The sequence below is a fragment of the Klebsiella sp. OBRC7 genome (genome assembly GCF_000293135.1).
GTDB classification, from domain to species: domain Bacteria; phylum Pseudomonadota; class Gammaproteobacteria; order Enterobacterales; family Enterobacteriaceae; genus Klebsiella; species Klebsiella michiganensis.
Map to the genome: position 1 here is coordinate 113,333 of NZ_ALNJ01000064.1, position 56,535 is coordinate 169,867.

The following is a 56,535-nucleotide window of genomic DNA, read 5'->3' on the forward strand; positions in this document are numbered from 1 at the left end:
ACAACAGCACCGGCTTTCCTACGCTCTATTTTGCCGCAATGCGAAGCAGTTGTTAGTGCCAGAAAGCTGGCCATGTTACGACCAACTTACCTTTGGTCTGCCGGAGTTTTTTTAGCAATGAATATCGACCTTCCGGTGGCGCGCCGCGCTCCCATTGCCGGTTCTTTTTTTATGCCAAATAAATCCATCTGGATTATATATGTGACGGAGACGATGAGTGCGTAAAGTTAATTTAAAAGAAAGTTTTGCTCTGTTCAGCGAATGCTGGAGCCCCAAAATTGTCGGCGAAATTAATAACGAGTATGTCAAACTGGCTAAATTAGCCGGAAAGTTTGACTGGCATCATCATGAGCATGAGGACGAGCTTTTTCTTGTTATCAGCGGCCGCTTGCGAATGGGGTTAAGAACGGGCGATATCGTGCTTGAAGCGGGTGAGTTTATCATTGTGCCGAAAGGAACCGAGCATTGTCCTGAAGCGTTAACTGAAGAGTGCTGCGTCGTTTTACTTGAGCCAAAAACGATCCTGAATACGGGCAATATCGTCAATGAACGTACGGTACATGAGCTGGATAGACTATAGTCGCGCCTCCTGACGTCTCAGAACGTTATCAACGAAGTGATTTCCTTCCCCGTCAGGTTTGGCGGGGCGTGAGGATCTGTTTTATCAGGAGTCAGTCACCATTACTCCCCCTACCGCCGCGAGTTTCGGTGGCGGCAATCATTGTTGGCTGAACTGACTTCATTATTTGCTAACCTTCATTTATTACTTATTCATTAATAATCAGGGAGGGGAAAGATCATAGAGCAGCTTTTCCCTATATGGTAGGTGTTAGCAGACCAGGGCGTTGCTCAGTCTGGCTGCGAAGTACCATCAACAACATTTGCTGAATTGAAAGTCGCTGCGGTGTTTTCATTAACAGCGGTTTCGTTAGAATGGCCGGAGTGAAAATGAGAGAACTGGAGTGAAAATGTTTGCTGATTTTGGTGTCGTGAATTTCTGGACATACCTGCTTGGTGCGACGCTGATAGTCCTTGCGCCCGGCCCTGAAACCATGTTCGTGATTAAAACGAGCATCACCAGCGGCATCAAGCGGGGCTTTGCGGCAATATTTTCTATTCTCCTGAGCGACGTTATTCTTGTTCTGCTGGCATGGTGTGGGCTGGCCGCGGTCATAAGCTCAACGCCTGCCTTATTTAACGCTATCAAATACGCAGGCGCTGCTTATCTTTTCTGGCTTGGTGTCCAGACGATACGCACAGTACTTAAGCCAGCCATCGAAACCATTGAGGAAAAGAAGTCCTCTGCAGAGGCTGGGGGGATCATCGGACGCGGAATGCTGGTGACCCTACTGAATCCAAAGACGCTACTGTTCTATATCTCTTTCTTCGCGCAGTTCATCAATGCTCAGGCTGACCACTCCTGGGCGGCGTTTATCATTCTTGCTGTGGTGATGTTCGCCATAACTCTTGTATATTTCGGCTTTCTCGTCTTCTGCGGCGCTTATCTGCTTAGCCGTATAAAAGGTAACCGTAGACTCTCTGCCATCGGAAACGCGCTGGTTGGGGTGTTCTTCGTTGGATTTGCAGCACGGCTCGCAAGCGCAACCTCATAACGGAATAGCTAAACCGCCGTGAGGGGTTATTTTATGTTTTTTCGCAGGGAGTAAGTCCCCCCTAAAATCAACGGCATAAATACAAGCTGTATACGGAGCTCTTGATGGTCACTACACATGTTTTTATCGCGGTCAGTCTTGATGGTTATATCGCCCGACAGGATGGCGATATCGACTGGCTGTTGCAACGCGATGACCCGACAGAAGATCATGGCTATGCCGCATTCATCGCGGACAAAGATTGGATCGTTATGGGCCGGGGGAGCTATGAGAAGGCGCTGACTTTTGACCAATGGCCTTACGATCGACCCGTACTGGTTCTCTCCCGACAGCTAACCGATACCGCCATTCCCGAGGCGCTGAAGGGCAAAGTGCAGCTCTCAAGCCGCACGCCGGGGGAAGTGCTTGCTGACCTGGCGGCGCAAAACGCGCATCGCGTCTATCTGGATGGCGGGCAGGTAATACAGTCGTTCCTGCGCGAAGGTCTGGTCGCCGATATCGTTATCACGACCGTTCCTGTCCTGCTCGGTTCGGGAAAACCATTGTTCGGATCCCTGACCAGGGATATCGATTTGACGCTGTTATCAAGCCGCAGCTTCCCTTCGGGACTGGTGCAGTCGCACTATCGGCTGACGTCATAAACGGCATATAAACCTGACGGCAGTCTACGCTAAAGCACCAGTACCGCCCTGCCAGCGGTACTGAATGTTACTGATATAATCACAAAATAGATAAAAGAGGTGACGTATGGGGACTGACAAAATAGCTACCCTGTTTCGATACAAACGCTGGATCGATATTGAAACGCTACAAGCGATTGGAAGAATTGATGCGTCTGCGAATGCGGAAAAACGCCATCTGACGCTCAGATTAATGAATCACATACATGTGGTTGATATGATCTTCCGCGCTAACATTACCGGCCAGAAGCACTCCTACACCGCACTGAACACGCCAGAGACGCCCTCTGCCGATGAGCTTCTGAGAACGATGACTGAATGTACAGACTGGTATATTCAACACGTCAATGCTATGTCACCCGTTGACCTTGCTGAAACCATTAAATTCCAGTTCGTCGATGGCGGACCTGGCGAGATGAAAGCGGTCGATATGCTCAATCATGTGCTGTTTCACGGAACATATCATCGCGGCGCTGTAGGTTGGCTACTTTCAGAAAGTGGTGTAACCCCACCCAAGGACGTACTGACCGTCTTCCTAAGAGATCATAACCACGAGTAACCGAGTCATATCAATTTCCCCTTAGCCCTTGAAGCAAAAAATTAAGTGCATAAGCAATTATCAAGAAGCTTCAATCCCCTCAGTCAGTGAGTGAAAACCTTTCGCCGCAAGATGGGCGGGTCCTTGCCCGCCCTGCCGCCGCTACCGCGGCCAGACCTGCGGAAACTCATCGGCGACAAGCGGCTCTCCGTCGCGAAGCTTAAGCCCCGGAAACGGCGGCGAGGTCACGCCGCCGCGGTCGGCGAATGTCGCATCATCCCCGACCCAACGGGCGGAAAATACCCGCCGCGCCCGGGCGGTTGAATTGCCCTTTGCCCCATGCAGCGTGCGGAAATGAAAAGCGACCGCATCGCCCGGCTCCAGCGCCCAGCTGACGATATCGTAATCCTCCTGATGGGCATCGATATCCGGCAGCTCTTTAAAGCGCGAATGGGAATAGAGCTTTGAACCGTTAAACCGCGTTGGGCTGAACTCATCGTCCCAGCGATGGGAACCGCGAATACAGCGCAGCGAAATCGCCTCCGCTACCGGATCGAGCGGGATCCACAGGCTGACATTCTGCCGCCCCTCCACGCAGTAATAGGGCTGATCGTGGTGCCATGGCGTTACCGTACTGCCGCCGGGCTGTTTCACCAGCGTGTGCTCGTGGAAAAACTTCGCCGTCTGCGACCCCATCAGCGCCGCGGCGATCTCCGCCGCCGGCGACTGAAAAACAAAATCGCGAAATTCCGGGATTCGTTGCCAGTTGCAATAGTCCTGAAAAAACGGCGCCGAACCGTCCTCGGGGATCACCGTTCGCGCGTGACCATACTCGCTGGGGTTCGCCATCAGCGCGGCGACGCCGCGCGACAGGCTCTCGATCCACGGCGTGAACACGCCTTTAAGTAGCACGACGCCGTCGGCCTGCCAGCGGTCGACGGTCTGTTGATCAATAAGCGGGGAGTTCGGGTTTTGCATAGTCGCCATCCTGTGTTGATAAATCAGCGAAGAGAATCGGAGGGATCGGCGCGCATCCAGGCGCAAAGGTTTTCCAGCATCGCCATACAGCGTTCGGTCTGGGGGATGCTGATATATTCGTCCGCCTTGTGGCCCTGAGTCATGCTGCCCGGCCCGCAGATCAGCGTCGCAACGCCCGCCTCATCAAACAGGCCGCCTTCGGTACCGTAGGCGACGGTGGTGAAATCATCGCTGCCGCACCACTGCGCCAGCCAGCGGGCGAACTCTGACTGCGGGTCGCTCAGCAGCCCCGGATAGTGGCTCAGCGTCTGGAAATGAATATCGCTGCGCTGCGCCACCTTGCGCATCGCCGGAAGCAGCTGCTCGCGGGCATAATCGCCCAGGGCGTCGGTCACGGCCTGCGGGCGCGTGCCGGGTAAATAGCGAATTTCAAAGTCGAACCAGCAGGATTGCGGAACGATATTCAGCGCCGCTCCGCCGTGAATCGTCCCCACCTGCAGCGTGCCCGAGGGCGGCGAAAACCGGCTATCCTGCTGCTGCGCAAGGCTTTCACCCAGCGCGTCCAGCCGGGAAATCAGCCTGGCCGCGTAGCTGATCGCGTTAACCCCTTCCGGGGCGTAGGCCGAGTGGCAGGCGTGCCCTTCCACGCGGCAGCGCACCGCGAGCTTGCCTTTATGGCCGTAGACCGGGCGCATGTCGGTCGGCTCGCCGATAATGCACAGCGCCGGTTTCCCGGCGGAGGCGCGGAGAAAATCCACCAGGCTGCGTACGCCCAGGCAGCCAACCTCCTCATCATAAGAGAACCCCAGATGCAGCGGCATCCGCAGCGGCGCGGCCAGAAACGCCTCCAGCGACGCCAGCACGCAGGCGATAAACCCTTTCATATCCGCGCTGCCGCGACCGTAGTAGCGCCCGTCGCGTTCGGTAAGGGCGAACGGCGGCACCGTCCACGCCTGGCCATCCACCGGCACCACGTCGGTATGGCCGGAGAGCATCACCCCGCCGGGGCCGGTTGGCCCAAGGCGGGCATAGAGGTTTGCCTTGCGCCCTTCGTCGTCATAAAACAGCTGCGACGTCACGCCGCGCGCGCGCAGAAAGTCGCCGATCCAGGCAATCAGCGCCAGATTCGACTCGCGGCTGGTGGTATCAAACGCCAGCAGCGCGCCGAGGATCTCACGCACGCGGTTATTCATCGCCCGGCACCCCGTAGGTCGGCGCTTCGCGCGGGTCAAGCGCGCGGGTGATGTACGCTTCCATCTGCGGCTCGTAGGCCAGCCACAGCGCTTCCAGCGCCGCTACCGGGCGTTCTTCCGCCCAGTCGACGCGTAAATCCACCACCGGCCAGGCGTAATCCTCCACGACTTTAAGCGCCGCCGAGTGCTCCGGCCCGGCTTCGCCGCCCGCATCGATACCCGCCTGCAGAGCCGCAATCAGGCGGCTGGCCAGTTCGCCGCTGGTGGCTTCAAACGCCGCCGTCATGGCGGTAATCACCTGCGGGCTGGCCAGCATATTCCCCGCCGCCACGCAGTTCTCGCCCTGCGCCAGCTGCCAGATGCCGAGCGTATGTTCGCCGCTGAACACGGCGCTCTCGCCGCTGGCGTCGATGACCGCCACCTGGCGATAATCGCTAAACCGGTCTTCGCCCAGCGCCTGCGTCAGGGCCTGCTGCGGCGTGAGCCCCGCTTCCAGCCCGGCAAGAATCTGCGGTCCGAGCGCGGGCAGCGTGATGTTCTGGCTGGATACCGCGCCAACGCCCGCCAGCAGCCACGGGCAGCGGGCGCCAACGGCAATGCTGGATGAGCTAATCGCAATGCCCAGTTGACCCGACTCCGGGCACAGGGCGGAAATAGAAAGGGTCATGGTGCCTCCTGCGCATGCCAGTCGTCAGGGATCACCGCCGTGACGTCAATTTCCATCAGCCACTGCGGCTGCGCGAGAGCCGACACCACCACGCCGGTCGAAATGGGAAACACGCCTTTGAGCCATTTCCCCACCTCCTGGTAAACCGGTTCGCGGTAGCGCGGGTCGATCAGATAGGTCGTCGTTTTCACGATATGCGTCAGATCGCTGCCGGCCTCTTCCAGCAGCTGTTTAACGTTCTTCATCGCCTGTTCCGCCTGGGCACGCGGGTCGCCCAGCCCAATCAGATTGCCGTCAAAATCGGTACCCACCTGGCCGCGAACGTACACGGTGTTTCCCGCGCGCACCGCCTGGCACAGATCGTTATTGAGCGTCTGATTGGGATAGGTTTCTTTGGTGTTAAACATCCGAATACGGGTATGGGTTGGCATAGGTTACGTCCTCAAATCAGGCATTAGCAGGAAGGTTGATAGCGTTGATACTGGCGCTGAATGGCAATCTGGTCGGCGATATATTTCGCATCGTGCCAGACACCCCAGATAAAGGTTGAGCCACGGCGGGAGAGCCACGGCAGACCGAGGAAATAGACGCCCGGTTCGCTGGAAACGCCGCGGTGGTGCTGCGGGCGCTGCTGTTCATTAAAGGCGTTGACCTTCAGCCAGCGGTAATCAGTGGTATAGCCGGTAGCCCAGATAATGCAGCTCACCCCCGCGGCTGCCAGGTCGAGCTCGGTGAGGGGCTGGGTCAGGCAATCGGGGTCGGGCAGGAAAAAGCGCGCTTCCGGCTCTTCCGGCAGCGACAGCCCGTTGCGGGCGATATACTCATCCGCGGCGTCGAGCAGCGCCAGATAAGAGGCGTCGCCGAGACGAATGTTGTCCGCCAGATCGGCACGGAATACGGCTTTGCCCTCGGTAAAACCGTGCGTCTGTCCGACCAGGGTAATTCCCTGGTGCGCCAGCTGGCGAAAATCAACGGTATGACCGCCGCGCGCGCCGCTGACCGCAATCGTCACGTGCTCTTTGCCGGGCTGATTGGCCGCCGCATCCCACAGCCCTAACACCCCCAGCCACCAGCAAAAATCGCGCTGGCGGTAGCGGCGCGGCGGGCGATCGTGCGCGCCGACGGAGAGCCACACCGCGCGCCCCGCCCGGCGGAGCTCATCGGCGATTTGTACGCCGGACGACCCCGCGCCAACCACCAGCACACCGCCTTCCGGAAGCTGCTGCGGGTTGAAATAGTGCGCGGAATGAATCTGCTGTACAGCGCTATCCTGCGGCGCGACGGCCGGTATCACCGGGCGCTGGAACGGCCCGGTGGCGGCGACGATACGCTGCGCCTCAATCACGCCCAGTGACGTTTCCACGCGAAACCCCGGACGGCCGTTTAAACGCTCGGCGCTAAAGACCTCAACGCCGGTTTTGATCGGTGCATTAAAGGTTTTGGCATACGCGGCGAAGTAGTCGGCGATCTGCTCTTTGGCGACAAAGCTGTCGGCGTCGCAGTCGGGGAAGGTCATGCCGGGAAACCGATCGTGCCAGGCCGGGCCGTTGGCCACCAGCGAATCCCAGCGGCCGCTGCGCCAGGCCTCAGCGATGCGCTTTTTTTCCAGCACCAAATGCGGAATGCCGTGATGCGTCAGATGCTCGCTCATGGCAACACCCGCCTGCCCCGCGCCTACCACCAGGGTATCGATCTCTGTAATCTGCTCTGTCATATCTGTGTCCTTCAAGCACGGTTGTCCGGCTTATCCGCCGGGATTGACAGAACTCAGGTTAAGTAAGTGTGATGAAATGGTAAATTATTATAAAACGATCGTCTGAATAGAAATTTACGAGGCTGAATGACGCGACAAGAAAATAACGCTTGCGGCCGTGTTAATTAAATTACGCGTGCTGATGCGGCGTTAATTCTATGCTGCGGCAATAATCCATAAATAGCTGCGTCGGACGCGTGGGTTCATTATTGGCAAGATGCGCCATAATTAATGTTGACGCAGGCATTTCGTCGGCAATATCCAGCTGCACCAGCTTTTCACCGTCATAGGTCATATCGCACAGCGGACGGGTAACCAGTACCGAAAAGCCTAATCCCTGCCCGACCATACAGCGCACCATTTCTATGGACGGCGAACTGTAGGCCACTTCCGGGTGATAACCTTTCTCTTTAAATATCGAGACAAAATAGTTTTTGCTGGGGACCGCATCGAGCAAAATCATCGGTTCCCGGCTTAATTCCTGGAGCGTGACGCATTTTTTCTGCGCCAGCGGATGAGAAGCGGGCAGCAAAGCATAGGGTTTATGCGGGGCGTTCAGCAGCTCTTTATGAATGGAGTGACCCAGCTCCAGGTCGTAGACCAGCGCCAGATCGAAGCGCCCGCGATGCAGGCCGTGCATCAGCTCATGTTGCTCACCGTCGTAGAGCTGGAGAGTGATCTCGGGATACATTTTTTTAAATCCCGCCACCAGTTTTGGCATATACAGCGGCGCGACGGATTCAAAGCAGCCGACGGAAATAGTCCCGGATACCAGCTCTTTATCCGCCCGCGAGTTCTGTTCAAATTCATACGACAGCCGCAGCAGCTCTTTGGCTTTATCGTAGAAGCGCCGCCCGCTTGAGGTCAGGGATACGCCCTGCGCGTGGTGGCGAATAAACAGCTGCTGGTCGAAGGTGCTTTCCAGGTTTTTGATGGCAATGGAGATCGACGGCTGGGCAATATGCAGCTGGCGGGAAGCCTCGGCGATACTCTCCGTTTCCACCACCGTCACGAAATACTTAAGCTGTTTAAGGGTAAATCGGTTCATGGCGTCACCATTGATAAAATATTGTCTTATTACGAACGGGCTTAGTTTTACGATAAGCAGACTGCAAGCATCGTGCCATGCCGTTTACGCTTTACCTCGTCGGCAAATAGCCGCCGTTTCTATTTATAACCCGCCCTCTTTTTTTGCCTGATTTCGCGTATTGCACCATAAAGCATCGCCCTGCACCTTATTCGCCCGCGGCGCGCCCCAATATTGCACAAATTGTCATTTCACGAAAAATCAGGTTTAAAAATAAGGGTGATTGTTTTTAAGTTGTTTCAATGCTGTTTCTCATTAATTGCGTTAAATTCCCTGAGGTTAATATAGCTGTATAGTTTTTTTAAACTTAAAGGCCAAAAATTTACTAATTGCCACCGGTCGAAGAGTGCCAGCATAGTGTCATGGCAAGATGAACGCCGGCGGCTCCCCATTTTAGTACAGGGGAATCGCCTTAATTTCCGTTAATTATGGCGAGTGAAATAGCCCATGACGTTTAACTGGAACTATATGTTAAGCCTGCTCAGCGATGTCGATTTCTGGCAGGCCACCTGGACCGTCATCAAATTAAGTTTGCTGACCTGGGCTTTCAGTATTGTGCTGGGGTTTATTCTGGCGCTGGCCAAACAGTCGCCGCGCAAGCTGTTTAACGCGCCTGCCCGCCTCTATATCTGGCTGTTTCGCAGCATGCCGCTGCTGGTGCTGCTGATTTTTGTCTACAACATGCCGCAGGCGCTGCCCGCCTTCGCGCCGGTGCTGAACGACCCGTTCTGGGCCGGACTGCTGGCGATGGTGCTGAGCGAAGCCGCCTATATTGCTGAAATTCATCGCGGCGGACTGCTGTCGATTCCGAAAGGACAGAGCGAAGCCGCCCGCGCGCTCGGGCTGCGCTATGCCGGCACCCAGTGGCGTGTGGTGATCCCGCAGGCGCTGCGCGTCGCCCTGCCGGCGCTGGCTAATGAGTATATCGCCATCGTCAAGCTCAGCTCGCTGGTGTCGGTTATCTCCCTGACCGAGATCTTAATGGTCGGCCAGCGGCTCTATTCGCAGAATTTCCTCGTCATGGAGACCATGGCGGCGGTGGCGTTTTACTACATCCTGATCGTCACGGTGTTTGATTTCCTGCTTAAGCGCCTCGAGACCTGGCTCGACGTCACCCAGCGTAAAACCACGCGCCCGGTGGATGAAGAAATGCAGCAGCTGGCCACCGCGCGGCGTCCGGCAATGGCCCGCAGCGTTAGCGTCGCGCAGGAGCCGGCGCTACAGGCATCAAAGCTGCATAAAGCCTATAACAATGTCGAAGTGCTGGGCGCCGTCAGCCTGCAAATTCAGCCCGGCGAAGTGGTCTCCGTCATCGGCCCGTCCGGCTCCGGTAAAACCACGCTGATCCGCCTGCTGAACGGCCTTGAGCAGATTGATAACGGCGAGATCAAAATCAACGGCCAGCCTTTTATTCACCTTGACCGCCAGGGGCAGCAGAAGCCGCGTTTTATGGAGAACAGCGAGCATCGCCAGAATATCGGCATGGTCTTCCAGAGCTTCAACCTGTTCCCCCACCTGACCGTACTCGGCAACCTGCTGCTGGCGCCGCGCTATCACCATCTGGCCAGCGAAGGCGAGCTGAAGCAGCACGCCTGCGAACTGCTGCATAAAGTCGGCATGCTGGAACACGCGTGGAAATATCCGCATCAGCTTTCCGGCGGCCAGCAGCAGCGGGTAGCGATTGCCCGCGCCCTGATGATGCGCCCACAAATTATGCTGTTCGATGAGCCCACCTCGGCGCTGGATCCGGAAAAAGTTAACGAGGTTCTGCAGGTTATCGAATCGCTGGCCCATGAAGGCATCACCATGGTGATCGTCACCCATGAAATGAACTTCGCCTTTAAGGTTTCCGATCGAATTGTGTTTATGGAAAAAGGACGCGTGGTCTGCGACGACACGCCTCAGGCAATGCGCGACGGCCAGCATCCGCGCGTGGACGCCTTCCTGAAAGATGTCTCTTTGGCTTAACGCCTCCGTTCCCGAAAGGAGAAAAATATGATCGCGCAGTGGCAAATCGAACAGTTTCATCAGCAGGGTTTTCTGGTTGTCGAAGAGGTGCTTTCCGCCGAGGAAGTCGCGCTGCTGCAGGCCGATTTCGACGCCTGGGTCGAAGAGAGCCGACAGCATAGCGAAGTTTGGGGCGAAACCCTGGATGGTCGGCCGCGTTTCGACCTCGAAAGCGACCACGCGCCCCATCATCCCTCGCTGCGCCGGGTGAGTTCCCCCACGGAGATTTCCGCCGCCTACCGCCACGCCGCGCTTGATTCGAGAATGGCGGCGATTGCCGGTCAGCTGATCGGCGGCAGCGGGACCCGCTTCCATCACAGCAAAATCAACTCCAAGCTGCCGCACACCGCCACGCAGGTAAAGTGGCACCAGGATTTTCTGTTTACCCCCCACAGCAACGACGACATCATCACCGCCCTGCTGATGGTCAGCGAAGTGACGCCGGAGAACGGCCCGCTCAACGTGGTGCCGGGAAGCCATCGGGGGCCGCTGTGGTCCCACTGGCAAAACGATCGTTTTACCGGCGCCGTGGATCGGGAGGTTGAAGCAACCCACTGCCAGCAGCCGCAGGCCTGTTTCGGCCCGGCGGGATCGGTGTGCTTTATGCATACTCGTCTGCTCCACGCCTCCAGCCCCAATGAAACCGATCTGCCGCGGACGCTGTTTATCAGCGTCTACGCGGCGGAAGATGCCCTGCCTTACGGCGAAAATCCGCTGCCCAGCGCGCACGCCGGTCAGATGGTTGCCGGGGAAGAGAGCGGCCGGGTGCGCAGTACCGTGAATCATTTACGCCTGCCGCAAAAACCGCGCGGCGCATCCTTTTTCGTCCAGCAGGCCGGTACCGATCGCGCCAGCATGTAATTTGCCCACTCTCTGGAGGTTGTATGAAACGTTTTAAAGCTTTCCGCCCTGCTGCCCTGCTCCTTTGCACCGCCGGCGCCCTGTCGTCCTTTAGCGCCCAGGCCTTCCAGCAGCCGGGGAAAATCACCGCCGGTTCTGATATGACCTTTTTTCCGTATGAATATATGGAAAACAACAAGCCCGCCGGGTTCGATATCGAGTTTCTTGCCGGGCTGGCGAAAACCATGGGCCGCGAGGCGGTGAATATTGATACCCGGTTTCCGAATTTGATTCCGGGCTTGCAGGGCGGACGCTTCGATATCACCAACTCGTCGATGTACATCACCGCCGAGCGTCTGAAGGTTATCGATATGGTGCCCTATCTGAAAAGCGGCGAAGCGATCCTCGCGCTGAAAGGCAGCGACTATCAGCCGAAAACGCCGGAAGCGTTTTGCGGTCATAAAATTGGCTCTATGGGCGCGACCTCTTGGCTGGCGCAGTTGCAAAAGCTCTCCGCCGACTACTGCGTGAAAAAGGGCCTGAAGCCAATAGCGCTTAGCGAATACACCACCGACCCGCAAACCACCCAGGCGCTGCTCTCGCGGGCGGTTGAGGCGCAAATCACCGATGCGGCGGTGGCGCGCGGCGTGATTGATAAGCTTGGCGATCGGGTGACGATCTCTTCCGAAACCTTAATTTATCCGGTGCTCAATGGCTTTGGGGTGAAAAAAGGCAATAGCGAAGTGAAAACCGCGCTGGAGGAAGGACTGAAGAAATACAGCGCGACGCCGGAATACGCCGCACTGCTGAAGAAATATAACTTCCAGGCGCCGACGCCTGAGGACCTGCAAACCCTGATGCCAAAAGCGGAGTAACGACATGGCCCGCTCTTATGAAGAACAGACGCGCATCGACCTGGCGGCGACCTTCCGTATCATCGCCCATCTCGGGATGCACGAGGCGGTGGCCAACCACTTTAGCGCGGCCATCTCGGCGGACGGCAAAAAATTCCTGCTGAATCCGAAATGGAAACACTTTTCGCGTATCCGCGCCAGCGACCTGCTGCTGCTGGACGCCGATGATGAAGCCTGCGCCCGGCGATCTGACGTCGACGCCACGGCGTGGGCGATTCACGGGCAAATCCACCAGCGCCTGCCGGAGGTGCGGGTGGTGCTGCACCTGCATCCGGTGTATACCACCAGCGTCGCTTGCCTTGAGACGCCGCATATCCCGCCGATCGATCAGAACACGGCGCGCTATTTCAATCGGATAGCCGTCGATAGGTTATACGGCGGCATGGCGGACACCACGGCGGAAGGCGCGCGTCTGGCGTCGCTGCTGGCCGACAAGCGCCGGCTGCTGATGGGCAACCACGGCGTACTGGTGACCGCGCCGTCGATTGGCGAGGCTTTCGATGATATCTGGACCCTGGAGCGCGCCTGCCAGATTCTGGTGACCGCCTGGTCAACGGGGCAGCTGCTGAAAGTGCTCTCCGCTGAGGTGGCGGAGAAAACCGCGCAGGACTGGGAGGGGATCGCCGACTTTTCACGCCAGCATTTTGCAGAGATGAAGCAGATGATGATCGACGCCGATCCGTCCTTGCTGGAGTGACGGTTTACTCCCGGAGAAAGGCGCCACCGGGCATACGGAGATAAGCCGGATTTGAGGTATCGAGGCGCGGATTTTGCCGCAGGCCTGGCGACAGAATCCGCAAGTTACGCGCTTGTAGCCCCGGTAAGGCGCCAGCCGCCACCGGGGAACAGGCGGCTAGTAGCGCACGCAGACCGACTTTGTTTCGCACCAGTCGTCCAGCCAGTCGGGGCCGAAATCGCGGCCGGTGCCGGACTGCTTCATGCCGCCGAACGGCAGGTTGGCGTCGATCAGCGTATGGCTGTTGACCCACACCGTACCCGCCTGCAGGCGATCGGTATAGCTCAGCGCCTGGCTCAGGTCGCGGGTCCAGACGCTGGCGGTCAGGCCAAAATCGCTGTCGTTGGCCAGGCGCAGCGCCTCTTCCCCGTCGGCCACCCGTACCAGGTTCACCACCGGACCGAAAACCTCTTCCCGGCTAAGGCGCAGCCCGGCGTCGGGATTAATCACCAGCGTTGGCGCAATATAGTAGCCCTGCGCATTCGGCCCCACGTTACCGCTAATCAGCTCTGCCTTCTGCTGACGGGCTTCATCAAGATAGGCCGCCACTTTTGCGCAGTGCGCCTGCGACACTACCGGGTTAATCTGGCTGCTCTCAAGCATACCGGGCCCGACCTGTAGCGACTTCACCGCCTGCTCAAAGCCGCTCACCAGCGTATCGAACAGCGGCGCTTCGATATAAATTCGCGAACTGGCGGCGCACACCTGCCCCTGATTCAGAAAGCTACCGGTCATTAATCCCTCAATAACCCACTGCGGATCGGCATCTTTCAGCACGATGGCCGGGTTCTTGCCGCCCAGCTCCAGCGTGACCCGGGTCAGGCGGTCAGCGGCCACGCGGGCAATCTGTTTACCGGTAGCGGTCGATCCGGTAAAGCTCACCTTGGCGACCTGAGGATGCGAGGTCAGCGCCGCGCCGCACCCGGCGCCGCTGCCGGTCACCACGTTAAAAACACCGTCCGGCACGCCGGCCTCGGTTGCCAGTTCCGCTACCCGCAGCAGGGTCAGCGGCGTGGTTTCCGACGGCTTAATGACGATCGAGCAGCCGGCCGCCAGCGCGGGCATCACTTTCCACATGCCGATCATCAACGGGAAGTTCCACGGCACGATCCCGGCTACCACGCCCACCGGCTCTTTTTTGGTCCACGCCTGATAGCGTGCGCCCTGCGGGAAGGGGATCGATACGTCGAGGGTGCGGCCACTGATTTTAGTGGTCAGCCCGGCGGTATAGCGCATCCAGTTCAGCGTACAGCCCACTTCAAAGGCGCGGGAAATGTTAATCGATTTTCCCTGTTCAAGGGTCTCCAGCTGCGCCAGCTCCTCGCCGTGCTGCTCCACCAGATCGGCGAAGCGCAGCAGGATCCGCTCGCGGTCGGCGGGCGTCCGCCCTGCCCAACGGCGGGAAACGAAAGCGCGCCAGGCGGACATCACCGCCCGATCGACATCCGCGGCGTTGGCATCCGCGGTGCTGGCGATAGCCTGACCGGTGGCCGGATCCCAGACGGTTAAGCGCTTTTCGCTCTCTGCCGCCTGCTGCGCACCGTCGAGATACAACCCATGCTGTCTGTCTAAAAACTGCTGCACGCTGGCGAGTAGCGCGACCTGTGATGTGGACATACCCCTTCCTTATTGTTCACGGATAGTGGTTTCAGTTTATGCCCGGGTCACGATTCACGCTTTTTTCTCTGTGACATTCGCTGTTGCCGCTGTGACAGGCGCCGCAATTAAGTCGATTGGGTGGGCAGGTATACATTATTGAAAAACGCCCGCTGGCCAGGCCTGATTGAGATGCCCGGGGACACATTCAATGACGATATCCTCTCTTGCCGTTATATTAACCTTGATACGCTACTCATTTATCCTGGCAAAATGACAATATTGCCGCGTCGATAAGCGACCTTGACTTTCTGTCCGACGAAAAAAGGCGTTCCTCTTGTTGGCTGGACAATAACAAAATCACGTCCATCAGTAGGTCTGATAAACAATTCAACAAGCTGGCTACGGGCCAACCGCCTCTGTATCGCTTGCCCGGCCAACACGCCAGCGGCGGCAACACCCACTATCGCCTGGCGCTGACCAGTAAGGGTATGTCCGGTAATACCGCCGAGAGCCCCGCCGCTAACTGTACCTACGGTATTGTAACCCGTATCGTTTTGGATAGTTATATAGTTTACCCCCGTAACAATGCCATATGATGGGGGAGGTTCTTGTCCATAAAAGATATTTCCCATATCATCATTGGCATCAATTGAAGGTCCTCTACACCCGACGATTGTGAGCAAAAAAATCACAGAAAGGATGATATTCCGGCGCATTAACCCTGTCACTCATAACAATTATGAAATATTGCAACAACCATGCAAATAGCCGTCCCGTTGACACTCATCAAAATATAAGCAATGCCTGATTTCAGCGTGTAAATAACACCCGTTGTACTGAGCATGGCATTTTCAACCGATATCGCTTCAACATTCTACAATCGCAGACAGGATCGTTGATGTCATATCGCACGCCTGACAAGACTCTCTTTGTTAGTTTAATAACTAAACTACACGTAAGATAACATCACAATACCATGCCTTATTAAACAATTCATAAACAACCCTCTATGGTCTTTTAATATACGTTAAATTGACTCTGATCAAAGAGCCTGCCCCCTTTGTTTAATATCCGTTTAATGTAGATTACTAACATCTGGTTAATAAAGCGAAAGCCAATTGCGTGAACATTATGAAAAATAAACCGAAGCGAAAGAAAAGCATCAGCAGCATTGTATTTATCGCGTTCATTATAGTGAATGCATTAATGCTAACCATCAGTATTTATACTCTATATTTTAGTTCCTCATCCCCGTTCACTGAACATCGAATGCGCCACGATACGGCATTCTGGATAGGTGCTATTAAAAACATCGCATTACTAAGCGGCCTATGGATTTTCGTAGATGTCATTTTCTCCATTTTTTTCTACTTAAAGTCGAAATTTCGTTAAAAACATTTTATAAAAGGGTTTGATATGTTGTTTATTATAGCCTGGCTCATTGCCATGGGCACCAGTGAACTGTTATTGTGGTCTTACGGCTACCTTCACCTTATTTCTCCCGTACTTTATATCTCGCTATGCATTATGTTTATCTATCAACGCAGGAAAATTCATAAAAATAAAGATCTCAACTTCTATGAGAAAAAAATAGAGTCTATGCGAATGGGCATAATGTTTGTTCTGTCTATGCTGGTGATGCTGGCCATCACTGTCAATATCCGTTTTTTCACGCTGATTTATACCGGACTTTAACATTATATGATGTGTCATCTGACGGGATGCCACCTCATTTTATCGGTATGGACTTACGCAGAGAGTCTGCTGCGAGAAGCGTTTTTATCATTAATTTATATGAGCAAGATATTCAATCATGAATAAATCAGATGCAAAGTTGTCTTTGCCTGCGCTGACTGCGTTGGTGGTCGGTTCGATGATTGGTGCAGGAATATTTTCACTTCCCGCCACTTTCGGGCGCGCAGCGGGCGGGTTTGCTGCCATCATCGCGTGGTGTATCGCTGGCGGGGGAATGTTAACCCTCGCCCTGGTCTTTCAGACTCTGGCGATAAGAAAGCCGCATCTGGATTCGGGTATATTTATTTATGCTAAAGAAGGCTTCGGGAATTACCTTGGGTTTACTTCCGCGCTCGGTTTTTGGGCGGGGACCTGTATCGGCAACGTATCTTATTTTGTGCTGATAAAATCAACCCTCGGCACATTCTCCCCCATCTTCGGCGATGGCAATACTTTATACGCGATTCTCACTGCTTCTGTTGCCCTGTGGTGTTTCCATATCCTGGTATTAAGGGGCGTAAAAGAAGCTGCAATTATTAATACGGTGGTCACCTGGGCCAAGATTATACCGATAGGTGTCTTTATTGTCGTTCTTATGTTCGCGTTCAACGCTGACATTTTCACCGTTAACTTCTGGGGGGTACCCGACATCAGGGATATTCACTCCTACACCCTGTCTGAAGGGTACCATGACCTTGTGCACTATATCGCCGCACCTGACAATGAGCACGAGTCCTTATTTTCGCAGGTCCGCAATACTATGCTGGTGACGGTATTCGTCTTTCTCGGGATAGAGGGAGCGAGCGTGTATTCCCGCCTGGCGAAAAAACGTAGCCATATCGGTACCGCCACGGTGTTCGGTTTTATCGGTGTCCTGTGCATTCTGTGTCTGGTCACTCTTCTCTCATATGGAGTACTTTTACGACCGGAGCTTGCCGCGCTACGTCAACCCTCAATGGCAGGCGTACTGGAGACAATTGTCGGTCGTCCGGGAATGATTTTTATCAGTATTGGCCTGGTCATATCGGTTTTAGGCGCCTATCTCTCCTGGTCATTACTGGCAGCAGAAGTGTTATACAGCGCAGCAAAATCCGGACTGATGCCAAAAGTACTGGCTAAAGAGAACGCTAACCGGGTCCCTTATAAGGCTGTCTGGCTGACCAACATATTTATTCAGGTCTTTTTAATCATCACGCTGTTCACCGACTACGCCTTCCAGCTGGCACTGGAGTTAACCAGCTCGCTAACGTTAATTCCATATTTCCTCGTCAGCGCATATGCTTTAAAGCTTGCATTAACCGGGGAATCCTACTCCAGCTCGGCAACAGAGATAAGTAAGGGGCTGATACTTTCCGCCATTGCCCTGATTTATTCGCTGATGATGATTTACGCTGGCGGCGTAAAATATCTTTTACTTTCTACCATTATTTACGGTCCGGGAACCATTCTTTACTATTTCGCGAGAAAAGAGAACTTGGCGAAAGTTTTCACCAGGGATGAGCGTCTTCTGTTTGCCATGCTGATGTCAGGAGCCATCATCGGTATCTATGCGATCGCAACGGGACTCATTCAAATTTAATAAACGAAAATATTATGCTTACTGAAAATAAAAACACATCACCCGCCTTTGGCGTTTATTCAGAGGTCGGTAAATTAAAAAAAGTTATGGTATGTTCACCGGGGATGGCGCATGAACGCCTTACTCCGGGGAACTGTGACCGTATGTTGTTTGACGATGTTCTGTGGGTAGCGAACGCCAAACGCGATCACTTCGATTTTATGAATAAAATGCGTGAGCGCGAGGTTGAGGTTGTTGAGTTCCATCAATTGCTGGAAGAAACGGTAAAAAATCCTCTGGCGCGAAAATGGATTCTGGATTTACAAGTGGTACCTGATGAAGTCCCCTTGAGTCTGATAGACGAAACGCGAGACTTTCTCGATAATATTTCCGCCCGCGAACTCGCGCAGACTCTACTTGGCGGCCTTTCAACGCTGGAACTGCTACACGCCTCAGGCGGAAAATACGATAAAGAAGAATGCAGACTTCTCCACGCCGCTATCGCACAGAGTCAGTACCTGCTTCCTCCTTTACCTAACGCGCTTTACACCCGCGATACCACCTGCTGGATCAATGGCGGCGTTACTCTTAATCCCCTCTACTGGCCAGCCCGTCATGAAGAGACGGTGCTTGCAACTTCCGTTTACCGGTTCCATCCTGATTTCGCTGGCAAGGTTAACGTATGGTACGGCGATCCAACGGTCCACCACGGTACGGCTACCCTTGAAGGTGGTGACGTCATGCCGATTGGTAATAAAACAGTGTTAATTGGCATGAGCGAGCGCACCTCTTACCAGGCGATAGCACAGCTTGCGCAAGCGCTCTTTGCTAATCCGCATTCGGGAATTGAGAGGGTGATGATTGCCGCCATGCCGAAGCTACGAGCCGCGATGCATCTTGATACCGTTTTTACCTTCTGCGACCGGGACCTCGTCACGCTTTATCCACCTATTGTTAATCAAATCAAAACGTTTTCATTGCGACCTGATGAAAGCTCGCCCCACGGAATACGCTTAACCAGGGATGAAGATAATTTTGTAGACGCGGTAGCCCACGCGCTAAATCTCAAACAATTAAGAGTTGTGGAAACAGCCGGTAATGACTACGACATGGAACGTCAGCAGTGGGATAGCGGCGCGAATATGGTTGCGCTTGAGCCTGGCGTGGTCGTGGCCTATGACCGAAATACCAAGACTAATGCACAACTGCGGAAAAGCGGCGTTGAGGTGATCACCATTGTTGGCAGCGAACTAGGTCGCGGTCGCGGCGGCGGTCACTGCATGACCTGCCCCATTATTCGCGAGCCCATTGATTATTAATCGTAAATATAATTCCTTTTATCATTCTGCGGGAGTCGCCAGCAGGATGGTAAAGTTATAATCGCTATCATGATGAACAGTGCAGGAATAATAGTGTCATTTGATTCCTGCACTTATTCATTAATGGCTTGATGAATAATAGATTTCAAAAGCACTTTATACATTTACAAAGATAAACAAAGGCTGAAATAAATTCTCTCCTGGTGATGCTAATATCCACTCAGCATTTATGAATAACAGGAAACGTCTGCAAAAATTCAGACAGGAGAATTTTATGGAAAAATCCACGTTAACTCCCCTTGGTGTAAAACAATCATCGCAGAGACCCGAACCGCAGGAGCGTCAAGCGAAACAGCTAGACCAACTTTGGACAAGACGCAAAAATGCAGTAGCGAGTAATAAATCATATAGCTCCCTATATTCAGAAAGTGCCCAAGGTATCCCCGTCTGATTTCATTTGCTAACTGCAATATATCGGTGGGCGTTAGAAATTCTGTGTCATTCCTGAACATTCCAGTCATAGAGGGATGACACAGCCCTCTCTTCAATGTTAACAACGTACAATTTCTTGTTTGCCCCGCCGCTAATCATATCTTCTTTTATTTTTAGCCTGTTAAATTTCATAACGGATTTGCGGTGACCGAGTAAACGTGTTACGTAATATTTTTTTATAATAATACTGTGATCCAGGTAATAGTTCTTTCATATACTCCGCCGTTGACCCTTGCCTCCGGCATCATAAGTGCAACAATGCAAAAACATTATTATTACAAGGGATGCGCGATGAGTACGGCAAATCGTGGGCAGAACTACCAGCATTGGTTAGCAAAAATCAATCAGGTCTGCGGGCAGTTTGCCGCCCGTCCGCTGGCTGATAATTTCCACGGTGAGATCGACGCCAGCTATGCCGGCGACCTGAAAGTCAGCACGGTGACCGCCCGCGGCATTAATCTTTACCGCACCCGACAAGAGATCCAGCGCGATAACGACGCCTGGTTTTATACCGTCTTCCAGCTCGCGGGCCAGGCGACGATCGAGCAGGATGGCCGCCTGGCGATGCTGGAAAGCGGCGATATCACCCTGATCGACGCGTCTCGTCCCTGTTCCATTATCTGGCAGCAAACCTCGCGTCAGGCCTCCCTGCTGCTGCCAAGATCGCTGCTGGAGCAACAGCTGCGCGGCAGTGAAATCAGCATCGCTACCCGGCTGGCGAAAAGCCTGCCGATGGTCCAGCTCAGCCAGCGCCTGCTGCATGAAAGCATGAACAGCCCTGAACTCTCGGCCAGCGAAAGCAAAGCGGCGCTGGAGGCCATCGTCTGCCTGCTGCGCCCGATGCTGCATCATCAGGAGGCCCAGCCGTCCCGGCGCGATAAGCAGTTTCAGAAAATCATGGCGTTAATCGATGAGTCGATTCAGGCGGAACATCTGCGCCCCGAGTGGCTGGCCAGCGAAACCGGCATGTCGGTGCGCAGCCTCTATCGGCTGTTTGCGGAAAAGGGGCTGGTGGTGGCGCAATATATCAAGAATCGTCGGCTCGATTTGTGCGCCCGCGCGCTGCAAAGCGCCCATGATGACGAAAAGCTGGCGGGGATCGGCTACAGCTGGGGCTTCAGCGATCATAGCCATTTTTCCACCGCCTTTAAGCAGCGCTTCGGCGTCTCGCCGGGGGAGTATCGCAAGCGCTGCCGATAGCTATTTTTTCAGCCATTTGCCGTTAAGGCCCTTCACGTACTCGCCCGGCTGCGCCCTGGCGACCAGCTTCTGACCGGCCATTTTCGCCACCTGATCCACCGGTAGATTATTGTCATCCGCCAGCTGCTGATAGCTGTCGCTGCGGGCGGCGTTGATCTGCTTCACCAGCTCAAGGGTTTCTTTATCCTGACGCAGCGGTTCAAGATAGCCGTTGAGGGTTTCGCCGACCCGTCCCTGCTGGCGAGCCTCATTCAGGGTCAGGGCCTGCGCCTGGGCGCTGAACAGCACCAGCGCCAGCGCCGCGGTTACCAGTCGTATTCTCATCATCGCCTCAGAACAGATCGCTACGCGATTTGAGCAGATTCTCAACGTCTTTATCCAGCTTGATATGAATTTCATGCTCAATTTTGACGTTCATATTGATGGTGATCGGCTCTTTCGATGCCGCGATTTCAATACGCGGCGTACAGCCCGCCAGCAGCGCGGTGGCCAGAAAGGCGGCGAATAGTTTGATCATTATTGTTGTTCCTTACAGGTATGACTGTCCTGACAGCGCGGCGCGGGCAGCCTGGCGTTCTGCTCCAGCCACGCCTGCAGATTGTCGCCGAAACGCAAGCTGCGCCACAGGTCAAAAATATTCTCTTCATGGGAGTAGTTTAAGTGCACCGTATTGCTTTTGCCTTCTACCCGGCTGGTGCCGCTAATCGTCGCCTTCAGCGTCAGTACGCCGAGGTTATCGAGGTTGATCCGCGTCCACGAGGTGGCCACTTCCATATAGCGCAGCCAGTTAATGGCCGCCCCGGCGGAGACGTTGTCGGCCACCAGCGCGTCAGCGGTGTCTTTATCAAGACGCATCGTCATCGGCCCCGGATTGCTGAACCAGCCGTCCTTGATAATCCATTTATCGTTATCCAGCCACAGCGGCAGCGCGCCGTTAAACGGGCCGGACACGGCGAACTGCTTCACTTTAATCGCGCTAATTAACTCGCTGCTGGAGATATTTTGCAGACGCAGCAGCGCCGGATCGTGCTGCGGCATCCGCAGCTGCTGCATGGTCAGCTTGCCGCCGAGAATATCGACGCTGACGTTGCTTAACTGTAAAGGCGCGTCTTCACTCCAGGGCCAGGTGCCCTGGAGATCCGCCGTCAGATTGCGCGCGGTGAACTGGTTGACGACTTCGCCGATGCGCAGCGATACCGGATGGCGGGTGCCAAGCTGCCAGGTGCCGCCGCTAAAGCGGAACGGCAGCACAAAATCGACGCCGTTGATCTGGTTATCCGGCATCCAGGCGCTGCCGTCTTTGAGCACACCGTGACCGCCCGCCTCGAAGCCCTGTTCGGCGGCGGCGGAGAATGCCACCTGCGCGTAGAGCGCTCCCTCACGCAGGTTCATCTTCCACTCCGGCGGCACCAGCGGCTGGAAAACTGTCAGCGACTGTTTTGGCCACCACGCCTCGCCGCGCAGACGTTCGCCGTCCCAGCGCCCGGTCACGCGCACGGGGCCAATTTTTTGCGCATGCAGGGAGCCGCTAAACCGGAACCAGGTCGGATCGCGGCCATCAATGTTGAACTTAAGCGTTGACGGCGGCAGTTCGCTGCCGCCGCTGAAGGTGGTTTTCCCGGCATCCAGCGACAGCGCGCCGGTCAGTTTGGGATGCTGCTCATCGCGCAGCCAGTGGATCGGTTTTTCCAGCGTCAGGCGCGGGGTACTCACCAGCATGGATCCATACTGCAGCTTATCGAAACCGGTCGAGAGGCTGTTGAGCACAATGGCGCTATCAACCCATTCGCCCGCGCCTTTAACATCCCAGCGCGCCTGCATCGGGGTGAAATGGCCATCGCCCCAGTAGCGCCACTGCCAGCGGCCGCGGTCGGGCATAAAGTTGTCGGCCTGGCCGTCAAGATGCAGGATAAAATCCCCCATATCCCGCTCATGGGCGCGCAGAATAGCCTGCAGGCGACCATCAACGCCCTGTTGCGTTACTTTGACGCCCGCCAGCGGCCAGCGGATTTCATCGATATTCAACGAATCGATGACCCGCCCGCGCGAACGCAGCAGCGCGCCGGGGTGAAAATTGAGCACCGGCGCGGTAAGCGGCCCGCTCAGCTGCGCGGGCAGTCGGGCATAAAAAATCAGATCGCCGAGCTTGGCCTCGCCGGTCAGCTGTAGCGGCATGTCGCTGCTGTCCATGCTCAGCTTACCGGGGCCGATATTCAGCACGGCGTTGCCCTTCCCGGCCTGGCCCTGAGTGAGCACGTTAAGACGCCCGCTGACCTGCATCTGCTCGGTGCCCTGCTGCCAGTTGCCCAGCGAAAGCGCAACCCGGCCGCTCAACGCGTTGCCCGCGTATTTGGTGTGCCAGCGGCCATCGCTGATGATGATACGATCCGGGGTGATTTCCCACGGCAGGTCAAGCATCGGCTCCACTTCACCGCGCGGCGTGACCAGTAGCTGCCCGCGGTTCTTCTGCCACTCCAGCTCGGCATCGACAAGACCGGGAGTTTGTGGAAATTCAAAGGTGCTGAACAGGTGGCCGTCGACCGGCAAACCGTCCGGCACCAGCGGCATCTGAAACTCGCCCACCAGCTTCACCGGCGCCTGGTCTTCCACCAGACGCGCGGAAAAATCACTGACCCTCAGCGCCTGGAGGGTGACCTCTTTACCGGCATAGCCGATATCCTGCTGCTGCGGCGTTAGCGACATCACCAGCCGCCCCTGCCATTTCTCCCACGGCGACAGGCGCAGATTGTCAATCGTCAGCCAGCTGTATGGGAGCATTGATTGCCATTCGGCGAGGGTTTTCGGCGCCCCCGGCGCGGCTTCGCTTTCCGGGAGCTTGTTCAGGCAGGCACTGTTTATATCCAGCTCGCTGATATGTAAACGCCAGCGGCTGGGACGCGAGAGCGAGGCATTGGCGACGCGCGCGATTTCGCAGTCGCCGACCAGGTAGCGCAGATCCGGAATACGCAGCGCGGAGCGCGTCAGTCGCGGGCTTTCATTGAGTGAGATTCGGGTTCCCGCCGGTAGCCAGATACCTGCCAGCGTGGGCACCCAGTGGGTGAGTGTTAATAGCAAAGCCAGCGGTAGCAGCACGAGGGCTAATAATAGCGCGATGGCGGCTTTATATTTACCCTTCATGGGCAGCTAATATCCTGATTCGAAATAAGTAAAAGCCGAGAGGCCGCTATTGTGGCACGTTCGACCTGTGAGTTAAAGTTTCCATCCCGTTTAAGCGTAGTCGTCGCCATGTGATTCACCAGCCGGCTATTTAACCGGGGTTTAGTTTTCGCCTGCGACACTGGTCCACACCTGCGAACGTAAACGGATGGTGCTGTGGACTTAATTATCTCGCTGATGGAATACGCTCAGAGCCGCTATTCATTGGTATTGCTGATGGTTTTCCTACTGACGTTCACGAAATCTTGCGCCGTTATCTCGCTGCTGATCCCCGGCACCTCCGGACTGCTGCTGTTCGGCACCCTGGCATCGGCCAGCGTCGGCCATTTTTTGTTAATGTGGATGAGCGCCAGCCTCGGCGCCATCGGCGGATTCTGGCTCTCGTGGCTGACGGGCTACCGCTACCGGCACCATCTGCATCGTATCCGCTGGCTTAATGCCGAACGCCTCGCTCGCGGCCAGCTGTTCCTGCGCCGCCACGGCGCGTGGGCGGTCTTTTTTAGCCGCTTTCTCTCTCCGCTGCGCGCCACCGTACCGCTGGTCACCGGCGCCAGCGGGACCTCTCTCTGGCAGTTTCAGCTCGCTAACGTCAGTTCAGGTTTACTCTGGCCGCTGGTCCTGCTGGCGCCAGGGGCGCTGAGCCTCAACTTTTAATGAAACGTATTGTCTTTTAAAGAGATTTCTTAACTCTACGATATGCTCTAGAATTAATACTATAACCTGCTGATTAAACTAGTTTTTAACATTTGTAAGATTATTTTAATTATGCTACCGTGACGGTATTATCACTGGAGAAAAGTCTTATGAAAATCGCTGTATACAGTACGAAACAGTACGACAAGAAGTATCTGCAGCACGTCAATGATGCATACGGCTTTGAACTGGAATTTTTTGACTTCCTGCTAACCGAAAAAACCGCCAAAACCGCCAACGGCTGTGAAGCAGTGTGCATCTTCGTAAACGATGACGGTAGCCGCCCGGTACTTGAAGAACTGAAAGCCCACGGCGTGAAGTACATCGCGCTGCGCTGCGCGGGGTTCAACAACGTTGATCTCGATGCTGCGAAAGAGCTGGGCCTGCGCGTGGTGCGCGTCCCGGCCTACTCGCCGGAAGCGGTCGCAGAGCACGCGATCGGCATGATGATGTCGCTGAACCGCCGTATTCATCGCGCCTATCAGCGCACCCGCGACGCGAACTTCTCCCTTGAAGGACTAACCGGTTTCACCATGCACGGTAAAACCGCCGGCGTTATCGGCACCGGTAAAATCGGCGTCGCCGCGCTGCGCATTCTGAAAGGCTTCGGTATGCGTCTGCTGGCGTTTGATCCCTACCCAAGCGCCGCCGCGCTGGATATGGGCGTGGAGTATGTCGATCTTGAAACCCTGTACCGGGAGTCTGACGTTATCTCTCTGCACTGCCCGCTGACCGATGAAAACTACCATTTGCTGAACCATGCCGCGTTCGATCGCATGAAAGACGGGGTGATGATCATCAACACCAGCCGCGGCGCGCTCATCGATTCGCAGGCAGCGATCGACGCCCTGAAGCATCAGAAAATTGGTGCGCTGGGGATGGACGTGTATGAGAACGAACGCGATCTGTTCTTTGAAGATAAGTCTAATGACGTGATTCAGGATGATGTGTTCCGCCGTCTCTCCGCCTGCCATAACGTCCTTTTTACCGGTCACCAGGCGTTTCTGACCGCGGAAGCGCTGATCAGCATTTCACAAACCACCCTCGACAACCTGCGTCTGGTGGATGCTGGCGAAACCTGCCCTAACGCGCTGGTCTGATATTCCTTTCCCTTTTGTGCTCCTCCTCTGCGGGGGGCACATTCAGATAATCCCCACAGTAATCGCCTGCGATAAAGTTACAATTCCCTTCATTTATTAATACGATAAATATTTATGGAGACTAAATGAACAAGTTTGCTGCGCTGCTGGCGGCGGGAATGTTGCTATCGGGCTGCGTTTATAACAGCAAGGTGTCAACCAGAGCGGAACAGCTTCAGCATCACCGTTTTGTGCTGACCAGCGTTAATGGGCAGCCGCTGAATGCCGCGGATAAGCCGCAGGAGTTGAGCTTCGGCGAAAAGATGCCCATTACGGGCAAGATGTCTGTTTCAGGTAATATGTGCAACCGCTTCAGCGGCACGGGCAAAGTCTCGGATGGCGAGCTGAAGGTTGAACAGCTGGCGATGACCCGCATGCTCTGCACGGACTCGCAGCTGAACGCGCTGGACGCCACGCTGAGCAAAATGCTGCGCGAAGGCGCGCAGGTCGACCTGACGGAAACGCAGCTAACGCTGGCGACCGCCGACCAGACGCTGGTGTATAAGCTCGCCGACCTGATGAATTAATAGTTACCGCAGCTTCCGCCTGCCAGCGCCTGCTCGCTGCAGCGCTTGCCGTTCGGCAATGCGCACATGCCGATAGCGGAGCCATCAAGCTGGCGGGCGACCGATAACGAGCCGCCAACCATGGCGCAGTTTGCCTGGCCGGAGCTGCTCATCGCGGCACGCATTCCCGGCGACACGTGTGCCGCCGTTGCCTGCTGAACAGGTTCATCATTGCTACTACACGCCGACAGTAACAGCGCAGCACATCCCACTAAAAACGCAGCTCGCATCTTCTCTCCCCTCAGATACATCTTAAAATGAACAAGCCTAAGGATAATAGGCAGCTCAGCGCGCCGCGTCGAGAGGCGAAGTACGTATTTATGCGCTGCATTAACATTTATTAGCAAATTTTTTGTCTCCTTTTATACATCCTTAGTTTCAGAACGCAAAGCGCCCCCACTATGTCATCCATGATGAGGGCGCCGTTTCGGTTTGTATTTCAGGCTGTTAAATTTAACTCACGGCGCAATCCGTGGTCTGGGAAATCTCTGACTTAGGACATGGCTCAGCCTTTTAATCACTTGAAACGCCTCGAATAATATTTGAGTTACGCATAACAAACGCGTGAAAACGTGACAAGATTACGCCCGTCATACCACCGTTTCTGTCCAGATAGTACCCATAGCGCACAACAGTCTGGCCGGTACCTGGCGGAACGATGAAGTCCATTGACTGAATTTCCATACTCCCATTTTCCTGCTTATATAAAACGCCATCAATAGAGAGCGCACAGGTCATGGGACCACCACCTGAAGTATCACCGGTACCCAGCATAAGAATACAGTACCCTAGTTTACCCATACTCAACGAGCCACCTTCATAACTCTTGTACTCCATGCCTGCCGTTAATTTACCTCCACCCGTAATATTAATTGAGTCGTCCTGGCGAAGCGCTCCTAAAAGCTGCACTCGTTGCTCGAACGGCTGGCGATCAACAGCAAGCAAATCGAACCAGGCCCATTGTGCTTTCGCAATTCGACGGGAGCGGTGCTGAGCAATATTGATTGCCCACGAGCCAACGTCTCCAATAATCTTGTTAGCCCTTACGGTACCCAGGATATTACAACTCTCATTAATAACTACATTATTTAAAGTACCTGTATCAGCCTGTATTTCACCGCGAACCACAACGTTATTGAATTCACTACTTCCGCTCTTGGTAATACTCCAGCCTCTCCATCCGGCCACATAATTAGTAGAGGAAAGCCGATCTGTGATTTTGGCAATATCAATCGTGCCGTTTTTAATTCGCGCCGAATCAATATACAGATCGTTACCTTCCGCAATCATCACCGGCACGGCGGCTTTGCTGTTGCGGTTAAACAGTGAAAAGCGGTCTGCATAGAGGATCATGTCACTGGTGGAGCCGTCACTCCCTAACACGATCCCCGCGCCAACCTTCTTACCGTTATTTGTTTCAACCTTAATGGAGTATGTCGAGTTAACCTTGCCGTTTGTATCCGACAGAGTCTGTCCTTGGGCCTGTACGGTAGATGACAGACTGCCGACGGTACTGTTCAGGCTGGTCAGGCCACTTGCTGTCGATTCAATTTTACCTTCAGCACTGGTCACCCGACTGGACAATGTATTGAGTGCTCCAGCATCAGCTTTACCACTAAGGGAGCTCTGCAGACTGGTTATTTGCTGGCTGTGTGCCGTGATTTTAGTCTCAGCATTCGTTACGCGGGTAGTCAGTCCGCTGACAGCTGTGGTACTGGCATCAGCTACATCCAGTGCTGTCTGAGCATCGGTCACATCCGTAATGACAATATCGTCAATATACAGATCGTAACCCGGCGTTCCGCTACCCGTCGCTCCGCGTGTGGAAATCCATACCACACCGCGCGTCCTGCCGGTTCCGTTCATCAACGCCTTGCCACTGAACTTCACCCACTTCCCACGTTCGCCCAGGCCACTTTCCGTTATGGTAACCGCCCCCTGCCAGCTGTTCTGCCCTGCCGCATTCTGACCCTGAATGCCGACTATCGTCTGCCAGCCCGTCGACGGGGACTGGTCTGCCGGCATCATTGCCCACAACTCAACACTGTACACGGCATTCTCGCGGATACTCGACCATGGCCCTATCTGCTTGTCGCTGTTGCCGCCGTTATTCGCCTCACGGCGCAGCCTCAGGCTCCTGCTGCCGTTAAATTTCTGCGCCGTGGTCACGATTGCCCCGCTGCCGCTTATCTGCTGACCATCCGCATAGCTTTCCAGCGAACCATCAAACCACGGGTTGGAGACCTGATTGCGCAGCGTACTGATGTTCCCGGACAGCGAGGTGATGCTTTCTGACTGCGTGGTCAGCGTGTTTTCCACCTGGCTGACCCGGTTTGTCAGCGTGTTCACGGCGCTGCTGTCCGCTTTCTTTCCGATGTTCTGGTCAGCTGTCGTCAGTCCGTTCTGCAGGCTCGTCAGCAACTGCCCCTGGCTGGTCAGAACACCCTCCGCGGAATCTACGCGCGATGTCAGAGCGCTCACTGCCGCCGCGCTGGCGTTATCCTCCGGCGCTTCACTCCACGCCGTCGGCACATTCCCCCGCTCAAACTTCGGGGAACTCAGGTACACCGTCTGGTCTGTCGACCCCTGCTGAATACGCGCAACAATCAGCTTTTTGCTGCCAGTACCCGCACCCTGCGTCCATTTCACCCAGTAACGCTGCCATTCCGTTGTCAGAGTGAAATCACACAGTCCATCTGAATTGGTAAACGTGTTCCCCTGGCTGCTCACCGCCTTTTTCGTGCTGTTCGGGCTGTAGAAATGGCTCCGGACCTTCTGCCCGTTTATCGCCGCCTTCGCGTAAAAACTCAGAACGTACTCGGTTCCGTCCACCGGCGCGGACAGGTTGATACTGATAAGGTCACGGTATGCTGCTCCGGCTTTCAGCGTGAAGGCCATCACGCCGTTTCCGTTATATTTATCCGTACTCACGTTGCCATATCTGACCAGACTGCCGGAATCGGGGATCTGGTTCGCCCCACCCACATCCAGCGCATTCAGTGAGTTTTCCAGCGAGACGATCGCGCTGCCCTGAGTGGTCAACGTCTCCCCCTGCTGCGTGATTGTGTTCTGCAGCGTCTGCAGCGCGCTTGCATCTGCTTTCTTGCTGACGTTGGCGTTCGTCGTCGAAAGGTCACTGGTCAGTTTAGTTATAGCACTATTCGCTGCCGTAATATCTTTGTCCTGCTGTGTGACGGAGTTCTGTACCGTTTGCAAGGAGGTAGTATCGGCTTTTTTCGATACATCAGCTTGTGTAAGCGCAAGATCGTTCTGTAGCCTAGTTATCGCTGTGCCCGAAGAAGTAATTTTCCCCTCCGCGGTTGTCACTCGCGTGGACAGGTTCTGGACTGCTCCAGCATTAGCCTGGATCTCTGCAGCAATATCGTCATTATTGGGCGTCCAGTCAGTCACAACGTTGCCTGTTTCCAGTTTTGGACGGCAGAGCCAGACCTCTTTATCCGCGGATGGTGCATGCTGCAAACGGGCTGGGATCAAACGCTTTGTGCCCGCTGTGGCCGGAATAACCCAACGAACCCAGTAACGCTGCCATGAGGTGGTAAGGGTAAACTGTGCTGCACCATCCCCGGCTGAGCTTTTGTATCCCTGGTTTGTTTCAATCCGGGAAGTATTTGATGGGTTATAAAAATATGCAGTCATTTCTTGTGCTGCATAAGCCCCTTTCGCATAAAAACTATAGATGAACTCGGTTTTCCCCGTCACATCCAGAGTTTGCTCATCCAGCTGGACATACCCCCCGGTTCCCTTCACCAGACGGGTCCAGGCTACACTCGCCCCCTGGTAGGTTTCTGAAGGAGATCTGCTGCTCCATCCGTCGAGCGTATCAGAATGTCGAATAAGGTTGGCTCCGCCCACTGACAGGCCGTTCAGGCTATTTTCCAGACTCGTCAGCGCTGTCCCCTGTGAAGCGGCCTCTTTCCCCTGCTGCGTGACTGTATTCTGTAGCGTCTGCAGAGCCGTTGCGTCAGCCTTTTTATTCACATTGCCATTAGTGATAGCCAGGTCATTCGTCAGCTTCGTGATGCTGCTACCTTGAGAGGTAATATCCTCGCCGTTCTGCGTCACGGTTGTTTTCAGGTTCATGATAGCCAGCGCATTCGCATCGGCGGCATCAAGAGCTGCTTTCGCATCAGTCACCTCGGTGATAAACAAATCGTCTATCAGAAAGGCGTTACCCGCTTTCACCGTTGACACATTAGGTACCGAGAGACGTACCATCGCTTGTTTAATACTGGTCCGGTTATTGGTCAAATACCCGGAGACCTTCGTCCAGCCTTCAGCAACAAGATCTTTCTTCGCTTTCGTCAGTGCAGGCCAGGACCAACTACCGCTCATGTCCTGCAGCGAAAAACCCACCGACAATTGCACGTTATCGGCCATAGCTGTTCCTTTCGGATCCGGCTTCACACGAAACTCAACGTAATATGTTGCTCCATCACGGATCTGCAGGCCGGCGAAAATATGGCAATCATTGTTGTCGGTGGCGGTAGCATTGTAGTCATTCGCCCGAATGAGGCGGATACACTTCGCGCCGCTGTAAGCCTCATCGGATGTCACCAACACGCGGTTATTCGCCACATTGTAACCAACGGGGTAGCTCTCCCATGTGCCATCAGGCAGAACATTTGCCCCACGTCGCGCCTGCTGGCTCAAAGAGCTGCTCAGGGAAGTCACCGCATCACTATTACTGCGGATACTCTGCTCTGTCTCAGTCACGCGGTTGGTCAGTGCAAACACTGCGGCAGTATCGGCTTTTTTCGAAATATCATCTTTAACGCTGCTTACCATGTTATTCAGGGAAGTGATGGCGTTCCCCTGACTGGATAGGTCTTTTCCCTGCTGCGTCACCGTATTCTGCAATGTCTGAACCGTGTTGGCATCCGCCTTTTTGTTAACACTGGCGTTCGTCACAGACAAACCATTTTCCAGTACAGTAGTCCGGTTCCCAATGCTACTGATGTTATTGTCCTGCTGGCTGACTTTCGTCGTCAGAGAATCAACGGCAGAAGCTGTGGCATCGGCTGTAGTCTGCACAGCCTGAGCATCCGTTATATCCGTAATGACAATATCGTCAATATACAGATCGTAACCCGGCGTTCCGCTATCCCCTGCACCCAGACGGTCCACGGACTTTCGTTACCAAGGCGATCGACAATGCGTGCCCGGTACCAGAACGTCGCCGCAATCTGCAGGCCCATCTGCTGATACGAGTTTCCCGGATACGTTACGTCAGAAAGCGCCATCGCGCCGTTGCCGGTTGGATTTGGGCTGTACTGCAGCTCGGTTTTTTGCGTATCGCCACTTCCCTCCGGGAACGCCCAGTTTAGTTGAACGCCATGCAGAAGGGATGTTGTGGTCAGCGAAACAGGTGCCGAAGGCAGGCCGATTTTGCCGGTCAGCGTTTTCTCTTGCGAATATGCCCAGCCGCTCGACACTTCCGCGGCATTGATAGCGCGCACCCTTACGATATATCGGCCGGCATAAATTCCGCTGACATCAAACGATGCAACGGAACTCCGGGGCACGTTTATCCAGTTGCCTTCATTGCGGCGCCACTGTGCTTCATAAGCAATGGCATTCTTTACTGCCGTCCAGTGAACCTGCAGCGTTTCAACGCTAATCCCCTGATTAACCACGGAATAAGACTCAACAACGATATTAGCTGGCGCGCTTTGCTTCCCTGGAGGAATAACGCTGATTGGTCGGCTATCAATAATCGCACCGGAATCAATCCTGGCGTATTTATCCGGATCGTGAGCGGCTGCGGAAATTGTAAAGGTACTATCGTTATTATCTTTAACCCCCACAACACGATATTGCTGGACCCTCAGAGAGTCAGACTCAATGGCCCATACGCATTCCGGCTCTGGTCTTTCGGCATATTCAGCGGTGACGGTGACGACGTGTCCATCGACGCTCTCAATGGTTCGGCCTTGCGTCCCCCCCGATGGCAGGTTCAATAACAGACGGTCCCCGGCTTTCGCTTCCGTTTTACGATCGAGCGTAATAACGCAGCCATCCACTTCGCGGGTACGGCCACCGTTGACTTTTCCCGCCAGCATTTCGTCCGCCACCGCAATGATATAACCGGGTTGTGGAATATTACCGTCCAGTCCGACTGAAAAACTCACTACGCGATCTTTATTGTTGGTCAGAATTCCCCAACGCCCTTTACGGTTGGCCTCCGACTGACGGGTACAGCCAATTGCCGTAAGTTCAAGCTGATTAAATCCATAGCGGGCGACCAGCGGCTGCTCAAAAACCGGCTCCATCGCATCCGCATACTCATTCTCTGGATCAGACCATGAGACGAGCGCGTTGGTATAGCGCGTTTTGCTACTGCTGCTGGCATAGTGAAAACGACCATTGATGACGTTAGCCCTGGTATAGGTGTAATCAATATCACGAGGCATATCCGCCAGAGCAATCACCCGATCGCCGCTCCAGCAGGTCATGCCACGGAAAATGGCCGCAAAATCGCGTAACACCGTATAGGCATCGTTGCGATCCTGAACATAGACGTTACATAAATAGCGCGGCTCGGTACCCTCCCCACCTTTACCATCGGGGACGGGTTCATCGCAATATCGTGCTACCTGATACAACGTCCATTTATCAATATTTTCTGAGGTAAGACGATTCCCCAGGCCAAAGCGATCGCTGACGATCAGATCGTAAAAAATCCAGGCCGGGTTATCCGTCCACGCCCATTTAAATGCTCCGGTCCAGATGCCTGAATATTGGCGGGTCTCCGGGTCATAGTTATCAGGAACGCGGATCACCCGCCCGCGAGGACTGCAGGCAATTTTTGGAATAGAGCCATTAAACTGACGAGAGTCAAATTCAACGTAAAGCAGGGCCGTGTTGGGATAGCGTAGTTTTGCATCAAGCACCTCAGCATAACTTTGCAGCATCATAACATCGCCAGTTTTTGAGGTATTTGCGTCTTCCGTGACCTTACGCAGGCGCAAAACCCAACCCATCGTCGCCCGGGGTAGATCAATGCGGTGGCATCGTTCATAGCCGGAAGTGGTCTTTCCGCTTACCGCACTCTCAAGCACCGTCTGCCAGCTACCACCATCGGTTTGCAAATCAACGGCATAGCTGACGGCGTTCCCTACCAGATCGCCATTATCTTCCTGTTTCAATAAAGATGGCCATTTTAAGCGCAGGCGGACGGCGGAAAGCTGAGTATTACTAAAAGAGCGGGACCAGGCCGTTTTGCTGGAGACCTCCACTCCTACGTTAATTTCATTTTCTGAACCGGGGATCCCCTGAATGTAATTCTGTGCCTGAGTTCCCGGTCGAAACTCCCAGGCGACGCCGCTAAAATTTTGCGAGCCGTCGGAATTTTCCAGCGGCGTACCATCAAGGTAAATATCTTTTGCGGTAAGCGCACCGGCAAATTCACCCTCGCCCAGCGCAATGAGAATTTTTGCTTTCGCAACAGACTGTAAATCATCAGGCTGTTCCGTTGGCGTACGCGGGCTTGAACTCCCGCCCTTACAACCTTTAATGAGGTGCTGTGTCATAGATATCTTGTCCATAAAAAAACCACCTCGTAGGTGGTCAGAAATGAGAGAAGCTGGTTATTACTGCTGATCTTCTACATAAATCCCAGCCGAAATAATTGCGCCGCCGATAAGTCGTTTTCCATACAGCAATGGCACTGGATATCCTTGAGCGGTGGTATTTGTTACACCACCAAAAGCGTAGGAAGCTTTATTTTCAGGAGACTGTTGGCTGGCTAAGCCTGGAACCTGAGGAGAGAGCATTTGAAGAACACCTCCAAGTACTAATGATCCTCCCAGCATTGCAGCGCTTCCCCAGCCAGAACCGGCAGCAATGGCGGCGAATATGCCGCCAGCGCCCATAGTGGCTATTGAAGCGACAGCGATTAATGCGACACCTAATATCGTCTGTAGTACGCCAGCTTTTTTACTACCAATAACGACAGGAACAATTCGTATTACCTTATCGTTGATGGGGAAAGGAATATCATCCTCGCTAATATTTTTCTTTCCTTTAAATATAGCATAGGTTAATCCCATAGCTTTGCTGTTGTTCATGAATTTTTCAAATCCATTGATAGTACAACATAATGCCCTTATCGCTTCAGACGCTGTTGCCACCATCCGACAATGAGATTTGCCAAATTCCTTACCAAGAATACCGCCCAACTCTATTCTGACCATATGTTCTTGCATAAATACTCCATCTGCAGCAGACATTATGAATAATTCATAAGCATCTGTTCCGCCATTGATAATATCGCACACTGAGTTGACTCGAGAGTAAGTCCAGCCCTCTGATGTTGAATCACATTCACTTGCTAACGCATTTCATATCGGGTGATTTAAAATTCCAACGTCTTTCAGATTTTTTCATTAGTCAGCGCATTATCATTAATATGATAGCGCAACACTTTCACCGTTCTTTCCTGCCAGTATCCCCCATACGGCACTCGCTGGCTTAAATGACCATACAGGTGATGCAGCAGCATATTTCCCTCAAGGAGAATACCCGCATGATTCCACTTATTTGCCTGTACCTGCATGATAATCATATCTCCCGGCTGCGGCGGGCCATCAAACTCGCGAAAGCCACATTCATACCAACAATCATGATAAAAGTTATCAGGGTAGCCATCTTCCCACCACGGATAATCCACACGATAATCCGTCAACTCAACATTATGCTGCTGGCGAAAATAGCTCATTACCAGTCCCCAGCAATCATAATGGCCAAGCACGAACGGGCGTTCCAGCAGCGGCAATTCTCCTCGCGGATAAATGGTACGAAAATCGCCTTCCGGCCAGCTGAAAATATGCCAGGGTAACAACATCGCGTCACACTGAGCCTTATCCAGTTCGCTTGGCTGGGTCGTCGCGTCGGGGTGACTGTGGACGATCCCCGTTACAGTGCCCCAATCCTCTACCCGTGCATAATCCTCCGGCGCAAGAACAAAATGCTCCTGGGGGGCATCGGCAATATTACGACAGGGGAAATAGCGCTCTACCCGCCCCCTTTGGGCAATCGCACCGCAGCATTCTCGAGGATATTGCTCCTGAGCATGCACCTGAATAGCCCTGATAACTTTCTGGCGCATGTTAACTCCGAATTAAAGACGTACCGGGAAAACCACCAAAAGGCAGCTCATTGTCTTCACCAAAGCGTAATTTACAGGCCGACAAAGTGCCGTTACAAACATCCAGCGCCGGATCGGTAACAGGTGTATTATTGTTATCAAAATATCGCTGGCCTGTATAATCACAACCATCGCCGCTGCGGTATTTATTCCTGATACACCAGGTACAGATAGAATGCAGCTGACGCGTTGGGATCATTATTCCTTGCAAATCCATTGGACTGGCAAGAGTGAACTCAATCGCTTCATTGGTCTCCTCACTTTTGGCATCAATAAAGAAGACTTTTCGTTTTTCCTGCGTGGGGTCGGCTCTCGCATTACCTTCAGGGAAATTACGTGCGTCGAGATATTTTGCCAGCGTATCGTGAATGGTGACTTTCGCCTGAACCAGGTCATCGTAATACAAGCACAGCGCGGTAATCGAAGCATCAATATTTGCCACCTTCAGCGATGGTTGCGCATCCCGACCGCTGGTAGAAGATTCAATCCCGTCAATAATACAAGGCCATGGCATATATTCATTGCCCTGCCACCAAATGGATTTTGCAGGCAAACGCGTTTCGTCCCCTCCAGCAGCCCGGATTTCAGCTTCGCTATGGGCGATACTGTGCCCGTGGAAATATAAGACATCATCCATGCCAAAGACGCTGCCATCAATTTCCAGTAAACGTATTTCACTCCCGGGTTCAAGTTTTTGATAATCAGCTGTAATCATGGTGCATATGCCTGGTTAAATGTGGCGGTTACCGTCATTATCTGACTCGATAATGGCGAAAGTTTTAGTGAATCGGCGCTAACACGATAAAGCCCGGATTCCCCCGCAGGAGTATCCCAGATAAACGACTTCGTTACATGACGCCGCATAAATTCAAGCACGGCTAATATCTCTTCCTTTTCTCCGGTCAAGGTCACTGGCCAGCTTTGTTTTTCAAAATGTAGACCATCGCCGACGATCTGCTGATATCCGTCGCCAAAACGAGCCTCGCGAACGGTGAAATTAAAATCCCCCTGCAAACCCGCTTGTATTTGCGTTCGCCAGGTAAAGGTTTCTATTGCCATATCTTCTCCGGGAATCAAAAAATTAACGTGCGTGGTTTGCATTCCAGATAAGGCCACCAGGCCTCAATTCATTTGCCACGCCAGCGCGAACGGAACGGTCTATCGTCTGCTGCCAGGCACGATTTAACGCGCCGTTATTGTCGGCCGCCTGCGGTTCTGAGCCCTGATTCTGAATAAGTACTGAGGTCTGAATGGTCAGTGGCCCTGCGCCTGAAGAACCCAGTCCCTGCATTGATGCCGTTCCCACATAGCCGCCGCCCGCATACCCCTGCGCACCGCGCATCATGGCGTAAAGGTTGCCAATCCCTATCGCCGAGGTCGCCTCTTTGGTAAAAACAAATTCGCCGCCATGAACAATCCCTCTCGGCTCATATTTACCCCCGTCTCCGGTATAGCCGCCATCGGAGTGGCCCGTGAAAACTTTACCGATGGATGCTACCCAGCCAATGCCAGAATTCGACATCGCGTTAAAGGAAGCCTGCATGGCTTTTACCAACAATAATTGGCTAAGCATCTTCAGCGTCCCTTTCAGAAAGGTCATCAGGAAATCACTAAAATTCGCCTTTCCTGTGGTTATATATTCCACCAGCGAGTTTCCCATTGAGCTAAAAGCGTCTTTAGCTAAATCCTTAAGCTTGCCATGAACGTTTTCTCCATCCTTAAGAAATTTATCCCACGCCTCTTTAGCTCCTGCCATTAAACCGCCGAGCCAATCGCTCTTCCCCCCTTTTTCCGTATCATCGTTAGAACGCTCTTCCATATTTGCGCCTGGGCGAAAAACTTTTGGTGTATTACCCAGTTCTTCTTTTGGAGGGCTACCCATTCCTGCCAGTGAATCCCAGTAACTTTTAGAGCCTGACGTTATATTGTAGGTCTCATCCTCAGATTTCTTTACCATATCCTGAAGTATGGGCCCCATTCTGGCTGGAGGAAGGGGTAACGTCTGCATTAACCTTTTCAGGCCATCCGTATGCTTTTTCTGGATATCTGTTGCGGCACGAAAAGTCTTATTAAACTCTTCACTTTTACGGCTAGCGACAGTTACTTTCTGTTGATATTTATCCAGAAGCTGATTGCTTTTTTCCAGTTCACTGTTATTCATGCGCAGTGTCATTGTTGTATCACCCGCCATTGATTATCTCCTGAAAGAATAAACCAACTACTTATCTGGTTTACATTGATTAATAATGTGAACATACTTCTGCTAAAACCCAGGCTAGTTCTGTAGTTTATTCAGGATATTCAAGGCCACCCGTTCCATTACCTGAATATCGTTTATTGCGGTTACCTCATCAGCTATATCATAAACCTTCATGAGCCATGCGAGGACACTGTAGTCCAGCCCGATAACCCCTCCTGGACTGGTGCGCCACTGCGTGCTGGCCGCGCGAAAGACCACAAACGCAGGCCAGATATCGGGCCAGACGTTGATGACAACATCGTCATAGTCTTCGGCTGTCAGACCGAATGCGCTTAGCTCATCCGCTGATGGTTCAGGCGTATAGAATGCAGAGGCAACCGCAATCAGTTTTTTTCGCGATTTCCCGTCAGCTCCTGATAATAAGTAGCCATTATTGCTTTAACGGCCCCCGGATAGTTATCTACCAGCACGCCTATATTTTCTCGCGTACAGGGTTCAGATAATGCCCAGCCGTCGACGATCTCCAGTAAGAAATCACAGACCGTTTTTTCGTCAATATCTTCCAGCTCTGCCAGTTCTTTTATTGGCCGATGCTTAAACGTAAAATTCAGCACTCCGTCTTCTTCACCGGCACGAGGAATAGCAACATCAGTTTTAAATACAGGGTTAGGTTGTAATTTGAAAATAGCGCTCATAAATACCCTTAAAAAAGGCTCCCGCAGGAGCCCAGTTGAATTTAATTTATGTTCCACAGATAAGGAGAACGATTAATCTTCCGATTTGTAGAAAGTAATATCCCGAGAGTGAATGGAGAACGCGACTTGTACGGTTTCAACGCTATTCACCGCGGTCACTGGTTGCGGATCAAATGACGGAACGCCAGACCAATAGCGATACTCCTTCGCATTAGGCACAAACATGCGTAGCGGTAACACCTGGCCGTAGCGATCCGCCATGCCCAATACTTTATAGATCGGTAAAGAAGCATCATGCGCTAAGGTAAAGGTTTGGTTTTTAGCCGCCTTAAAGGTGCCAATATTACGCTGGCGATCGTCTGCCAGAAACTGTACCTGTGCATACTGCTGCTCACCACCCGACTGTGCGACTTCCGTAATCTGTGGAATCTCAGTCCACTCCGTGATTTTCTGTAATTTCCCGCCACCGGCATGAGCCGGGAAAAAATTCCGGTCGCTGGAGTTAATGACCGAAATGGTTACGCTATTTGTTGTTTGTGCGGTGATTCTGGCAACTAAACCATCGATTACACCCCAACCCGAAGAAATCAGCACGACATCATCAACCTTAAGGTTATGATTTTCAGCAACGGTAAATACCGCACCTTCAGCATTGGAAACCGTACTCACAGATACGGGAGAACCAAGACCGGAACCAACAAAAACGGTTGAGCCATTAGGCAGAGCAAAACCCATAATAATATCTCCATTATTGATATTTAAATATTTGAATGCATTTTATCAATGCGAATAGCTTGTTTAATTATGACTTATTGTTGCGCCATAGTGATTACGCTTTAACACCACATCACTTTTCAGGAATTTGTGTGGCTGCCGTTCTGTAATACGCTATCAGGGATACGTTTTGCCACCGGCTCATTTTCAAAAATTTTCATACCATACTGGCCGATCCAGGTTGCATTTTGGTTAACATTACTCAAAATAAAATCCATAACTTCAATCATTAACTCTTCAATGAGAGCCGCAGAATTATCACGCCACCAGGTTTCGATAGCGGCGAGAAGAGAGTCGGAGCCATTAGCAATAAACTGCTCGCCAATACTATAACGTTTCGCTTTATTTTCATCAGTAATACAGTGCAACTTACTGATTTGTAAAATTTCCGCTGATGGCCCCATGGTTTGAACGGTGAGCGTTGCGACCTTACTACCAGTTTCCTCAGCAATGGCAGATGAGTAAAACATTGAGAGGGTTAAATCATTAGATGTATACATATTCACTTTCTCCAGATTTCAGTTACTGAACGAATTAAATTAATAAAACAGAAAATTACATAGCTATCCGAACCCTTAACCAACCATATATAAATGATTTATTAGCCTCACTTTTTTCTGCTAACTCCAGATAATACTGCCCCTGGCTACAGTTTAATGCCCGGAGCAGTACAAGCTCCCCTTCACTGCCTCTTCGAATAACATAATGGCTCAAGGCATTTAAGGTTCTGGGGCCAATAACACCATCGGTTATAAGATCCGGATAAAGTACCCCACGATGATTAAAAGCGTTTAACCAGCGTTGAAGCCACTTACCCGGCAGAACAGGCCCCATATTGACCCCGGCGTCACACAGTTTTTCAGCGATCGCGGTAGATATTTCAGCAACATGATCGAACCGGGGCGCAATCCAGTAGTCAGCGTTGAGAATATCCAGCGCCTGTTGGCGCGTCAGTTTTTGCATATCGCCATCATAACCATGAGCCCGTGCGGTGACTTGAGTAATCCCCCAGTTTGTCGGACCTCCTTTATCATCAGGATGATTTACATAACCGCCCTCCTTTTCCAGAATGGCATTAAAAATCTCATCTTTATTCATTTATTCCTCATTTATCGATTAAATGCGCAATATTCCCCCTCACCAGGAACACGGCAATAAAGACAAAAAAATTCACGGTAACAACCAACCAGTGGGTCGATGTATACAAGCCGAAGAGATAACGAAACGGTATGCTGGCATATGTGATTACCAGCAAATAAGCCGTGTACGATATCCATGGTCGATACCTCCTGTACCGGGCGCGCCGATAAAACATTAAGGTTAGGGTGATCAAAGCGCAGAGAACGGCATTAAGCAGCGCGGGAAGTTCATTTCCCATTCGGGCGCCCACTATTGTTGCGGGTTAGTATTTTGTAGAGGTCGGTTAGTTCTTGATTATTCAGAAACGTGAGTATCTTAATAATCAGCGCGGATATCAGCACGGCGCCTAACGCGTCTAAAGGTCGTTCATTGTATCCGGTCCAGATAGCCAGCTTCGTACCAATTAACCCGGAGCCCAAAACGCCGACAATAAAAGAAGTCATAAAATAGGCAGCGAGTCTAAAACGCGTGATATTAACCGCCGTCGCAACATAAAATACCGCGCCGGCAAAAGCCCCAAAAACAACGCCATAATCAATACCTGTCACCAGGCCAAACATACCAGCGCCCATTAATCCACCAGCAACAATTATCGACGTACCGGAAACAGGATCGGACATATACCCTCCCTTCTTTCACTATGAGTTATGATGGTAAATAACGAAGCGCAGGGTCATTTTTCCTGGCACTAAGACGTTACCTCGCCGTTACTTTCTTTCTTTTTTGCAAACCAAGCGCATAAATTGCCCTCTGGAAGAGCCAGGTTCCTGGGTGCGCATACTGGTGTGAAAATTCTTGCTGATAAATGATGGTCGCTCGCTCAATTTGCCGTTTATATTCCTCGCGCTGCCAAAAAATATCCTGTGCCACAAATTTAATCGGCAATGCGTCCTCAATACATTCAGGCGTATGGTGCTTCCCTTTTGCCTGAATCTGAGCGCGGGACGGAGTGGGCCGGTGGATAAAATCTGAACTGAGCGTTTGCGGATTTTGTAAGTGGGAACGCTGCGCGCGACGTCGGCCCGCAGCGGAGCCATTAAACGCGGTTTTACGGGACATTGCGGTCTCCTTTAATGGGCTTTGGCGGAATGCCTTCGGCAATCGGATCCTTGCCAATGGCTTCACCCCAAAGCGCACTGCGCCATGGCGCTGGCTTTTCAGCCACGTAGATTCAGTTATGAATCGTTGTATTTCATCATCCGGATAGTGCTGCCTATCAAGCTGATGACAAAAGAATACCTCAGGGTTATTTAAAAATAAATACCCATAGGTATAGTTTATGAAAAAAACAAATTAACAGGTTGAAAATATTGAAAATATTTTTGAAAAATAGTGGCCTGACGCGTAAAAACAGCTGAAAAGGTCCGAGGCGGGTAGTGTTGAACAGCGTGTCACTGGATTGGGGTGCGAAGCCGCAGGTATGCCCGGCGTACAGGTGGCATACCCGGGTAATGCTTATGGCTGAGATCGGGGTTTATGACAGAAACAGGATGGCGAAGCTGCGCGGCAATGAACGCCTTTAAACAAAGCGTTTAACGCTGTGGCTATAAATCACGCGACCAATGATCTTCAGATACTGTTCATGGCTTTCGCCAATCGTCCAGTCCGCATATTTGCTGTTATCCGAGTGAACGAGCAGCCCATCCGCCGTGAACTGAAGACGTTTCACCAGCACCGCGCCTTTAAAAGAAAAGACATAAATGCCGTCACCTTCAAAGTAGTCTTTCGAGACATCGACAAAAATGTAGTCACCGGTCTCAATGGTGCCGGACATGCTATCGCCGGAGACCGTGATCACCTTGATATGTTCTGCGGGCCGGTTACCAAAAAGCCGCAGCGCGCCGGCAGAGTCATAGGTGATGCTATTCACCGTTTCATCAACCTCACTGGAGACAATGCAGCCCGGCCCTGCGCTGGCCTGGGCATCCAGAACCTCAATGACATATGGCATCTGCGGCGAATCCTCTACCGGTTCTCGCTCGATATCAATATTCCCGGTGATACCGTCCATCCATCCGCGGGGCAGATTGAACGAAGATTCAATAAGTTCGACCATCTCGTCAGCTATCCTTTTCTTTTGCTTTTTGCCTTCGGGGTAGAGCATCCTTGAGACGTAAGAAGGCTCCCGTCCAAGGGTTCGGGCCACATCAACAGCCTTACCGCCGCATAAATTATCACGGATATAGAGCAAGCGCTGTCGTCTGATTTCGTATTTATCCATCGCAATGATTCTAACGCCATTTACCATCAGGTATCTAAAATATAGCAAAACTCGAATAAATTACCTACAGGTAATTAAGGCAGTGTTGTCGGTCAGGAGGCTTTGACTGGCGGAATTCGCCACACTGCTACTTATGGAAAAATGACGCCACTGATTTTGGTGTAGGGTGTCGTTCATACGTAGGCACCTATGTAATACCTTGAATTAATTTATCTGAACTATGGATTTTGTCGCTACTGGAGATCAAAAAATCATGTTCCTCTGGGGTCTATACTTAAAAAGTGATTCACAAACCCGGTCACCCTGCCCGTAGCGATGCAGGTAACGCAACCCCGTTACCAGGCAGGTGAGATACGAACTTATCCGCTACCGGTGGAATCGCGCCGATAGCGTTTTCGCAGAAGAGCTCAGCGAGTGCTCAGCGTATATCAATGGGCATAAAAACTTTTTTATCAAAAATTTAGCAATGTGAGTATTGATATGATCACTATCGACGGTAATGGCGCGGTTGCTTCAGTCGCGTTTCGCACCAGTGAAGTTATCGCCATCTACCCGATCACGCCCAGCTCCACGATGGCAGAGCAGGCGGACGCCTGGGCGGGCAACGGGCTGAAAAACGTCTGGGGCGATGCCCCCCGCGTTGTTGAAATGCAGTCGGAAGCCGGGGCAATCGGCGCCGTACACGGCGCGCTGCAAACCGGCGCCCTTTCGACCTCTTTTACTTCATCGCAGGGTTTACTGCTGATGATCCCGACGCTGTACAAACTGGCCGGCCAGCTGATGCCGTTTGTTCTGCACGTCGCCGCCCGCACCGTGGCAACCCATGCGCTCTCCATATTCGGCGATCACTCAGACGTCATGGCCGTGCGTCAGACCGGCTGCGCGATGCTCTGCGCCAGCAGCGTCCAGGAAGCCCAGGATTTTGCGCTGATTTCGCATATCGCCACGCTGCAAAGCCGGGTGCCATTTATTCATTTCTTTGATGGTTTCCGCACCTCGCACGAAATCAACAAAATCGCCCCGCTGGCGGACGATACCCTTCTCAGCCTGCTGCCGCAGGATAAAATCGATGAACATCGCCAGCGCGCCCTGAACCCCGAACATCCGGTAATCCGCGGCACCTCAGCGAATCCGGATACCTATTTCCAGTCACGTGAAGCGACTAACCCGTGGTACGACGCGGTTTACGCGCACGTTGAAACGGCGATGAACGATTTTGCCGCCGCCACCGGGCGTCAGTACAAACCGTTTGAGTTCTACGGCCATCCGCAGGCCGAGCGCGTTATCGTGATTATGGGCTCCGCAATCGGCACCTGTGAGGAAGTGGTTGATGAACTGCTGAGCCGCGGTGAAAAAGTCGGTGTACTGAAAGTTCGTCTTTACCGCCCCTTCTCCGCTGCCCACCTGCTGGAAGCGCTGCCGGTAAGCGCCCGCGCCGTAGCGGTGCTTGACCGCACCAAGGAACCGGGCGCCCAGGCTGAGCCGCTGTATCTCGACGTGATGACCGCGCTGGCGGAAGCCTTCAACCGCGGCGAGCGAGAAACCCTGCCGCGTACCATTGGCGGTCGCTACGGTCTCTCTTCAAAAGAGTTCGGGCCGGAGTGCGTCCTGGCGATATTCAACGAACTGAGCGCCGCTAAACCCAAGCCGCGCTTTACCGTCGGCATCTACGATGACGTCACCAATCTTTCGCTGCCGCTGGTAGAAAACACGCTGCCGTCAGAGGCGAAGCTGGAAGCTCTGTTTTACGGGCTCGGCAGCGACGGTAGCGTCTCGGCCACCAAAAACAATATCAAGATTATCGGTAACTCGACGCCGTGGTTCTCGCAGGGCTATTTCGTCTATGATTCGAAAAAGGCCGGCGGCCTGACGGTTTCCCATCTGCGCGTTAGCGAGAAGCCGATTCGTTCTTCCTATCTGATTTCGCAGGCCGATTTCGTCGGCTGCCACCAGCTGCAGTTTATCGACAAGTATCAGATGGTTGAACGCCTGAAGCCCGGCGGTATTTTCCTGCTCAACACGCCTTACGGCGCCGAAGAGGTCTGGTCGCGCCTGCCGCAGGAAGTCCAGGCCACGCTGAATCAGAAAAAAGCGCGGTTTTATATCGTTAACGCGGCAAAAATCGCCCGCGAGTGTAGCCTTGGAGCGCGTATCAACACCGTCATGCAGATGGCCTTTTTCCATCTGACGCAGATCCTGCCGGGCGATAGCGCGCTGGCGGAGCTGCAGGGGGCGATTGCTAAAAGCTACAGCAGCAAAGGTCAGGAGCTGGTCGAACGCAACTGGCAGGCGCTGGCCCTGGCCCGCGAGTCGCTGGCGGAAGTGCCGCTGCAGCAGGTCGATGCCAACAGCCCGAACCGTCCGCCGGTCGTCTCCGACGCCGCGCCGGATTTCGTCAAAACCGTGACCGCCGCCATGCTGGCCGGGCTCGGCGATGCGCTTCCGGTCTCCGCCCTGCCGCCGGACGGTACCTGGCCGATGGGCACCACTCGCTGGGAAAAACGCAATATCGCCGAAGAGATCCCTATCTGGAAGGAAGAACTTTGCACCCAATGTAACCACTGCGTGGCCGCCTGCCCGCACTCGGCAATCCGCGCGAAAGTGGTCTCCCCGGACGCGATGGAAAATGCCCCGGCCAGCCTGCATTCTCTGGACGTTAAATCCCGCGATATGCGCGGCCAGAAGTACGTTCTGCAGGTCGCGCCTGAAGATTGCACCGGCTGTAATCTCTGCGTCGAGGTTTGTCCGGCCAAAGACAGGCAGAACCCGGAGATCAAGGCCATCAATATGATGTCGCGCCTTGAACACGTTGAAGAAGAGAAAGTGAATTATGACTACTTCCTCAATCTGCCGGAAATGGACCGCAGCAAACTGGAACGTATCGATATCCGTACCTCGCAGCTGATCAGCCCGCTGTTCGAATACTCAGGCGCCTGCTCCGGCTGCGGCGAAACGCCGTATATCAAGCTGCTGACTCAGCTCTACGGCGACCGAATGCTGATTGCCAACGCCACCGGCTGTTCCTCGATTTACGGCGGCAACCTGCCTTCCACGCCATACACTACCGATGCCAACGGCCGTGGGCCGGCGTGGGCTAACTCGCTGTTCGAGGATAACGCCGAGTTTGGTCTCGGTTTCCGCCTCACCGTCGATCAGCACCGTCAGCGCGTAATGCGTCTGCTGTCGCAGTTCGCCGATAAACTTCCGCCCGCGCTTAACGACGCGCTGCACGCGGAAGCAACGCCTGAGGTACGCCGCGGACAGGTGGCCGAGCTGCGTAAGGTTCTGGCAAATGAAGCCGACGCGAAAGAGCTGCTAACCGACGCCGACGCGCTGGTCGAGAAATCGATCTGGCTAATCGGTGGCGATGGCTGGGCCTACGATATCGGCTTCGGCGGTCTTGACCACGTGCTGAGCCTGAGCGAAAACGTCAATATTCTGGTGCTCGATACCCAATGCTATTCCAACACCGGCGGCCAGGCATCAAAAGCCACCCCGCTGGGGGCGGTCACCAAGTTTGGCGAACACGGTAAGCGCAAGGCGCGCAAAGACCTCGGCGTCAGCATGATGATGTACGGCCACGTTTACGTCGCGCAGATTTCCCTTGGCGCGCAGCTGAACCAGACGGTAAAAGCGATTCAGGAAGCGGAAGCGTATCCGGGCCCGTCGCTGATTATTGCCTACAGCCCTTGCGAAGAACACGGTTACGATCTGGCGCTGAGCCACGATCAGATGCGTCAGCTGACTGCGACCGGATTCTGGCCGCTGTATCGCTTTGACCCGCGTCGCGCCGATGAAGGTAAACTTCCGCTGGCGCTGGACTCCCGTCCGCCGTCAGACGCGCTGGCAGAAACGCTCCTGAACGAGCAGCGCTTCCGCCGCCTTAACGCGCAGCAGCCGGAAGTCGCGGAACAGCTGTGGAAGGATGCGACGGCGGATTTACAAAAACGCTATGACTTCCTTGCCCAGCTGGCCGGTAAGGTGGAAAAACCGGCAACCGAAAGCTAATTACTGCCGTTTTTTTAGCCGCCCATAAAAAAAGCCCGAATATTCATTCGGGCTTGTCATTTTACCGCTCAATAAAAACCATTCTCAGGAACGGAGGGCAGCATAAATTCTTAGATGACAATAAAAGGCATATAACGGGTGAATAATATGATATTAAAATCACCGTGTATAATTTTTATTTTGTATGTATTTCACAAAAGCATTCATTATAATTATCACTATTTCGGTTGAATTATTTATTTTAGATTTTACTCATATCGTAACAATTGATATTTACCATATCTTAATTTGCTCATTTAGCATGAGTTCACTTCCCAGGAGGAAGCTAAAACAAAAACCGTTAAAGGATTGTCTAAATGAAAAGAAAAGTACTGGCCCTCGTTATTCCGGCATTGTTAGCTGCTGGCGCTGCTCACTCTGCTGAAATTTATAATAAAGACGGAAATAAACTGGACCTCTATGGCAAGGTAGATGGTCTGCATTATTTCTCCGATGATTCATCTAAAGATGGCGATCAATCCTACGTCCGTCTTGGCTTCAAAGGCGAAACTCAAATTAACGATCAGCTGACCGGCTACGGTCAGTGGGAATATAACGTTCAGGCGAACAACACCGAAGGCGCTGACAACCAGTCCTGGACCCGTCTGGCGTTTGCAGGTCTGAAATTCGCTAACTACGGTTCATTCGACTATGGCCGTAACTACGGCGTACTGTACGACGTAGAAGGCTGGACCGATATGCTGCCAGAGTTCGGCGGCGACTCCTACACCCAGGCCGATAACTTTATGACCGGCCGCGCTAACGGCGTAGCGACCTACCGTAACAATGACTTCTTCGGTCTGGTTAACGGCCTGAACTTCGCCCTGCAGTATCAGGGTAAAAATGAAAACGCCGGCAGCGGCGAAGGCACCAACAACGGCGATCGCAGCGTACGTAACGCCAACGGCGACGGTTTTGGTCTGTCAACTTCTTATGATTTCGGTATGGGTATCAGCGCTGCCGCCGCCTACACCTCTTCTGACCGTACCAACGATCAGATGACCCGAACTACCGCACAGGGCGATAAAGCGGAAGCCTGGACTACCGGCCTGAAATATGATGCCAACAATATTTACCTGGCGACCATGTATTCCGAAACCCGCAACATGACGCCATACGGTAACGGCAACGGCGTCGCCAATAAAACCCAGAACTTTGAAGTGACTGCGCAGTATCAGTTCGACTTTGGTCTGCGTCCGGCGGTCTCTTTCCTGATGTCTAAAGGTAAAGATTTAAGCAAAACCGACGGCGACAAAGATCTGGTTAAATATGCTGACATTGGTGCGACTTATTACTTCAACCGTAATATGTCCACCTACGTTGATTACAAAATCAACCTGCTGGACGAAGACGATAGCTTCTATTCCAACAACGGCATCTCTACCGATGACGTGGTTGCTTTAGGCCTGGTTTACCAGTTCTAATGTCCGGCCCGCTGGCAACGGCGGGCTTTCTCTTCCCCTCCCGGCCATCGACTGGATTCAAAGCAAAACAATATATCAATTGCTTTAAAATAATCGACCGATGAATGTTATATTGCTACCAGGAACCGCCGTAGCCGTAGAGGACGCCCGCCATGCACCATCATCCCGTGAAATCATCCCGTATCCATTCCATCGCCTACGATGAGTCCTCCGGTATTCTTGAAATTCGTTTTCGCGATAACAAAACCCTACAGTATCTCGGCGTCCCGCCGCGCATTTTCCGCGACTTTCTCCAGGTGGTTTCTAAAGGCCGTTTTTACGACGGCGTGATCAAAGGAAAATTTACTGAACGCCGCCGTGCCTGATGGCGAAAGTGTGATTGCGCTCAATGTACAATAATCAACTGGATGGCCTACACTTTAAGTGGTTACTTAAACAGGAGGTTTTATGAACAGAATGATTCTTGTGCCCATCGATATTTCCGATACAGAATTAACCGATCGCGTTATCAAGCATGTTGAAGCTGAAGCCAGAATCGATGATGCCGAGGTGCATTTCCTGACCGTCATTCCCTCCCTTCCCTATTACGCTTCGCTGGGAATGGCTTACACCGCAGAGCTGCCGGCGATGGATGACCTCAAAGCCGAATCGGAATCACGGCTGAAAGAGATTGTGAAAAAGTTTACTATTCCCGAAGACCGTATCCATTTGCACGTTTCGGAAGGCTCGCCAAAAGATAAAATCCTTGCTATGGCGAAGTCTCTCCCCGCGGATCTGGTGATTATCTCTTCGCACCGTCCCGATATCACCACCTACCTGCTGGGCTCTAACGCCGCCGCCGTTGTACGCCATGCGGAATGTTCGGTGCTGGTCGTGCGGTAAACCTACTCTGCCCGCCGCTGTGCGGGCTTTTTTTCCCGCAATCTGAGCACTGGGCCGTACCCGCAGCATCGCAGATAGGGGAATCATTTACCTGGTACTATAAAAATTAGTACGTTGTGTCTTTTTCATTTTGCTGTATAAAACCTTTGCCCGAACATGGGTATGTTTTACAACAATTATAGGGATGAAATGAAAAAGTTAATTATGGTAGTTTTCGCCGCAGCCGCTATTTCTGGTTGCGCCCAGCAGAGCTTCTCGGTAAATCCTGGCGTCACCGTTCAACCTCAGCAGATCACCACTCACCACTTCTTTGTCAGCGGCATTGGTCAGTCGAAGCAAATTGATGCTGCCAAAGTCTGCGGCGGCGCCGACAAAGTAGTCCGTACCGAAGTGCAGCAGACTTTTGTCAACGGCCTGCTGGGTTTTGTCACCCTGGGTATTTATACTCCGCGTGAAGCGCGCGTCTATTGCGCTAAATAATTGCCGGCGGCAGGCATCATCATTGCCTGCCCATTTCCCTTTCGGTTCAATCGCCTTCTCTTCGCCCGGACAAACTCATCTTTTCGCGCCCCTACCTGAAGGTTACCTGATGCATTCGTGAATCGTATCTTTGTTCGTAGCGGATTTTGCGCCACAGGTAGAGCATAAGAGGAGATAAATGAAATGCCGGCACACGAGGATAAGCGCCTTGCATTTACCTTCGGTTTTTAGCAATTCCTTGGCGATCCCTTTGTGCTTGCCACAATCCATCCTCTGAAGCATTCGGGTGATATGGCCGTGGATAATGGAGTGCCCTCAGAGCGGGAGACACTCCATACTGATTATCGCGCGCTCCGGGATTAGCGAGTTTTGCTTGCTATATCCACGAGCGGTAATGATTTAGAATCGATATTGAAGTCCGGCTGTGATGGTATAGTTTTTATTTGCAATGCCGGCAGCATCTCCTCCAATTGAAGCTGATTCACCGCTATAGGTATCAATAATCTGAGTGCCTCCCTTACCCTCTTCATATTTACTATAGGTGAATTCAGTAAAAACTTTGGCATGAGGCGTGATGTAATACCCGGCATCAACCGATGTACCATAATAACGCGAATTAGTTGATTTCTCGCGAAAGGTCAACTCACGCATATAGTGTTCGTCGTTATCATGAGCTCTGACCCAATCACTGAATTTAAACAAGGCATTAAACTCAAAGTCATTGATACGATATTGACCCGCGAGACCGATATAGGGCATTGAGAATCTCTGGCTGTATCCTATCCCACGCTCACCGGTCGGAAAATTGCCAGTCGTCGCACCGTTATCATAATTGTAAGAACCTCCGGTAGCCGTCCAGCTGAAACGCGTTTCCTGATAACCCGCAATTACGCCCGCTTTATAATTGTCGTCCTGGAAAAGCCAGCCCTGCACGCTGAGATCGTATTCATTGGCATAATTGACATTGGTGCTGGGATGAGATGAATGATCTGTCCAACCGGACTGGTTATCGTTCATCCAGTCATAGTCATCCATATGTCCTGAGCCTGAAGCCAACGACGTCCAGCCTCGGGCGTTCAGCGTCAAAAAGGAGTAGGCATCCCATGAGATATCACCTTTCACAATGGCGACATTCTTTATTTTCCAGTCAAGTTGACTGACCTTTCGCCCCGTTTCCGCGTCATAAACTCTCTCCTGTGATTTCCCACTCAGCATCCCTGCAGACGTCGATACAGTAAAACTTTCCGCAGAAAAATTTGGGCTTAGCTGCATTGACTCGGCATAAGCTGATCCTGAAAGAGTCGCTATCATCATTACTGCAACGGTACTTTTTTTCATTTTTATTCCCATAATCAAAGTTAATCCATAAGTTGCAGTGAAAGTTTAAATCTCATAAAAATATCAGGCAACTGTCAATTTTTGTAATTGCCTTATTCATAATCCGAGAAATAAGAATGTGGACTGGATAAGCGCTTCGTTTTGCAAGGAAAAACCCCATTGAGCAGGCACATATTCAGATTATTATCAGGAAAAAATCTAACTGCTCTGGCGTTGTAGGGAATCAGTCTGCATCAGGTTATTTTTACTCAAACTTTACCGCTGTTATTCACCTGCGCCAAATACCTTCGCTGTGTAATTATCAGGATGCAAATAATTATATCGCGATCCTGGCGGATTATGGCAAAAGCAGGAACAAGGCCCCTGCTTAAAAAAAATCGAGGCACCTTGCCAACGCTTTTTGATTATCGCGAACAATAAATTCTCGCACCCTTTTACCAGATACACTCCATCACCGGGCGTGTGACGCTGGCGAGCCTGAAAACGACGTTTGTCTTTCTGCCCGGAAGGGGGATTGAGACCAAAACTCGCCGCACTATCGTTAGCAGATGGAAAGCCGCCGTAAAACGCGCTGGCATTCGTCGTCGGAATCCGTACCATACGCGACATACTTTTGCCTGCTGGCTGCTATAAGCCGGTGCTAACCATTGTTAACCAGATAGGGCATGAAAACGCAATAAATGGTGTTCAAAGTCGACAGTACAGGGATGGATGAAATGAACGGCGATTGGCTATCAATGCCTGACGCCAGGCTTGCACCGTGAAGTTAACTTTGCCCCTTACATGCCTTTTCGTTTCAGAGAACGTTTATAATGCTTGATAATCAGCAAGTTACAAAGAAAGAAAAATACAATATCGACAAATTGCAGAAGCGCCTGCGCCGTAACGTCGGCGAGGCGATCGCCGATTTTAATATGATTGAAGAAGGCGACCGCATCATGGTTTGCCTCTCCGGCGGTAAAGACAGCTACACCATGCTGGAGATTTTGCGCAACTTGCAGAAAAGCGCGCCAATCTCCTTCTCCCTTGTGGCGGTCAACCTCGATCAAAAACAGCCGGGCTTCCCCGAACATATCCTGCCGGAATACCTTGAGCAGCTGGGCGTTGAATACAAGATTGTTGAAGAAAATACCTACGGCATTGTCAAAGAAAAAATACCGGAAGGTAAAACCACCTGCTCGCTCTGCTCACGTCTGCGCCGCGGTATTCTTTACCGCACCGCTTCTGAGCTGGGCGCAACCAAAATCGCCCTCGGTCACCACCGCGACGACATCCTGCAGACTCTGTTTCTGAATATGTTCTACGGCGGGAAGATGAAAGGGATGCCGCCGAAGCTGATGAGCGATGACGGTAAACATATCGTAATTCGTCCGCTGGCCTACTGCCGGGAAAAAGATATTGAGCGTTTCTCTCAGGCAAAGGGTTTTCCGATTATTCCGTGCAACCTGTGCGGCTCGCAGCCCAACCTCCAGCGCCAGGTCATTGCCGACATGCTGCGTGACTGGGACAAACGCTATCCAGGGCGCATCGAAACGATGTTTAGCGCGATGCAGAACGTAGTGCCTTCCCATCTCAGCGACGTTAACCTGTTCGACTTTAAAGGCATTCAGCACGGCTCTGCGGTCGTTGACGGCGGCGATCTGGCGTTCGATCGTGAAGAGATCCCGATGCAGCCGGCCGGCTGGCAGCCGGAAGAAGATGACGCGCAGCTGGATGAGCTGCGCCTGAACGTGGTGGAAGTAAAATAACGTCTTTGCGTCTCAGGCACGCGCCTGAGACGCCTTTTCCGCGCTTATTTCAGCAAACGAACCCGGCAGGCTTTACCTTTAATTTTCCCGTTTTGCAGCTGCTTAAACGCTTTATGCGCGACACCCTGACGCACGGCAACGTAGACATGCGCCGGATGAACGGCAATTTTACCGATATCTGCGCCCTCAAGACCGATATCACCGGTCAACGCCCCCAGCACATCGCCCGCGCGCATTTTCGCTTTTTTGCCGCCATCAATGCATAGCGTGGCCATCTCTGCCTGCAGTGGCACAACGCTGCTATTCGTCGGCCCACTCATCCAGTTGAGCTTCATTTGCAGCATTTCGGCAAGAATATTTGCACGCTGCGCCTCTTCCGGCGCGCAGAGGCTAATCGCCAGGCCGCTTTCACCGGCGCGGGCGGTACGACCAATGCGGTGTACGTGAACCTCCGGATCCCAGGCCAGTTCATAATTCACCACCAGCTCAAGCGATTTGATATCTAACCCGCGCGCAGCAACATCGGTCGCCACCAGCACGCGTGCGCTCCCGTTAGCAAAACGCACCAGCGTCTGGTCGCGATCGCGCTGTTCAAGATCGCCATGAAGCGATAGCGCGCTTTGCCCGGCGGCGTTTAGCGAGTCGCAGACGGCCTGACAATCTTTTTTGGTGTTGCAGAACACCACGCAGGAGGCGGGCTGATGCTGGCTCAACAGCTTTTGCAGCAGTGCGATTTTGCCGTGTTGCGAGGTTTCGAAAAACTGCTGCTCGATAGCCGGCAGTGCATCAACGGCGTCAATTTCAATAGCCTGCGGGTTGTTTTGTACGCGGCCGCTGATTGCCGCTATCGCTTCCGGCCATGTGGCGGAAAACAGCAGCGTCTGGCGCGAAGCCGGCGCAAAGCGGATCACTTCATCAATGGCATCGCTAAAGCCCATATCCAGCATGCGGTCCGCTTCGTCCATCACCAGCGTTTGTAGGGCATCTAACGATACGGTGCCCTTTTGCAGGTGATCGAGCAACCTTCCCGGCGTAGCAACGATAATATGCGGCGCATGCTGTAGCGAATCGCGCTGGGCGCCGAAGGGCTGGCCGCCGCAGAGGGTTAAGATTTTAATATTCGCCATGAAGCGCGCCAGCCGACGCAGCTCGCCGGCGACCTGATCCGCCAGCTCGCGGGTCGGGCACAGCACCAGCGACTGCGTCTGGAACAACGAGGCGTCAACGTGCTGAAGTAGCCCGAGGCCGAATGCCGCCGTTTTACCACTGCCGGTTTTTGCCTGCACGCGGACATCTTTACCCGCAAGAATCGCCGGCAAAGCCGCGGCCTGAACCGGGGTCATCGAAAGATACCCCAGTTCATTCAGGTTAGTTAGCTGGGCGGCGGGCAAAACATTCAGAGTTGAAAAAGCGGTCACAATTATTTCTCGCATTACATTTAGGGGCGGACAATCTGCTGGCGCGTATCGTCGCAGATCTCCGCTCCCGATGCGACAATTTAATCGGCTCATCGTCAGGCGGCGGGTCGGGTAACGGGCGCGGGCGAGGTTTGGGATCGTGGACCGGTACCGGATCGTTGGGTTCCGGCGGAATGGGAATTGAGTTCAGCTGTTCATTACGCATATTGACTCCCGGTTGTGGGCGGGTACACCCGTTAAGCGTAGAAGCTGAGAAACAGAGCGCAAAAAAAAAGCCGACTCATTAAAGTCGGCGTCGTACGAATCAATTGTGCTATGCAGTAATTCAAAAAAGGAAGTAAGACAATATGGAGCGCAACGCCCATCGCTTGACGTTGCATTCACCTGCGAGAGAGATATTGCCCTGAATGGGTAGATGGTTTATTGATTTCGCTCAAACATTGCCGGGTTTTCACCATCATCATCGCGACAAAAGACGATTCTTTACAGCCATTTACTACGATGCAACCACCATGTAACACCCCCAATGAGAACGACTAACATTAGGCAGAAAATGGCAAAACCCATATGCCAGCTGTTGCCGGGAATGCCGCCGAGGTTGACGCCAAAGAGACCGGTTAAAAAGGTACTGGGCAGAAAAACCATGGCCATCAACGACATCGTATAGGTTCTTCTCGATAGCGACTCCTGCATAATCTGCGCGATCTCATCGCTCATAATCGCCGTGCGGGCGATGCAGCTATCAATCTCATCCAGACCTCGCCCCAGACGTTCGGCAATGTCCTGCATCCGGCGCCGGTGATCGTCCGTCATCCACGGCAGACGCTCGCTGGCTAATCTGGCATACACATCGCGCTGCGGCGCCATATAGCGGCGCATGACGATAAGCTGTTTACGCAACAGCGCCAGGAAACCGCGCGGCGGAACCAGCTGATCCAATAAATCATCTTCCAGATCGATAATCCGGTCGTGAAGCTGCTCGATAAACTCGCTGGCGTGATCGGTCAGCGCATCGCAGACTTCCACCAGCCAGCCGCCGCCGTCAACCGGACCGTTGCCCTCGCGCAAATCGCCGAGTACATCGTCGAGCGCCAGGACTTTGCGCTGCCGGGTGGAGACAATCAAGCGCTCATCCATATAAAGACGCATCGCGACCAGCTGGTCCGGGCGCTCATCGGTACTGCCATTGATGCAGCGCAGCGTGATTAACGCCCCATCGCCAATCCTCGTCACTCGCGGACGAGTGCTCTCCCCGGCCAGCGCGTCACGCACGTTATTGGGCAGCAGCGGCGTCGATGCCAGCCATTCCGCGCTATCCACATGGGTATAGTTGAGATGCAGCCAACATGGATGCTCTTTATCAATGGTGTCACTATCGACCAACGGCTTTACGCCGCCCTGCCCGTCGAACACCCATGCAAAAACGGCATCCGGCACGTTCAGTTCCGATCCCTTAATGGCGTCCACTGGACCTCCGTTAACTCATGCACATTTCCGTAGTCTAGCCTTACGCGACGGTTACGCAAGAGCTAATCAGGGCATGCTGCTGAATTCACTGGCGAAAAGCGGGAGGGCTGAAAAAAAGAACCCGCCGGCGGCGGGTTGTTGATGAACTTTGCAATACGGTGTCTAACCTGCATTATCACCTGCCGCCAGACGCTGGGCTGACGGGAAGGCAGGCTAGCAGGAACCGTTCATTTTTTCTCTTCTGCGTATTGACGAGCGTTGTCATGCAAATGGGTACACATTGCTTTTTCCTCCATTTTAGTAAGCAAAATAAGAATAGAGCGATCTTGCCGGTTTGCAAGGTTAAGAATTATCTTTCGTAACCCAGCGTGCGTTATCCAGATGACGCAGCAATAGTAAGAGGTCTAAATCATTGCGTAGATCAAATTTAGACATAATGAGACGCTTGTGGGCAAAAACCGTTTTATTGCAAAGCGATAGCTTTCTGGCAATCGTGTTCACCGTTAACCCCTGATAAATTGCCGCCGCGATGATTCTCTGCTGCGGGGAAAGCGTCCTCTGCGGGCAACTATCGCACCGGAGCGCCAGCTTTTCTTTTGCTGACGGAGGCGTCAGAACCCATGAAAGTTTAATTTTCGCAATAACCTGAGAGAGCTTCTCATCGCGCCCAACAAAAACTATCTCCTTCAAGCAGAGCGGCAAAGCGCCTCTCCCTCGATAATTTAGCCTGGCAACCACGCCGATCAGCAATCCCGGTTTACGGTTTAACAACTCTGGATGACATACGAACTCTTCTCCGCGACATAAATCCAGTACGACGACGTCTGCATCACGCACGAGCTCTTCGTTAAGCGATGCAGTGACCTGTGTAGAGAATGAGTATTCCGGGAAGAGCGCTTGCAATAAAAATTGAAATCCCAAATTAAAGAACTGGTTATTATTTTTAATGACAATATTCAACATCGATTTAGCCTGCTGACGAAAGTAAATCAAGTATTATCCAGATAGCTAACGATACGCACAGTACAGCTATCGTCGTTTTAAAAAACACG

General features: G+C 52.9%; 53 protein-coding genes and 3 pseudogenes. 22 read left to right on the top strand and 34 right to left on the bottom strand.

Annotation, left to right across the window (positions count from 1 at the left end; genetic code table 11):
• The first annotated feature begins 72 nt into the window (after positions 1 to 72).
• The 5 genes from HMPREF1144_RS32980 (at position 73) to HMPREF1144_RS13225 (ending at position 2,852) form a co-directional block, all read left to right on the top strand.
• Positions 73 to 225: a hypothetical protein gene (locus HMPREF1144_RS32980; protein ID WP_157214910.1), complete on the top strand. Its 153-nt coding sequence runs from the start codon at positions 73 to 75 to the stop codon at positions 223 to 225.
• Complete coding sequence (locus HMPREF1144_RS13210; RefSeq protein ID WP_009653003.1) at positions 218 to 580, top strand: cupin domain-containing protein; 363 nt, start codon at positions 218 to 220, stop codon at positions 578 to 580. The genes HMPREF1144_RS32980 and HMPREF1144_RS13210 overlap by 8 nt, the downstream gene beginning before the upstream one ends.
• A 388-nt stretch (positions 581 to 968) precedes the next feature.
• Positions 969 to 1,613 carry a leucine efflux protein LeuE gene (gene leuE, locus HMPREF1144_RS13215; RefSeq protein WP_009653058.1) on the top strand — a complete coding sequence of 215 codons (645 nt, stop codon included), beginning with the start codon at positions 969 to 971 and terminating at the stop codon, positions 1,611 to 1,613.
• Positions 1,614 to 1,717: 104 nt separating this feature from the next.
• Entirely contained in the window at positions 1,718 to 2,254 is a 537-nt protein-coding gene (locus HMPREF1144_RS13220) for a dihydrofolate reductase family protein (protein WP_009652973.1), read from the top strand.
• Positions 2,255 to 2,360: 106 nt separating this feature from the next.
• The gene (locus tag HMPREF1144_RS13225; protein WP_009653044.1) at positions 2,361 to 2,852 is read left to right on the top strand and encodes a DinB family protein; all 492 of its coding nucleotides are present in this window, start codon (positions 2,361 to 2,363) and stop codon (positions 2,850 to 2,852) included.
• 141 nt (positions 2,853 to 2,993) lie between these two features.
• On the opposite strand, the gene HMPREF1144_RS13230 is transcribed toward HMPREF1144_RS13225, so the two are convergent.
• The 6 genes from HMPREF1144_RS13230 to HMPREF1144_RS13255 form a co-directional block, all read right to left on the bottom strand.
• Positions 2,994 to 3,809 (bottom strand): phytanoyl-CoA dioxygenase family protein, encoded by an 816-nt coding sequence (locus HMPREF1144_RS13230; RefSeq protein ID WP_004850413.1) that lies wholly within the window; start codon positions 3,807 to 3,809, stop codon positions 2,994 to 2,996.
• A 23-nt stretch (positions 3,810 to 3,832) separates the two neighbouring features.
• Complete coding sequence (argE, locus tag HMPREF1144_RS13235) at positions 3,833 to 5,002, bottom strand: acetylornithine deacetylase (protein ID WP_009653062.1); 1,170 nt, start codon at positions 5,000 to 5,002, stop codon at positions 3,833 to 3,835.
• Positions 4,995 to 5,669: a DUF1028 domain-containing protein gene (locus tag HMPREF1144_RS13240; protein ID WP_009653006.1), complete on the bottom strand. Its 675-nt coding sequence runs from the start codon at positions 5,667 to 5,669 to the stop codon at positions 4,995 to 4,997. Before HMPREF1144_RS13240 ends, argE begins: the two co-directional genes overlap by 8 nt.
• A complete protein-coding gene (locus tag HMPREF1144_RS13245) occupies positions 5,666 to 6,100 on the bottom strand; it encodes a RidA family protein (RefSeq protein ID WP_004139129.1) in 435 nt (144 codons plus the stop codon). The genes HMPREF1144_RS13240 and HMPREF1144_RS13245 overlap by 4 nt, the downstream gene beginning before the upstream one ends.
• A 23-nt stretch (positions 6,101 to 6,123) precedes the next feature.
• Positions 6,124 to 7,383, bottom strand: a complete 1,260-nt coding sequence (locus HMPREF1144_RS13250; RefSeq protein WP_009652964.1) for a flavin-containing monooxygenase — start codon at positions 7,381 to 7,383, stop codon at positions 6,124 to 6,126.
• 169 nt (positions 7,384 to 7,552) lie between these two features.
• Positions 7,553 to 8,470, bottom strand: coding sequence for a LysR substrate-binding domain-containing protein (locus HMPREF1144_RS13255; protein ID WP_009653045.1), 918 nt, complete (start codon positions 8,468 to 8,470; stop codon positions 7,553 to 7,555).
• A gap of 486 nt (positions 8,471 to 8,956) precedes the next feature.
• Here HMPREF1144_RS13255 and HMPREF1144_RS13260 point away from each other — a divergent pair, with 486 nt between their 5' ends.
• The 4 genes from HMPREF1144_RS13260 to HMPREF1144_RS13275 are packed head-to-tail and all read left to right on the top strand — an operon-like array spanning position 8,957 to position 12,967.
• Complete coding sequence (locus HMPREF1144_RS13260) at positions 8,957 to 10,477, top strand: amino acid ABC transporter permease/ATP-binding protein (protein WP_004850401.1); 1,521 nt, start codon at positions 8,957 to 8,959, stop codon at positions 10,475 to 10,477.
• A gap of 27 nt (positions 10,478 to 10,504) precedes the next feature.
• On the top strand, positions 10,505 to 11,377 hold the full coding sequence (locus HMPREF1144_RS13265) for a phytanoyl-CoA dioxygenase family protein (protein ID WP_009652986.1): 873 nt from the start codon (positions 10,505 to 10,507) through the stop codon (positions 11,375 to 11,377).
• Between the two features lie 23 nt (positions 11,378 to 11,400).
• Positions 11,401 to 12,231 (top strand): ABC transporter substrate-binding protein, encoded by an 831-nt coding sequence (locus HMPREF1144_RS13270; RefSeq protein ID WP_004850396.1) that lies wholly within the window; start codon positions 11,401 to 11,403, stop codon positions 12,229 to 12,231.
• Between the two features lie 4 nt (positions 12,232 to 12,235).
• The gene (locus HMPREF1144_RS13275; RefSeq protein ID WP_009652984.1) at positions 12,236 to 12,967 is read left to right on the top strand and encodes a class II aldolase and adducin N-terminal domain-containing protein; all 732 of its coding nucleotides are present in this window, start codon (positions 12,236 to 12,238) and stop codon (positions 12,965 to 12,967) included.
• A 156-nt stretch (positions 12,968 to 13,123) separates the two neighbouring features.
• Here the strand turns inward: HMPREF1144_RS13275 and HMPREF1144_RS13280 are convergent, their stop codons facing one another.
• Together HMPREF1144_RS13280 and HMPREF1144_RS13285 are read right to left on the bottom strand one after the other, a co-directional pair.
• On the bottom strand, positions 13,124 to 14,623 hold the full coding sequence (locus HMPREF1144_RS13280; protein WP_009653043.1) for an aldehyde dehydrogenase family protein: 1,500 nt from the start codon (positions 14,621 to 14,623) through the stop codon (positions 13,124 to 13,126).
• A 239-nt stretch (positions 14,624 to 14,862) separates the two neighbouring features.
• Positions 14,863 to 15,321, bottom strand: a complete 459-nt coding sequence (locus HMPREF1144_RS13285) for a hypothetical protein (protein ID WP_032721390.1) — start codon at positions 15,319 to 15,321, stop codon at positions 14,863 to 14,865.
• 700 nt (positions 15,322 to 16,021) lie between these two features.
• Between HMPREF1144_RS13285 and HMPREF1144_RS13295 the strand changes: the two genes are divergently transcribed.
• The 4 genes from HMPREF1144_RS13295 to feaR all read left to right on the top strand — a co-directional run bounded on the left by HMPREF1144_RS13295 (position 16,022) and on the right by feaR (position 20,908).
• On the top strand, positions 16,022 to 16,300 hold the full coding sequence (locus HMPREF1144_RS13295; RefSeq protein ID WP_009652991.1) for a hypothetical protein: 279 nt from the start codon (positions 16,022 to 16,024) through the stop codon (positions 16,298 to 16,300).
• Between the two features lie 118 nt (positions 16,301 to 16,418).
• Positions 16,419 to 17,918, top strand: a complete 1,500-nt coding sequence (locus HMPREF1144_RS13300; RefSeq protein WP_071532261.1) for an amino acid permease — start codon at positions 16,419 to 16,421, stop codon at positions 17,916 to 17,918.
• Positions 17,919 to 17,932: 14 nt separating this feature from the next.
• On the top strand, positions 17,933 to 19,216 hold the full coding sequence (locus tag HMPREF1144_RS13305; protein ID WP_009653002.1) for an arginine deiminase: 1,284 nt from the start codon (positions 17,933 to 17,935) through the stop codon (positions 19,214 to 19,216).
• Between the two features lie 783 nt (positions 19,217 to 19,999).
• The gene (feaR, locus tag HMPREF1144_RS13310) at positions 20,000 to 20,908 is read left to right on the top strand and encodes a transcriptional regulator FeaR (RefSeq protein WP_009653061.1); all 909 of its coding nucleotides are present in this window, start codon (positions 20,000 to 20,002) and stop codon (positions 20,906 to 20,908) included.
• Here feaR and HMPREF1144_RS13315 read toward each other — a convergent pair whose 3' ends face one another.
• From HMPREF1144_RS13315 to HMPREF1144_RS13325, 3 genes are read right to left on the bottom strand one after another with little or no spacing between them, the layout of a single operon-like run.
• Positions 20,909 to 21,232, bottom strand: a complete 324-nt coding sequence (locus HMPREF1144_RS13315; protein WP_004850377.1) for a YdbL family protein — start codon at positions 21,230 to 21,232, stop codon at positions 20,909 to 20,911.
• A gap of 7 nt (positions 21,233 to 21,239) precedes the next feature.
• Entirely contained in the window at positions 21,240 to 21,425 is a 186-nt protein-coding gene (locus HMPREF1144_RS13320) for a YnbE family lipoprotein (protein WP_004121063.1), read from the bottom strand.
• Positions 21,425 to 24,046, bottom strand: a complete 2,622-nt coding sequence (locus HMPREF1144_RS13325) for a YdbH family protein (RefSeq protein WP_009652969.1) — start codon at positions 24,044 to 24,046, stop codon at positions 21,425 to 21,427. The genes HMPREF1144_RS13320 and HMPREF1144_RS13325 overlap by 1 nt, the downstream gene beginning before the upstream one ends.
• A gap of 195 nt (positions 24,047 to 24,241) precedes the next feature.
• On the opposite strand from HMPREF1144_RS13325, the gene HMPREF1144_RS13330 reads away from it, so the two are divergent.
• The 3 genes from HMPREF1144_RS13330 (at position 24,242) to hslJ (ending at position 26,444) form a co-directional block, all read left to right on the top strand.
• Positions 24,242 to 24,739: a DedA family protein gene (locus HMPREF1144_RS13330; RefSeq protein ID WP_004850371.1), complete on the top strand. Its 498-nt coding sequence runs from the start codon at positions 24,242 to 24,244 to the stop codon at positions 24,737 to 24,739.
• Between the two features lie 149 nt (positions 24,740 to 24,888).
• Positions 24,889 to 25,878 carry a 2-hydroxyacid dehydrogenase gene (locus HMPREF1144_RS13335; RefSeq protein WP_009653064.1) on the top strand — a complete coding sequence of 330 codons (990 nt, stop codon included), beginning with the start codon at positions 24,889 to 24,891 and terminating at the stop codon, positions 25,876 to 25,878.
• 125 nt (positions 25,879 to 26,003) lie between these two features.
• Entirely contained in the window at positions 26,004 to 26,444 is a 441-nt protein-coding gene (hslJ, locus tag HMPREF1144_RS13340) for a heat shock protein HslJ (RefSeq protein WP_004850367.1), read from the top strand.
• Here hslJ and HMPREF1144_RS13345 read toward each other — a convergent pair.
• From HMPREF1144_RS13345 to HMPREF1144_RS13415, 17 genes and pseudogenes are all read right to left on the bottom strand, one after another.
• On the bottom strand, positions 26,441 to 26,713 hold the full coding sequence (locus tag HMPREF1144_RS13345) for a DUF333 domain-containing protein (protein ID WP_004101621.1): 273 nt from the start codon (positions 26,711 to 26,713) through the stop codon (positions 26,441 to 26,443). The two genes, hslJ and HMPREF1144_RS13345, sit on opposite strands and share 4 nt — an antisense overlap.
• A gap of 283 nt (positions 26,714 to 26,996) precedes the next feature.
• Positions 26,997 to 31,385: pseudogene (locus HMPREF1144_RS32985) on the bottom strand (phage tail tip protein); the annotation flags it as partial.
• Positions 31,386 to 31,600: 215 nt separating this feature from the next.
• Positions 31,601 to 34,033: pseudogene (locus tag HMPREF1144_RS33640) on the bottom strand (host specificity protein J); the annotation flags it as partial.
• 60 nt (positions 34,034 to 34,093) lie between these two features.
• Positions 34,094 to 34,708 (bottom strand): tail assembly protein, encoded by a 615-nt coding sequence (locus HMPREF1144_RS13355; RefSeq protein WP_042927680.1) that lies wholly within the window; start codon positions 34,706 to 34,708, stop codon positions 34,094 to 34,096.
• Positions 34,709 to 34,875: 167 nt separating this feature from the next.
• Positions 34,876 to 35,610: a C40 family peptidase gene (locus tag HMPREF1144_RS13360; RefSeq protein ID WP_004850353.1), complete on the bottom strand. Its 735-nt coding sequence runs from the start codon at positions 35,608 to 35,610 to the stop codon at positions 34,876 to 34,878.
• Position 35,611: 1 nt separating this feature from the next.
• The gene (locus HMPREF1144_RS13365) at positions 35,612 to 36,364 is read right to left on the bottom strand and encodes a phage minor tail protein L (RefSeq protein WP_009652968.1); all 753 of its coding nucleotides are present in this window, start codon (positions 36,362 to 36,364) and stop codon (positions 35,612 to 35,614) included.
• Positions 36,361 to 36,708 (bottom strand): phage tail protein, encoded by a 348-nt coding sequence (locus HMPREF1144_RS13370; RefSeq protein WP_025107966.1) that lies wholly within the window; start codon positions 36,706 to 36,708, stop codon positions 36,361 to 36,363. The genes HMPREF1144_RS13365 and HMPREF1144_RS13370 overlap by 4 nt, the downstream gene beginning before the upstream one ends.
• Before the next feature lie 22 nt (positions 36,709 to 36,730).
• Positions 36,731 to 37,840, bottom strand: a complete 1,110-nt coding sequence (locus HMPREF1144_RS13375) for a phage tail tape measure protein (RefSeq protein WP_009652987.1) — start codon at positions 37,838 to 37,840, stop codon at positions 36,731 to 36,733.
• Between the two features lie 84 nt (positions 37,841 to 37,924).
• Positions 37,925 to 38,236 (bottom strand): DUF1799 domain-containing protein, encoded by a 312-nt coding sequence (locus tag HMPREF1144_RS13380; protein WP_316420963.1) that lies wholly within the window; start codon positions 38,234 to 38,236, stop codon positions 37,925 to 37,927.
• On the bottom strand, positions 38,233 to 38,544 hold the full coding sequence (locus HMPREF1144_RS13385) for a phage tail assembly chaperone (RefSeq protein ID WP_009652990.1): 312 nt from the start codon (positions 38,542 to 38,544) through the stop codon (positions 38,233 to 38,235). Before HMPREF1144_RS13385 ends, HMPREF1144_RS13380 begins: the two co-directional genes overlap by 4 nt.
• Positions 38,545 to 38,616: 72 nt before the next feature.
• Positions 38,617 to 39,279: a phage tail protein gene (locus HMPREF1144_RS13390; protein WP_004850342.1), complete on the bottom strand. Its 663-nt coding sequence runs from the start codon at positions 39,277 to 39,279 to the stop codon at positions 38,617 to 38,619.
• A gap of 119 nt (positions 39,280 to 39,398) precedes the next feature.
• Positions 39,399 to 39,818: a hypothetical protein gene (locus HMPREF1144_RS13395; RefSeq protein WP_009653056.1), complete on the bottom strand. Its 420-nt coding sequence runs from the start codon at positions 39,816 to 39,818 to the stop codon at positions 39,399 to 39,401.
• A 55-nt stretch (positions 39,819 to 39,873) separates the two neighbouring features.
• The gene (locus HMPREF1144_RS13400; protein WP_009652998.1) at positions 39,874 to 40,416 is read right to left on the bottom strand and encodes a glycoside hydrolase family 108 protein; all 543 of its coding nucleotides are present in this window, start codon (positions 40,414 to 40,416) and stop codon (positions 39,874 to 39,876) included.
• A gap of 7 nt (positions 40,417 to 40,423) precedes the next feature.
• Positions 40,424 to 40,696, bottom strand: coding sequence for a phage holin family protein (locus tag HMPREF1144_RS31465; protein ID WP_032749344.1), 273 nt, complete (start codon positions 40,694 to 40,696; stop codon positions 40,424 to 40,426).
• Positions 40,686 to 41,078 carry a phage holin family protein gene (locus tag HMPREF1144_RS13405; protein WP_009653048.1) on the bottom strand — a complete coding sequence of 131 codons (393 nt, stop codon included), beginning with the start codon at positions 41,076 to 41,078 and terminating at the stop codon, positions 40,686 to 40,688. Before HMPREF1144_RS13405 ends, HMPREF1144_RS31465 begins: the two co-directional genes overlap by 11 nt.
• 76 nt (positions 41,079 to 41,154) lie before the next feature.
• Positions 41,155 to 41,517, bottom strand: a complete 363-nt coding sequence (locus tag HMPREF1144_RS13410; protein WP_009652995.1) for a hypothetical protein — start codon at positions 41,515 to 41,517, stop codon at positions 41,155 to 41,157.
• A gap of 460 nt (positions 41,518 to 41,977) precedes the next feature.
• On the bottom strand, positions 41,978 to 42,679 hold the full coding sequence (locus HMPREF1144_RS13415) for a helix-turn-helix transcriptional regulator (RefSeq protein WP_046877232.1): 702 nt from the start codon (positions 42,677 to 42,679) through the stop codon (positions 41,978 to 41,980).
• 480 nt (positions 42,680 to 43,159) lie between these two features.
• Between HMPREF1144_RS13415 and nifJ the strand changes: the two genes are divergently transcribed.
• The 5 genes from nifJ (at position 43,160) to HMPREF1144_RS13440 (ending at position 49,512) form a co-directional block, all read left to right on the top strand.
• On the top strand, positions 43,160 to 46,687 hold the full coding sequence (nifJ, locus tag HMPREF1144_RS13420; protein ID WP_009652970.1) for a pyruvate:ferredoxin (flavodoxin) oxidoreductase: 3,528 nt from the start codon (positions 43,160 to 43,162) through the stop codon (positions 46,685 to 46,687).
• Positions 46,688 to 47,043: 356 nt separating this feature from the next.
• Entirely contained in the window at positions 47,044 to 48,150 is a 1,107-nt protein-coding gene (gene ompC, locus HMPREF1144_RS13425) for a porin OmpC (RefSeq protein ID WP_009652979.1), read from the top strand.
• A 152-nt stretch (positions 48,151 to 48,302) separates the two neighbouring features.
• Positions 48,303 to 48,515: a KTSC domain-containing protein gene (locus tag HMPREF1144_RS13430; protein WP_004850325.1), complete on the top strand. Its 213-nt coding sequence runs from the start codon at positions 48,303 to 48,305 to the stop codon at positions 48,513 to 48,515.
• An 82-nt stretch (positions 48,516 to 48,597) separates the two neighbouring features.
• Positions 48,598 to 49,032 (top strand): universal stress protein UspF, encoded by a 435-nt coding sequence (gene uspF / locus HMPREF1144_RS13435; protein WP_004850323.1) that lies wholly within the window; start codon positions 48,598 to 48,600, stop codon positions 49,030 to 49,032.
• 189 nt (positions 49,033 to 49,221) lie between these two features.
• Positions 49,222 to 49,512: a Bor family protein gene (locus HMPREF1144_RS13440; protein WP_004850321.1), complete on the top strand. Its 291-nt coding sequence runs from the start codon at positions 49,222 to 49,224 to the stop codon at positions 49,510 to 49,512.
• 399 nt (positions 49,513 to 49,911) lie between these two features.
• On the opposite strand, the gene HMPREF1144_RS13445 is transcribed toward HMPREF1144_RS13440, so the two are convergent.
• Positions 49,912 to 50,850, bottom strand: a complete 939-nt coding sequence (locus HMPREF1144_RS13445) for an omptin family outer membrane protease (protein WP_042927700.1) — start codon at positions 50,848 to 50,850, stop codon at positions 49,912 to 49,914.
• Between the two features lie 264 nt (positions 50,851 to 51,114).
• A complete protein-coding gene (locus HMPREF1144_RS33290; protein ID WP_009653032.1) occupies positions 51,115 to 51,459 on the bottom strand; it encodes a hypothetical protein in 345 nt (114 codons plus the stop codon).
• Positions 51,460 to 51,662: 203 nt separating this feature from the next.
• Between HMPREF1144_RS33290 and ttcA the strand changes: the two genes are divergently transcribed.
• Complete coding sequence (gene ttcA, locus HMPREF1144_RS13450) at positions 51,663 to 52,598, top strand: tRNA 2-thiocytidine(32) synthetase TtcA (protein ID WP_004850317.1); 936 nt, start codon at positions 51,663 to 51,665, stop codon at positions 52,596 to 52,598.
• Positions 52,599 to 52,642: 44 nt separating this feature from the next.
• Here the strand turns inward: ttcA and dbpA are convergent, their stop codons facing one another.
• The 4 genes and pseudogenes from dbpA to HMPREF1144_RS13465 all read right to left on the bottom strand — a co-directional run bounded on the left by dbpA (position 52,643) and on the right by HMPREF1144_RS13465 (position 56,446).
• The gene (dbpA, locus tag HMPREF1144_RS13455) at positions 52,643 to 54,016 is read right to left on the bottom strand and encodes an ATP-dependent RNA helicase DbpA (RefSeq protein WP_004850315.1); all 1,374 of its coding nucleotides are present in this window, start codon (positions 54,014 to 54,016) and stop codon (positions 52,643 to 52,645) included.
• A gap of 40 nt (positions 54,017 to 54,056) precedes the next feature.
• Positions 54,057 to 54,221: pseudogene (locus tag HMPREF1144_RS33915) on the bottom strand (hypothetical protein); the annotation flags it as partial.
• A 278-nt stretch (positions 54,222 to 54,499) separates the two neighbouring features.
• Positions 54,500 to 55,483 carry a zinc transporter ZntB gene (gene zntB, locus HMPREF1144_RS13460; protein WP_009653023.1) on the bottom strand — a complete coding sequence of 328 codons (984 nt, stop codon included), beginning with the start codon at positions 55,481 to 55,483 and terminating at the stop codon, positions 54,500 to 54,502.
• A gap of 342 nt (positions 55,484 to 55,825) precedes the next feature.
• On the bottom strand, positions 55,826 to 56,446 hold the full coding sequence (locus HMPREF1144_RS13465; RefSeq protein ID WP_042927683.1) for a helix-turn-helix transcriptional regulator: 621 nt from the start codon (positions 56,444 to 56,446) through the stop codon (positions 55,826 to 55,828).
• Between the last annotated feature and the right edge of the window lie 89 nt (positions 56,447 to 56,535).

What these genes read in the sequence shown, in the direction of transcription:
- HMPREF1144_RS13255 (WP_009653045.1), bottom strand. Translation starts at nt 8,470, where the DNA reads ATGAACCGATTTACCCTTAAACAGCTTAAGTATTTCGTGACGGTGGTG.
- HMPREF1144_RS13365 (WP_009652968.1), bottom strand. Translation starts at nt 36,364, where the DNA reads ATGATTACAGCTGATTATCAAAAACTTGAACCCGGGAGTGAAATACGT.
- argE (WP_009653062.1), bottom strand. Translation starts at nt 5,002, where the DNA reads ATGAATAACCGCGTGCGTGAGATCCTCGGCGCGCTGCTGGCGTTTGAT.
- HMPREF1144_RS33290 (WP_009653032.1), bottom strand. Translation starts at nt 51,459, where the DNA reads ATGTCGCGTATGGTACGGATTCCGACGACGAATGCCAGCGCGTTTTAC.
- HMPREF1144_RS13250 (WP_009652964.1), bottom strand. Translation starts at nt 7,383, where the DNA reads ATGACAGAGCAGATTACAGAGATCGATACCCTGGTGGTAGGCGCGGGG.
- HMPREF1144_RS13375 (WP_009652987.1), bottom strand. Translation starts at nt 37,840, where the DNA reads ATGGCGGGTGATACAACAATGACACTGCGCATGAATAACAGTGAACTG.
- HMPREF1144_RS13395 (WP_009653056.1), bottom strand. Translation starts at nt 39,818, where the DNA reads ATGTATACATCTAATGATTTAACCCTCTCAATGTTTTACTCATCTGCC.
- ttcA (WP_004850317.1), top strand. Translation starts at nt 51,663, where the DNA reads ATGCTTGATAATCAGCAAGTTACAAAGAAAGAAAAATACAATATCGAC.
- HMPREF1144_RS13325 (WP_009652969.1), bottom strand. Translation starts at nt 24,046, where the DNA reads ATGAAGGGTAAATATAAAGCCGCCATCGCGCTATTATTAGCCCTCGTG.
- HMPREF1144_RS13315 (WP_004850377.1), bottom strand. Translation starts at nt 21,232, where the DNA reads ATGAGAATACGACTGGTAACCGCGGCGCTGGCGCTGGTGCTGTTCAGC.
- HMPREF1144_RS13240 (WP_009653006.1), bottom strand. Translation starts at nt 5,669, where the DNA reads ATGACCCTTTCTATTTCCGCCCTGTGCCCGGAGTCGGGTCAACTGGGC.
- HMPREF1144_RS13245 (WP_004139129.1), bottom strand. Translation starts at nt 6,100, where the DNA reads ATGCCAACCCATACCCGTATTCGGATGTTTAACACCAAAGAAACCTAT.
- HMPREF1144_RS13275 (WP_009652984.1), top strand. Translation starts at nt 12,236, where the DNA reads ATGGCCCGCTCTTATGAAGAACAGACGCGCATCGACCTGGCGGCGACC.
- HMPREF1144_RS13265 (WP_009652986.1), top strand. Translation starts at nt 10,505, where the DNA reads ATGATCGCGCAGTGGCAAATCGAACAGTTTCATCAGCAGGGTTTTCTG.
- HMPREF1144_RS13410 (WP_009652995.1), bottom strand. Translation starts at nt 41,517, where the DNA reads ATGTCCCGTAAAACCGCGTTTAATGGCTCCGCTGCGGGCCGACGTCGC.
- uspF (WP_004850323.1), top strand. Translation starts at nt 48,598, where the DNA reads ATGAACAGAATGATTCTTGTGCCCATCGATATTTCCGATACAGAATTA.
- HMPREF1144_RS13230 (WP_004850413.1), bottom strand. Translation starts at nt 3,809, where the DNA reads ATGCAAAACCCGAACTCCCCGCTTATTGATCAACAGACCGTCGACCGC.
- feaR (WP_009653061.1), top strand. Translation starts at nt 20,000, where the DNA reads ATGAGTACGGCAAATCGTGGGCAGAACTACCAGCATTGGTTAGCAAAA.
- HMPREF1144_RS13335 (WP_009653064.1), top strand. Translation starts at nt 24,889, where the DNA reads ATGAAAATCGCTGTATACAGTACGAAACAGTACGACAAGAAGTATCTG.
- HMPREF1144_RS13225 (WP_009653044.1), top strand. Translation starts at nt 2,361, where the DNA reads ATGGGGACTGACAAAATAGCTACCCTGTTTCGATACAAACGCTGGATC.
- HMPREF1144_RS13220 (WP_009652973.1), top strand. Translation starts at nt 1,718, where the DNA reads ATGGTCACTACACATGTTTTTATCGCGGTCAGTCTTGATGGTTATATC.
- HMPREF1144_RS13295 (WP_009652991.1), top strand. Translation starts at nt 16,022, where the DNA reads ATGTTGTTTATTATAGCCTGGCTCATTGCCATGGGCACCAGTGAACTG.
- HMPREF1144_RS13405 (WP_009653048.1), bottom strand. Translation starts at nt 41,078, where the DNA reads ATGTCCGATCCTGTTTCCGGTACGTCGATAATTGTTGCTGGTGGATTA.
- HMPREF1144_RS13440 (WP_004850321.1), top strand. Translation starts at nt 49,222, where the DNA reads ATGAAAAAGTTAATTATGGTAGTTTTCGCCGCAGCCGCTATTTCTGGT.
- HMPREF1144_RS13370 (WP_025107966.1), bottom strand. Translation starts at nt 36,708, where the DNA reads ATGGCAATAGAAACCTTTACCTGGCGAACGCAAATACAAGCGGGTTTG.
- HMPREF1144_RS32980 (WP_157214910.1), top strand. Translation starts at nt 73, where the DNA reads ATGTTACGACCAACTTACCTTTGGTCTGCCGGAGTTTTTTTAGCAATG.
- HMPREF1144_RS13260 (WP_004850401.1), top strand. Translation starts at nt 8,957, where the DNA reads ATGACGTTTAACTGGAACTATATGTTAAGCCTGCTCAGCGATGTCGAT.
- nifJ (WP_009652970.1), top strand. Translation starts at nt 43,160, where the DNA reads ATGATCACTATCGACGGTAATGGCGCGGTTGCTTCAGTCGCGTTTCGC.
- HMPREF1144_RS13355 (WP_042927680.1), bottom strand. Translation starts at nt 34,708, where the DNA reads ATGCAAGAACATATGGTCAGAATAGAGTTGGGCGGTATTCTTGGTAAG.
- HMPREF1144_RS13390 (WP_004850342.1), bottom strand. Translation starts at nt 39,279, where the DNA reads ATGGGTTTTGCTCTGCCTAATGGCTCAACCGTTTTTGTTGGTTCCGGT.
- HMPREF1144_RS13445 (WP_042927700.1), bottom strand. Translation starts at nt 50,850, where the DNA reads ATGAAAAAAAGTACCGTTGCAGTAATGATGATAGCGACTCTTTCAGGA.
- leuE (WP_009653058.1), top strand. Translation starts at nt 969, where the DNA reads ATGTTTGCTGATTTTGGTGTCGTGAATTTCTGGACATACCTGCTTGGT.
- HMPREF1144_RS13270 (WP_004850396.1), top strand. Translation starts at nt 11,401, where the DNA reads ATGAAACGTTTTAAAGCTTTCCGCCCTGCTGCCCTGCTCCTTTGCACC.
- HMPREF1144_RS13430 (WP_004850325.1), top strand. Translation starts at nt 48,303, where the DNA reads ATGCACCATCATCCCGTGAAATCATCCCGTATCCATTCCATCGCCTAC.
- HMPREF1144_RS31465 (WP_032749344.1), bottom strand. Translation starts at nt 40,696, where the DNA reads ATGGGAAATGAACTTCCCGCGCTGCTTAATGCCGTTCTCTGCGCTTTG.
- HMPREF1144_RS13415 (WP_046877232.1), bottom strand. Translation starts at nt 42,679, where the DNA reads ATGGATAAATACGAAATCAGACGACAGCGCTTGCTCTATATCCGTGAT.
- HMPREF1144_RS13345 (WP_004101621.1), bottom strand. Translation starts at nt 26,713, where the DNA reads ATGCGAGCTGCGTTTTTAGTGGGATGTGCTGCGCTGTTACTGTCGGCG.
- HMPREF1144_RS13465 (WP_042927683.1), bottom strand. Translation starts at nt 56,446, where the DNA reads ATGTTGAATATTGTCATTAAAAATAATAACCAGTTCTTTAATTTGGGA.
- HMPREF1144_RS13360 (WP_004850353.1), bottom strand. Translation starts at nt 35,610, where the DNA reads ATGCGCCAGAAAGTTATCAGGGCTATTCAGGTGCATGCTCAGGAGCAA.
- HMPREF1144_RS13400 (WP_009652998.1), bottom strand. Translation starts at nt 40,416, where the DNA reads ATGAATAAAGATGAGATTTTTAATGCCATTCTGGAAAAGGAGGGCGGT.
- hslJ (WP_004850367.1), top strand. Translation starts at nt 26,004, where the DNA reads ATGAACAAGTTTGCTGCGCTGCTGGCGGCGGGAATGTTGCTATCGGGC.
- HMPREF1144_RS13300 (WP_071532261.1), top strand. Translation starts at nt 16,419, where the DNA reads ATGAATAAATCAGATGCAAAGTTGTCTTTGCCTGCGCTGACTGCGTTG.
- HMPREF1144_RS13305 (WP_009653002.1), top strand. Translation starts at nt 17,933, where the DNA reads ATGCTTACTGAAAATAAAAACACATCACCCGCCTTTGGCGTTTATTCA.
- HMPREF1144_RS13385 (WP_009652990.1), bottom strand. Translation starts at nt 38,544, where the DNA reads ATGAGCGCTATTTTCAAATTACAACCTAACCCTGTATTTAAAACTGAT.
- ompC (WP_009652979.1), top strand. Translation starts at nt 47,044, where the DNA reads ATGAAAAGAAAAGTACTGGCCCTCGTTATTCCGGCATTGTTAGCTGCT.
- HMPREF1144_RS13320 (WP_004121063.1), bottom strand. Translation starts at nt 21,425, where the DNA reads ATGATCAAACTATTCGCCGCCTTTCTGGCCACCGCGCTGCTGGCGGGC.
- HMPREF1144_RS13285 (WP_032721390.1), bottom strand. Translation starts at nt 15,321, where the DNA reads ATGCGCCGGAATATCATCCTTTCTGTGATTTTTTTGCTCACAATCGTC.
- HMPREF1144_RS13280 (WP_009653043.1), bottom strand. Translation starts at nt 14,623, where the DNA reads ATGTCCACATCACAGGTCGCGCTACTCGCCAGCGTGCAGCAGTTTTTA.